The sequence below is a fragment of the Microbispora sp. H10885 genome (assembly GCF_014161415.1).
In the GTDB taxonomy this organism is placed as follows: domain Bacteria; phylum Actinomycetota; class Actinomycetes; order Streptosporangiales; family Streptosporangiaceae; genus Microbispora; species Microbispora triticiradicis.
This window is the reverse complement of the sequence record NZ_JABBWY010000011.1, coordinates 1-55,755: the sequence shown is the minus strand read 5'-3', so window position 1 is coordinate 55,755 and position 55,755 is coordinate 1. Positions and strand designations below refer to the sequence as shown.

The window sequence follows — 55,755 nt, the reverse complement described above, 5'->3', positions numbered from 1 at the left end:
CATCGTGCCGAGGAACCTCTCGTGGCCGGGCACGTCGACGAACGCGACCCGCTCTCCCGAGGGCAGCGACGTCCAGCCGTACCCGAGCTCGATCGTGAGCCCGCGCCGCCGCTCCTCGGCCAGACGGTCGGGCTCCATTCCGGTCAGCGCCCGCACCAGCGTCGACTTCCCGTGGTCGACGTGCCCCGCCGTGGCCACGACGTGCATTCACCCCTCCTTCGTCAGGCGGGCGGCGGCCGCGCCCAGGCCACCGGGCCGTCCTCGCATCAGCGCGCCGCCCTGAGCACGGCGTCGAGCACAGCGTCGATCACCTCGGCGTCCCGTTCCGGCGGCACGGCGCGCGGGTCGAGCAGCAGCCGCCCCCCTTCGACCCGCCCCACCACCGGAGGCTCGCCCTGCCGCAGCGGCACGGCGAGCCGTTCCGGCAGGCTCACCGCCACGCTCGGCAGCCGCACTCCGGGAGCGCCGCCCCCGCCCACGGTCGCCTCGGCCGGCACCACGTCGGCGTCCACGCCCGCCTGGCACACCGCCTTCGCCAGCGCCTCGGCCCGCTCGCGCAGCACGAGGGGATCGGCGTGGAGGGCCTGCCGTACGGGTGTCCCGGGCCCGCGCAACGTCGCCTCCAGCGCGGCCAGCGTCAGCTTGTCCACCCGCAGCGCGCGGGCGAGCGGATGCCGCCTGAGCCGTTCGACGAGGTCGCGGCGGCCGAGCAGCAGGCCCGCCTGCGGGCCGCCGAGCAGCTTGTCGCCGCTCGCCGTGACCAGGTCGGCGCCGGCCCGCAGCACGCTCGCCACGTCGGGCTCCTCGGGCAGCAGCGGATCGCGTTCCAGCAGGCCGGAGCCGATGTCGACGACCACCGGCACGCCCAGCCCGGTCAGCTCCTCCACCTCCACGGAGCCGGTGAAGCCCTCGACCCGGAAGTTCGACGGGTGGACCTTGAGCACGAACCCGGTCTGCGGGCCGACCGCCTCCCGGTAGTCGGCCAGGCCGGTGCGATTGGTCGTGCCCACCTCACGCAGCCGCGCGCCGGTGGAGACGAGCAGGTCGGGGATGCGGAAGCCGTCGCCGATCTCCACCAGCTCTCCGCGGCTGATCACGATCTCCCGCCCGGCGGCGAGCGCGGTCGCGGCCAGGACCAGGGCCGCGGCGTTGTTGTTGACCACGTGCACGTGCTCGGCGTCGGGCACGGCACCGGCGAGCGCCTCGGCCGCGCCGCGTCCCCGGCGGGCCCGCGCTCCGGTGACGAGGTCGAACTCGACGTCGGTCGCCCCCGCCGCCACCCTCACCGCCTCGACCGCCGCGGCCGACAGCGGAGCCCGGCCCAGGTTCGTGTGGAGCAGCACGCCCGTCATGTTGAGGACCGGGCGAAGGCTCGTCGCGTGCCTCGGCAGCGCCGCCAGCGCCGCCCCGGCGACGTCCTCCGGCTCGATCTCGCCCTGGCGCACCCGCTGCTGCGCCCGTACGACCGCGTCCTTGACCACCTGACGGCCGAGCCGACCGGCCGCCTCGGCCAGCCGGGGGTCCGCCAGCACGGTGTCAGTACGCGGCACCCGCCTCCGTGGATCCACACTTCAACCTACTGCTCCCACCGGCACGGGCTCGCTGGAACCCCGGGTCCCGCTCTTCTCCCCGTACGGGCGGTAACGGCGGAGTCGTCGTCCGCGAGATCCTGTTGACCGACTCGGGAGGGAGGCCCATGGGCATGCGGGACCACGCCGGCGCCGAATCCGGCCGGGAGCCGGCGGACCTGGCCGGGGCGCCGTCCGGACGCGGCGTGCTCGAAGGGGCGTTCCACCTGCTCGACGTGCTGGCGGCGGCCGAGGAGGGAGCCGGTCTCTCGGAACTCGCCCGCGACGCCGGCCTGCCGAAGGCGACCACCTACCGGCTGCTCCGGCAGCTCGCGGCCCTCGGCGCGGTGCAACGCCATGGGCAGCGTTACTTCGTGGGCCGGCGGCTCGCCCGCCTGGCCGACGCCTGGCAGCCCGACCCGCGGCTGCAGGCCGCCGCCCGCGAACCCGTACGCCTGCTGTCCGCGCTGACCACGACCGTCGCCTTCCTCACCGTGCTGGAAGAGGACCGGGTCAGGGTCGTCACGGCGACACGGGGAGACATCACGGAGGTGCCGCCGGTCCTGCCGGGCTCCGAACTGGCCGAGGCGACCGCCGCGGGCCGGGTGCTGCTCATGCACAGGCCGGACGACGACGACGCGCCCGCGGGGTTCACCCCGGCCGAGTGGCGGCGGTCCCGGACGTCCTTCCGGCGGTCCGGCGCCATCGCCGTCGATCACCAGGACGTCCTTCCCGGGATCTGCTGCGTGGCCGTACCGGTGCGGCGGCCGGACGGCGAGGTCGTCGCGTCGGTGAGCGCGCTCACGATACGGCCGGCGGTGCCGGCGGGGCTCTCCGAACTCGTGCTGCGCGCATCGAGGGAGATCACCCGCAACCTCGGCCGCATCGACGCGCGGTCCGCTGAGTGAACCGCGCTGTTCCCTCCGCCGGGCCGCCCGGCCGACACTGCATCGAGCCGGCACCACGTGCGGCCGGCCCGGTCGGGGGCCGGGGTGCGGGTGCCGGGACGAACCGGCGCACCGGCCCCCGTACGGACACGTCCGCGTGCCGGGAACAGTAAGGGGGAATCCGCGACATGGCCGCTGAGACGACCCGGCTGACCATCCGGATCACCGGGGCAGGCGCTCAGGGGGACGCCCAGGGGAACGCGGACCCCCGTGAACTGGAGGACCTGACGGCGCGGCTCCGGGCGGAGCTGCTGGAGATCGACGTGCTGGCGGCCGAGAACGAGGCGGGGGCGCCGCCGCCACCCGGAGCCAGGGCCGTCCTGTCGTTCTCCCTCGGCGGCCTGGTGGTCTCCCTCGCGGGAACCGAGCTGCTCGCCGCGGTCGTGAACGCGGTGACGGCCTGGCTGACCCGGAACCAGCACCGTTCCGCGAAGCTGACGATCGACGGCGACGCGATCGAGCTGACCGGTGTGCCGTCCGGCGAGCAACGCCGGCTGACCGATCTGTGGGTGCGGCGGCACGAGGGCGTACGGCAGGGGGACGCCGGAGCCCCCGCCGCCAGGCGGACCGCCCTCATCGTGGCCGGAGACGAGTACCGCGATCCCGGGCTGCGCCGGTTGCGCGCACCGGCGCGCGACGCCGAGGCGCTGGCCCGCGTGCTCGGCGATCCCGCGATCGGCGGCTTCCAGGTCAGGACGCTGCTCAACGAGCCCACGCACGTGGTCAGCGAGATGGTCGAGGAGTTCTTCGCCGACCGCGCCCCGGACGACGTGCTGCTGCTGCACTTCTCGTGCCACGGCGTGAAGGACGACAACGGAGAGCTGTACTTCGCCACGCCCAGCACAAAGCTGAACCGCCTGGGGGCGACCGCGGTCTCGGCCGAGTTCGTCAACCGCAGGATGAGCCGCAGCCGGTCGAGGCGCATGATCCTGCTGCTCGACTGCTGTTACGCGGGAGCGTGGGCACGGGGCGCGCTGCCCCGCGCCGGCACAGGCGTACACGTGGAGGAGCAGTTCGGCGGCCGCGGCCGCGTGGTGATCACCGCGTCGAACGCGATGGAGTACGCCTTCGACGGCACCGAACTCGCCGACACGCAGGAGCAGGCGCCGTCGGTGTTCACCCGTGCACTCGTGGAAGGACTGGAGTCGGGGGACGCCGACCACGACCAGGACGGCTACGTCGGCATCGACGAGTTGTACGACTACGTCTACGACAAGGTCCGGAGGACGACACCTGGTCAGACCCCGGGGAAGTGGGCGTTCGACCTGCAGGGCGATCTCTACGTCGCGCGGCGCGCCCGCCCGGTCACCGTGCCCTCCCCCCTGCCGGCGGAGCTTCAGGCGGTCATCGACAACTCCATCCCCAGGGTTCGCGCCGGGGCGGTCGAGGAGTTGCGGCGCCTGCTGCGGAGCAGGCACGAGGGTCTCGCCCTGGCGGCACGCCTGACCCTGGAGGAACTCGCCGACGACGACAGCCGCATGGTGTCCAAGGCCGCCGCCGAGGCCCTCGCCACCGCCAGGAAACCCCGACCGGCACCGGCATCCGCACCCCCCGCACCCGCAGCCGCCCCGGCACCGCAGCCCCCGCCTTCCGCCCCAGCCTCGGCACCGCAGTCCGCCGCGTCCACACCGACATCGCTATCGGCGTCCGCGCCTACCGCGCCGGCGTCGGCCTCCACAGGCCCCACCCCCGCATCCTCCTCGCCGGCCTCGGCAGCACGGCCGAGCCTTCGATCTTCGGACGCTCGCCCTCCCCGCGGCCTTCCTGCTGGCGAGCGCGCCGCTCTCCTGGCTGACCCCGGTCGCCGTGATCTGGCAATGGCTACTGGTGGCCGCCGCGCTCGGGACGGGCCTGCTTCCTTCGGACGGACATGCCCGGGAGATCGCCCGTGGGCTCGCCGCCGGTCTCGGCGCGGTCATGCTGGGTCTGCTGGCGTTCTTCGCGGCCGAGTTCGGCAGCGGCTGGAGCATGTGGATCGCGGCGGCGGGAACCCTGCTCATCCTCGTGGTCGTCATGCTGGAGGACGCGCCGGAAAGGGCGCGGTGGTCATGGTTAGGGGACCGCGCCGTCAGCCTGGTCGCCGTGGCGGTGGTCGTGGCCCACTTCGTCTCTCCCGAACGCATCACTCGCGGCGCCGGAGAGACGCCGCAGTGGTGGGGAGCGATGGTGGTGTCGGCCGTCTGCCTCTGTCTGTTCGTCGTCCGCGTGATCGAGCAGCGACGCGACACCCGCGCCCTCATCGCATTCGTCCTCGGCGCCGCCGCGACCGTGCTCGTGGTGCTGGATCTCGGCAGGGCCGAGGTGCTCCGCGTCTACCTGCCCACTCTGCTCGTCATGCTGCTACTCGGCATCCGCCCGGCGAGCGGGGGACCGGAGTTCCTCGCCGCCGCCAGGCTCTCCCTCGTCGCGGGCGTCCTCCAGGGAGTCGCCGACCGAGGTATGGCGAACCGCGACTTCTCGCCCTTCATCATCCCCTACACGATGGGTCATCTGATCCTCCAGCTCGTCGCGGCCCTCCTGGTCGCGATCGCCGCCTACACGGCGGGGAGAACCCGCTCACCGCACGACTGAAGGCGCCGCCGCGCCGGCGGTACGGCGAACACGTCCCCCGTATGCTGCGCGATCAGGATTCTTCGGCGAACAGATCCGCGACCGAGGTCGCGGTGACGGCCCGCCGCGCCCACTCGTCAAGGCGCTCCAGATTCGTGCACTCCATGATGAAGGCGCGGTCATCCTCGGATACGGGGATGTCTCGAACTTCCAGGATGGTCAGCACTGCCCTTGCCTCGCCCTCCGCACGGCCTTCCTCTAGGCCCTCCTCTCGGCCTCTGCCGTAGTGTTGCCGGGCGAAAGGGCTGTAGACCGGCCAGGTAGTGGACTCCATCATCTCCTCCATCACACGTCGGGCAACCTCGGAAGCCAAGCGGTATGCGTATTCATAGTATTGCGGAGCGTGATCGTCCGGGAGGTACTCAAGCGCGGAGATGAATGCCCTGACCACGGAGATATCGTCACCATGGCTCATGACTGACAATGCGGCCAGCTCCGGATGCTCTGCCGCCTGTGCGACTTTGGTGACTGGCGGAATCTCGGCCGGGCCGATCACCCCGCACTTCAGCTGGAAACCGGGCAGGCTGGTGTCGATGGGCTTCGCCGCCCAGTCGGCCGTCCGTCTGTCCGGGCAGATCACCAGCACCGTGACCGGGCAGTTCACCTGTAGCCACAACGCGGCTGCGTACCGGGGCAGCGCCACCCGTTTGGCAGCGTCCTGCCGCTGCTGGATCTCCACGACAATCGCATGCACCGGGTGATGCCGAGGACCTACCGTTACCACGGTGTCCGGGTGCAGATCGATGGACGGGCGGTCGTTGAGCTCGTTGCTCACCACCTGCACCGGCAGGTCTTCCGGCACAGGGATGCGCAGAGCCTGGCACATCTCCAGGGCGAATCGTGGCCTGTTGCGGAACAGCAGATTGAGCGTGTCATGCTGGGGGGACGGCATAGCACTCAACGTTACATCACTATCACCCTGGGTGATTGACGATTCGCCACGTAGGCGAGCGGAGGTGGACGGGAATCGAACCCGCCAGGCCGAGGACCTCGGCCTCGTCGGTTTTGAAGACCGCGGGGGCCACCAGGCACCCACACACCTCCAGGCAGAAACCTAGCCGGAACGGGTAGGGAGCCGGCGGTGCCCCCACGGCGGCGGCGCGGCGTACGTGAACGACGACCCGGACGGGGGCGGCATGACCGAGACGACGGAACGGGCCGGGTTGCGGCTGACCCAGCAGGCGCACGGGGGCGGCTGTGCCTGCAAGATCCCCCCGGGTGAGCTGGAGAGCATCGTGGCCGGGCTCGTGGCCCCGGATCCGTCGGCGTACGCCAACGAGTTGGTGATCGGCCTGGACGACGGCGACGACGCGGCCGTGGTCAGGATCGAGGGGGGCAGGGCGGTCGTCGCCACCGCCGACTTCTTCACCCCGGTCGTGGACGATCCGTACGACTGGGGGCGCATCGCGGCGACCAACGCGCTCTCCGACGTGTACGCCGTGGGCGGTGAACCGGTCGTGGCGGTGAACCTCCTGGGCTGGCCGAGAGAGACCCTCTCCATGGACCTCGCCCGGGAGGTGCTGCGCGGCGGCCTCGACGTGGCGCGGGCGGCGGGCTGTCACGTCGCGGGCGGGCACAGCGTGGACGACCCCGAGCCCAAGTACGGCATGGCGGTCACCGGCCTGGCCGACCCCGAGCGGCTGCTGCGCATCGACGCGGGCCGGTCGGGAACTCCGATCTCCCTCACCAAGCCGCTCGGCGTGGGCGTGCTCAACACCAGGCATAAGGCGACCGGCGAGGTGTTCCCGCAGGCGATCGAGGTGATGACGACGCTCAACCGGGACGCCTCACGGGCGGCACTGGCCGCCGGGGCCCGCTGCGCGACCGACGTGACCGGCTTCGGGCTGCTCGGCCACCTCTACAAGCTGGCCAGGGCGAGCGGCGTCACGGCGGTGGTCGACGTGGCGGCCGTGCCCTACCTGGAAGGCGCGCGGCAGGCCGTACGCGACGGTTATGTCAGCGGCGGCACCCGCCGCAACCTCGACTGGGTGCGCCCGCATCTCGACCCGGGCGGCCTCGGCGAGGAGGACCTGCTCCTGCTCGCCGACGCCCAGACCTCGGGCGGCCTCCTGGTCGCCGGCGAGGTCCCCGGCGCGCCGGTCATCGGCGAGCTCGTCCCGCGCGAGGCCGCCGTCCTGCGACTCACCTGACCCCGACCGGCTGCCGTGATCCTTGACCCGGACACGCCCGGGCTTCGGGGCCCGCCGCGCTCCCGGGTGGTAGACACCAGGCATGCGACCTGAACCGGGTGAGGTGCTGCATTTCTCCGAGGACCCCGAGATCACTCGGTTCGTCCCGCACGTGGCGGCCACGGCGCGGCAGCCGGAGGCGTACGTCTGGGCGGTGACGGCCGAGCGCTGCCCCGACTACTGGTTCCCCCGCCAGTGCCCGCGGGCCATGGCGTGGACGACGCCCGACTCCACGGACGCCGATCGCGACCGGATCATCGGGCCGGGCTGTGGCGAGCGGGTCCATGTCGTCGAATACGGCTGGCTGGAGGCCTTCCTGACCGTCCGCCTGTACGCCTACCGCTTCCCAGCCGAGAAGTTCGTGCCGTTCGGCGAGCCGGTGCCGAACGCGGTGGTGGCGACCGAGCCCGTCGAACCCCTCGGGCCGCCCGAACCCGTCGGCGACCTGCTGCGGCTGCACGAGGAGGCCGGCATCCAGCTCAGGCTGCTGAACGACCTCTGGCCGTTCTGGGACGCGGTGACCGCGAGTTCCCTGGGCTGGAGCGGCATCCGCCTCCGCAACGCCCGCCGCCGGCGCTCACAGCCATTCGTCGATCACGGCGACGAGAATCGCGGTTCCGTGGCGCACGGCGCGTGACCTCGCGGAGTCAGCGGGGTTTACCAAGTGACCACAGGGATGCCGCCATGAGGAGAGCGGTCAGCCCGCTCTTCGAGCTGTCCGACCGCGCGACCCGCGCCGAGCCGTCACCGGCGCAGGGTGACCGGCACTGGCTGGTGCTGTGACCGGCATCGGGCCGGGTGGTCGTCAGGCGCGTTCGCGACGGTGCGCGCGCACCGCAAGATCACCCAGCGGGTACGCCGCAGACCTCCCGGACAACGGGAAGACCGCACGCAGCCTCGCGCCCGGGCTGTGCGGGACCACCTGGAGGGTCCCCCCGTGAGCCCGCGCGATATCCCGGGCGATCGGCAGCCCCAACCCTGAGCCTCCCGTGTCCCGGGTGCGGGCGTGGTCCAGGCGGGTGAAACGGTCGAAGACGATGGCGCGGTGTTCCGGGGGGATACCGGGGCCGTCGTCCACGACGTCGAGGACGGCGTGGTCGCCCGGAGCGGTGAGGGTGACGTGGACTGACGTGGAGGCGTGGCGGACCGCGTTGTCGACGAGGTTCGCGACGAGGCGGCGGAGTTGGTCGGCGGAGCCGTTGAGGAGCAGGTCGGGGGTGAGGTCGAGGTACACGTGGACGTCCGGACGAGGGCGTTTGCGGACGGCCTCCTCGGCGACGACCTGAGCCAGGTCCAGTTCCTCGGCCCGCGACAGGGGTTCGCCGGCGTCGAGCCGGGCCAGCAGGAGGAGATCGGCGGAAAGGGACTGGAGGCGTGCGACGTCGTCCAGTGCCGCAGTCGCCAGCGGCTTCTCGGCGGGCCGGGCCAGCTCCAGCCGGGTTCGCAGGATCGCCAGTGGGCTGCGGAGTTCGTGTGCGGCGTCGGCGACGAACTGCCGCTGCGCGGCGACGGAGGTCTGCAGCCGGTCGAGGGTCGCGTTGACGGTACGGGCCAGTGCCGCGATCTCGTCTCGGGTGTCCGGCTCCGGCACGCGTTCGTGCAGGCCGTGCGCGGTGATGTCGGCGACCTTCGCCCTGATCGCGGAGACCGGGCGTAGCACTCGGCCGACCGCCAGCCAGGTGAACAGCGCGACCACCGCGAGGAGCGCCGGAACCCCTGGGATCAGCAGGTTCCTCAGCGTGGTCATCGCCGCCAGGGCGGGTGCCTTGGAAGCTTTTCCGAAGACGGTGACCGGGCCGTCCTCGGTCTCGAACGTCCGTCTGACCACGAGAACGGCCGCATCGGGCACCGGAAGGCCGTCGTCTTCGCCGTGGGCGGCCGAGCCCGGCAGCGGTCCCTTCCCGTCCGGCGGCACCGCTCCCTTTTCAAGCGATGGCACCATTCCCTTTTCGTCCCCCGCGTGACCCGGCCCCGACTCCGCCTTCAGAACTCGCATCTGTTCCCTGGCGTCGTTCGCCGCCAACTCCTTGGTGGAGGCCGTCAGGCTCGAGTCCAGCGCGGCGAAAAGCGCGATGGAGGCCAGGCAGAGCGCCGCCGCCACCGCGGCGGTGGCCGTCAGCGTCGTGCGTAGACGTAGTCCCATGTCAGCCCTCCAGCCGGTAGCCCACGCCCCGCACGGTCTTCAGCGTCGTCCGTCCGAACGGTTTGTCGATCTTGCGGCGCAGCGCGCTGATGTAGACCTCGACGACGTTCGAATCGCCGTCGTACGCGAAGTCCCAGGCCTGGGCGAGCAGTTCGGCCTTGGTCACCACCTCGCCCGCGTGCCGCGTCAGGCAGTGCAGGATCGCGAACTCCTTGGGTGTCAACGCGATCTGTACGTCCCCGCGACTGCACTTCAGCCCCGCGGGATCGACCCGGAGATCCCCGGCGGTCAGCACCGTCGGCCGCTCCCGCACCTTGCGCCGGGCCAGTGCCCTGAGTCGCGCCAGCAGTACGACGTACGAAAACGGCTTGGTCAGATAATCGTCCGCGCCGGTGTCCAGCGCCTCCGCCTCGTCGTACTCGCCGTCCTTCGCGGTCAGCATGAGGATCGGCGTCCAGTTCCCGGCCTCGCGCAGCTTCGCGCAGACCCCATAGCCGTGCAGCAACGGCAGCATCACATCCAGCACGATCACGTCGTACGAATGCTCGGTCGCCATCCACAGGCCCTCGCACCCGTCGTGGGCGAGATCGACCGCGAAGCCCTCTTTGGTCAGGCCGTCTTTGAGCAGCTCGGTCAGCCTGCGTTCGTCTTCCACCAGAAGTAGGCGCACGTCGACAGGGTGGAGGTGCGTACCTAAGGCGAACATGAAGATCATCGTTTTCCTCTTCAGGATCGCTTCAGGTGCAGGGGCCCAAACTGCTGAGCGTTCCGTCACCGATCACGGGCAGCCCTCACGGGCAGCCGATCTAGGGAGTGTCCAGAGCATGAAGAAGAGGAGCAGGATCCTCACGGCGGTCGTCATGACGGTGGGCCTCGGCGTCGGCGTCGGCGGCGCCACGGCCGCGTCGGCGACCTCCACCGGCGCCCCGAAGCCGGTGTTCGGCTGCGCCGTGAAGGGCGGGCCGGCGGCCATGGGGGAGGGCAAGACCACCGTCAGGGTCGACCCGGACGGCAAGGTCTTCGTGGACGGCGAGGAGGTCCCGAAGAGCAAGCTGCGCGCCCTCTGCAAGCAGCCTCCGCTGCCCGGCAAGGGCGTCGTCTGCATCATGAAGAAGGCCGACAAGGGCGGCAAGTTCAGGGGGGAGACGTTCAGAACGGACACGTTCAGGGACGGCAAGGTCTTCGTGGACGGCAAGGAGGCCCCGAAGGGCAAGCTGCGTATCCTCTGCAAGGAGCCCCCGCTGCCCGGCAAGGGCGCCGACTGCATCGTGCACGTCAAGGGCGACGAGAGCGGCGAGTTCGGCACGAGCGCCGAGAAGAGCTACGTCGACGGCAAGCGGGCGCACGCCAAGTGCCCCCCGCCCGGGAAGCCCGGGAAGCCCGGTGAGGGCATGGACGACGTGCACGCCGGGGACGACGACGCCCCGGTGACCGTCACGCCGAACTGACACACGACTCGCCGCAGGCGCTGACCACTCCATGCGAACGTCCCGCCGGCCACCTCGCCGGCGGGACGTCTCCGCCGGTCAGCCGCGTGCGAGCATCCGCCTGTACCGCACTGGGCTACATCGAAGGCCTACGCGTGAACCCGGCGATCGTTTCCGGTCACCGCACTAGCGGCCGGGGACGGTGGCGGGGCGGCCCGCGTCGAGGCGCTCACGCTGGGGGACGACGGTGTACCTGGGGTCCCTGGCCGAGACGCGGCCCGCCTCCAGCACGCCGAACCGGGTGCACAGGGCACCGGCGGTGATCGCGAGCCCGGACAGCGCGGTGAGGGTCCGGCTGCGCCCGGCGACCGTGGCGAGCAGGCCGCCGCCGAGGGTGAGCGCGCGTGAGGCCCGCATGAGCCTGCCCGCCCTGCCCGTCCGGTACGGCTCGCCGAGCAGGCCCAGACGACGCTCCATCAACTCGCCGGCCACGACCTCGGTCACGGCGCCGGCGACCGCCGCGGCGCGGGCGGGCCCCGCCTGCGCCCTGGGGGTGGTCAGCATCAGGGCCGCGCCCGCGGAGGCGAGCGCGCTCCCGGAGAACAGGAACGGAAGCTCCCGCATCCCCTCGTGCCACGACGGCACGGCGGTGTCGGCGAGGAGGACGGCCGTGTACGTCGCCATCGCCAGGCCGCTCAGGCCGCTCGCCACCGACGCGGCGTCGCCCACCGGGGTCAGCAGGCCGGTCACCGCCGATCCGGCCGCGACGCCGGTGAGCCCGCTGTGGGCGGCCAGCGTCCAGGAGCCGACGCTCATCGGCGAGGTGAGCTTGAAGACCCGCAGCATGTTCAGGAAGCGCGCGGGCCTGCCCAGTTCGGCGACGAGGAAGACCGTGCCGGCGCTCGACGCGGTGAAGGCGGTGGCCCGGGCGGCCAGCCCGAGCCGGTCGTGCCCGGCCAGGCGGGCGGCCGCCGCCATCGCGCCCGCCGCACCGGACAGTCCGCCCAGATACAGGTACGTCGGCATGTGGGGTTCGTGCCAGATGGGCTGCTTGACGACCGGCTGGCCGTAGTACGACCGGAACGGCGCCTCCGGCACCACCTCGCCCTGGCCTTTCGGCATCAGATCCTCCCCACCGAGACGATCACGGCTTTCTCCCGGCGAAGCACACCGCCACACCGGCGGCGAGGGCGAGTGCGGCGCCGCCGGCCCAGCGCCACATCGCGGGCAGGTCGCGGGTGGTCACCACCGGGTCCGGCGGCAGGCCGTACGTCTCCGGCTCGTCCAGCAGGAGGAAGAACGCGCCCGTGCCGCCGACGCCGTCGTCCGGGCTCTCGCCGTACAGCCGGGCGTCGGTCACGCCCTCGGCGTGCAGCCGTTCGACGCGTTCCTGGGCCCGCTCCCGCAGTTCGTCGAGCGGCCCGAACTGGATGGACTTGGTCGGGCACGCCTTGGCGCAGGCCGGTTCCATGCCGCCGCGCAGCCGGTCGTAGCAGAGCGTGCACTTCCAGGCCCGGCCGTCGTCCTCCCGGCGGTCGATCACCCCGTACGGGCAGGCGGGCACGCAGTAGCCGCAGCCGTTGCACACGTCGGACTGGACGACGACGGTGTCGAACTCGGTGCGGAACAACGCGCCGGTGGGGCAGACGTCGAGGCAGGCGGCGTGGGTGCAGTGCTTGCACACGTCCGACATCATCAGCCAGCGGCCGTCCTGCTCGACGAACGCGACATGCCGCCAGGTGCTCGCGCCGAGCGAACCGGTGTTGTCGTAGGAGGTGGCGCGGAACACGAACCCGTCGTCGGGCACGTCGTTCCACTCCTTGCAGGCCACCTCGCACGCCTTACAGCCGATGCAGACGGTCGTGTCCGTGAAAAAGCCCATCCGCTCAGCCATGGCGGTACCTCTCGACCAGGTCGAGCAGCGCCTGGCCGCGCGGGCGCCGTCCCGGCAGGACGTCGCAGGTGCCGGCCTTGCTCTCCTGGATGTAGACGTTCGGGTCGAGCACGACCGACGCCAGGTCGTTGACGACGTCCCCGGTGATCACGCCGCCTCCGCCGTAGCCCCAGTGGTAGGGCATGATCACCTGGTGGACGGTCCTGCGGTTGATTCGCAGCGGCCGTACCCGGCCGGTCACCAGCACGCGCAGCTCGATCGCGGTGCGGGCGGTGACGATCGTCGCCCAGCCGCCGTTCTCCAGGCCGAGCTCCTCGGCCATCTCCCGGGACACCTCGCAGAACGCCTCGGGCTGGAGCTCGGCCAGGTACGGCAGGGGCCGGCTCATCGCGCCGGTCGTGTGGTGCTCGGTCAACCGGCTGGTGGTGAAGACGTACGGGAACCGGGGCGACAACGCCGGGTTGTACGGGTTCTCCGGCCGGTCGATGGTCCGGCGGGCCGGGTTGGACTGCTGCCCGTACAACGTGTTGCGCACCGCCGACTCGTGCGGCTCGTAGTGGGTGGGCAGGGGCCCGTCCGACAGGCCCGACGGCACGTACAGCCAGCCCTTGCCGTCGGACTGCATGATGAACGGATCGGTGCCGGCCAGCGCGTGCTGCGCCTTGGCCCCCTCCGGCGGCACGTAGCCGGGCGCCTTGTCCTCCTCGAAGTCCGGCACGTCGGGGCCGACCCACCGGCCCTGCCCGGCGTCCCAGTAGACGTACTTCTTCCGCTCGCTCCACGGGCGGCCCTCGGGGTCGGCCGAGGCGCGGTTGTAGAGGATGCGCCGGTTGGCCGGCCACGCCCAGCCCCATTCGAGCGCGACGGGACCCTGCTCGGTGTGCGGCTTGCGCCGGGCCGCCTGGTTGACCCCGTCGGCGTACACCCCGCAGTAGATCCAGCAGCCGCAGCTCGTCGAGCCGTCCGGCTTCAGCTCGCGCAGCGACGCCAGCGGACGGCCGTCGGCGTCCGCGCCGTTGATCTCCCGCAGCACGGCCTCGGCGGACGGGTCGCGCTGCTCGCCGATCTCGGGATAGTCCCAGGTCAGCTCCAACACCGGCCGGTCGATGTCGTCGTCGCCGAGCAGCCGCCTGATCCGCTTGCCGAGGTGGTGGTAGAACCACAGGTCGCTGCGGCAGTCCTCCGGCGGGTCGAGCGCCTTCTCCCGCCACTGCAGCAGCCGCTGGGTGTTGGTGAACGTGCCTTCCTTCTCCACGTGGGTCGCGGCCGGCATGAAGAAGACCTCGGTGCCGATCTCCTCCGTCCGCAGCTCCCCGGTCTCGATCTCGGGCGCGTCCTTCCAGAACGTCGCGGTCTCGACCGTCACGAGGTCGCGGACCACCAGCCAGTCGAGGTTGGCCAGGCCGAGCCGCTGCGCCTTGCCGTTGGCGGACCCGACCGCGGGGTTCTCCCCCACGACGAAGTAGCCCTTGACCTTCCCGTCGATCTGGCCCATGACCGTCGAGTAGTGGCCGTGGTCGCCGGTGAGCCGCGGCAGGTAGTCGAAGCGGTAGTCGTTCTCCTCGGTCGCCGCGTCGCCCCACCACGCCTTGAGCAGGCTGACGACGTACGCCCGCCGGTTGCCCCACCAGCCGGTGTCGGAGCCCTCCCGTTCCAGGTAGTCGTCGAGGCCGTCGTGGCGGTGGGCGTGCGGCATCGCGATGTATCCCGGCAGCAGGTTGAACAGCGTCGGGATGTCCGTCGAGCCCTGGATGCTGGCGTGGCCGCGCAGCGCCATGATCCCGCCGCCCGGACGGCCCATGTTGCCGAGCAGCAACTGCAGGATCGAGGCGGCCCTGATGTACTGCACGCCCACCGAGTGCTGCGTCCAGCCCACGGAGTAGACCCAGGCGGTGGTCCGCTCGCGGCCCGAGTTGGCGGTGACCGCCTCGGCCAGCTCGCGGAACCGCTCCGGCGGGATGCCGCACAACTCCTCGACCATCTCCGGCGTGTAGCGGGAGTAGTGCCTCTTCAGGATCTGGTACACGCAGCGCGGGTCGGTCAGCGTCGGGTCGGACGGCGGCGTCGCGCTCGATCCCGCGCCGCGCGCGCCGTAGGAGTCGGACCCCGCCGCCTCGGCGTGGTGCAGGCCGCCCTCGGTGAGCTCCTCCTCCTCGGGCCTGTCGCCCTCGTACGCCCAGGTGGACGGGTCGTACCTGCCGGTCTCCTCGTCATAGCCGGAGAACAGGCCGTCGAGGTCCTCGGTGTCGCGGAACTCCCGGTTCACCAGGGTCGCCGCGTTCGTGTACGCGAGGACGTACTCGCGGAAGTCGAGCCCGTTCGACAGCACATAGTTGATCAGCGCCCCGAGCAGCACGATGTCGCTTCCGGCGCGGATCGGCAGATACCGGTCCACCGACGCGCTGGTCCGGCTGAACCGCGGGTCGATGTGGAAGACCTTCGTGCCGCGCTGACGCGCCTCCATCACCCACTGGAACCCCACCGGATGGCATTCGGCCATGTTGGAGCCCTGGATGACGATGCAGTCGGCGTTCGCGAGGTCCTGCTGGGACTGGGTCGCGCCGCCACGCCCGAAGCTGGTCCCCAGACCGGGGACGGTGGAGGAGTGTCAAATGCGCGCCTGGTTCTCCACCTGGATCGCGCCGAGGGCGGTGTACAGCTTCTTCATCAGGTAGTTCTCTTCGTTGTCGAGCGTCGCCCCGCCCAGGCTGGCGATGCCCAGAGTCCTCCTGACCTCTTCCCCCTCGTGCGTCTGCTGCCAGGTCTCGCGCCGGGTCCGCACGACCCGGTCGGCGATCATGTCCATCGCGGTCTCGAGGTCGAGCGGCTCCCACTCGGTGCCGTACGGCCTGCGGTAGAGGACCTTCGTCTGACGGCCGGGGTGGGTGACGAGCTGCTTGCTGGCCGATCCCTTCGGGCACAGCCGCCCGCGCGAGATCGGCGAGGCCGGGTCGCCCTCGATCTGGGTGACCTTCCCGTCCTTCACGTAGACGAGCTGGCCGCAGCCCACGGCGCAGTAGGGGCAGACGGAGCGCGCCACCGTATCGGCGTCCTCCACCCTGGGGCGAAGGGCCTCCGTACGCGGCGAGCGCGCCGCCCGCCCCCTGCCGTCCTCTCCCTTGAGCTGCCGGATCACCGGCCATCGGGAGAGCCATCCAGCACCCATGACGCCTCTACTGCCCCAGTTGCTCCAGGTTCAATCACGAAGAACTCCCAAAGGTTCCGGGGTGATCGGGTGTAGAGCGCGTACGGGGGGCATTAGGCCCTGATCCGGCGCACTCCGGGGGCGAGTCGTGCCTACGGGAAGACCGCACGGGAAGACCTCCACGCAGAGGACGGCGATGAGCGACCAACCGCCCGAGTGGGCGAGAAACATCGAGAAAGTGGCCGTCGAGGCGGCGCGGGAGTTCGGCGCCGCCGTCGAGCGGGCCGGCCGGGCTCTCGGCCGGGCGGTCGATCAGGCGGGGCGGACCGCCAGGGCGCAGGCGGCGATGGCGGCGGCCTACCAGGCCGACCTGGAAGCCCTGGAGAAGGTGCTGCGCGCCCTGCCTCCCGAGCAGGTCAGGGAGATCTCCGCGGCGGCGGCCGTGGTGGCGGCCACCGCCGACCAGGTCCTGGCCCAGACGCCGAAAGATCCCGACTGAGGATCGCCCGCCGGTGTCGCGGCGAAGCGGAGGGCGAGGGAGGGCGCCGGGGTCCCGGCGTGCGGAGGTCAGGAGCGGGCGTCCGGGGAGAGTCGTTCGGTGAGCCATCCCGTCACGATGGCCTTCACCTGCGCGTCGACCGGCTCCCGCGCCTCACGGCGGTAGGCGCGCAGCGACGGCGGACCGGGCTGCCTGCGCAGGATGTGATCGAGGTCGGGGATCACGTGGGTCTCCACCGGTCCCGGGACCGAATCGGCGACCCGGGCCAGGTCGGCGGGGTCCACCTGGAGGTCCTTCTCCCCGGTGACGGCCAGGACCGGAGCGTGGATCCCGCCGAGGTCGGCGACGGGGTCGTGATCGAGGAACTCCCGGGTCCAGCGCGCGTTGATCCGCACCCCGCCGATCCGGGCGACGTCCGTGGTCGTACGGCGGATCCGCTCGTGGTTCTTCAGCACCTTCGTGACCAGATCGGTGCGGGTCAGCCGCAGCAGCCACCGGACGGCCGCCGGCATCGAAGGCGCCAGGCGTTCCGCCTGCCACCGCAGTGTCTCCGCACCCGGCTTCGCGGACGGGGACAGCAACACCACCGCCGCCACGACCGGCCGGGCGGCGGTTCCGGCCCCGGGCCCGGGCCCGTCCCCGGATCCGCTGCCGGGCTCGCGGGACGGCTCGACGGTCGCGGCCAGGTTCGCCGCGATCAGGGCGCCCTCGCTGTGCCCGGCCACCGCGACCCGGGAAGGATCGATCTCAGGGCGCGAGCGCAGCGCGGCGAGCGCCGCGGCGGCGTCGGTCATGCCCTCCAGGAAACCGGTCGCGAGGAACTCGCCCGTGCTGGCGCCGACTCCCCGCTTGTCGTAGCGGTACGTCGCGATCCCGGCGGCGGCCAGCGCCTCGGCCAGTTCGCGGGTCACCTTCAGCGGAAGCCGCCGGTGGTCGGAGTCGCGGTCGACCGGCCCGGAGCCCGGCAGGAGCAGGGCGGCCGGGAACGGGCCGTCCCCCTCGGGCAGCGTCAGCGTGCCCGCGAACCGGTGGCCCGCCGAGTCGAAGGTGAGATCGATGTCGTGCATGTCCTTACCGCGTCTTTCCGTGTCTCCGGTACGGCTCTCGGAGGTCCTCACGCTTCGGACGGCGTGGGGGCCAGCGCGGCGACCACGGCCCGAGGGTCGTCCACGCCGAGCAGCAGCGAGTCGTACCTCTGCCCCTCCAGGTGGATGCGCACCGCCGCCTGACCGCCGCGCACGTCCACGAACTCCCTGGTGCCGGACCGGTGCCAGGTGCCGAGCTTACGCGCGCCCGGGATGGCGAGACCCGTGCGCAGCCCGCGGGGGGCCCGCAGCGGGCTGCCCTCGACGACCTCGACGGACCGGACCGCCGAGCGGGGCACGCGGAGGTCGCCGCGCAACGCGCCGGCCTTCTCCGCGGCGCTCAGGCGGACGGCTACGGCGTCGGCGGTGATGGTCACGGTGCTCATGGGGCGGCTCCTTTGTCGCTTCTGTCGGGTACGAGTCCATTGTTATCAACTATGAGAATGATGTCAATCGTGAGAACATAGGGCCATGGCCACAGCGGAACTGCTCCTCCACCCCGTCCGGCTGCGCATCGTCCAGGCCCTTCTGGGCGACCGGACCCTGACGACGGGAGAGCTGCGAGCGGAACTGCCCGACGTGCCCACGGCCACGCTGTATCGGCAGGTCGCAGCCCTTGTGGAGGGCGAGATCATCGAGATCGTGGCGGAGCGCAAGGTCAGGGGCACGTTCGAGCGGTCCTACCGGCTGCGTGCGGCGAACGCGATCGTGACCGCGGAGGACGCGGCCGGGCTCGGTGCGGACGACCACCGGCAGTCGTTCATGACGTTCGTCGCGTCGCTGCTCGCCGACTTCGACCGGTATCTCGACCACGGCGACTTCGATCTCGGCCGGGACGGGGTGGGCTACCGGCAGGCGGCGATGTATCTGAGCGACGAGGAGTTCCGGGAGTTCCTCGGGGAGCTGGCCGCGGTCCTGCGTCCCCGGCTGGCCAACCGGCCCGCCCCCGGGCGCGTCCGCAGGCTCCTCTCCACCGTCGTCATGCCCGCCCGGCCCTCCGCGTGACCTCGCGCTTTCCCATCCCGACGCCCATCCCGGTCGCTTTCCCGTCACCCGGCGAGGGCGGCGCGCTTGGTCGCGACGACCACCGAGAGCCAGGCCATAGCGGCGAGTACGCCGACGCAGAGGGTGAGGGAACCGGCCCGTCCACCGGACATGGCCCAGCCATTGCCCAGCACCACTGCCAGACCGCCGAGACGTGAGGCGAACGCGTGGCCGGACCGGCCGGCGCGGAAGTAGTGGCGGCCCAGGACGAAGCAGGCCGCGGCCAGCGCGGCGAAGGCCACAGAGCCACTTGCCAGGTGCAGCAGGCCGTGCCAGCTCATGGTGCCGGGACCGGCGGGGGTCCCGGCCGGAAAACCGTCTCCCGGGTCCAGGACGAAGACCCCGGACGCGGCCATCATGATGCCCTGCACCAGCATCAGCCGCGGCGCCCAGGTCCCTCCCGGCACGCCGCGCATGACACGCCGCAGCCCGACGGCGCCGGCGACCGTCAGCGCGGCCGTGACCAGGAAGTTGGAGATCTGCAGCCAGCCGAGATCCCCGGTGCTCAGCATGCTCAGCGGATGACGCAGCAGATCGAAGCCCGCACGGGTGAAGGCCTGGGCGAGGGACACGATCCCGAACACCGGCGCCGCGGCCACGCCACAGGCCAGCAGCGTCCTCGTCGACGCCGGCGCGGCTGCACCGGTCCGCGTGGCGCGGCCGTAGGAGGCCGACGCCGGGATGGTTCCGGTGGTACGCGAACCGGAGTCGGAAGTGGTGACGCGCGTGGAGGTCATCGGGGTGTTCCCTTCGTCGGGTGCTCCGCGGCCGGTCCGTCCCGCCGGCCTCGCTCACGCGTCGAACGGCTACGGCCCGGATCGACACCGCCGTGGTGCGGCAGGCCGATCCCCGCTCACCTGCGGTTACGCCACGCGAGCACATTCCCTGTCACATGCGCGTTCCCTGTCACATCGGGGACAAAAGGCCAGGTCAGAGGGATAAGAATGGTTCCGTCGAATTCGCCCCCGTCCGTACGACGTGTAGGTGAAGCAGGGCGGACCGGTGATCGGCCGGGACCCGGCCCACACAGTGAGAACAAGAAGGAGACACGACGATGCGGTTCCTGATGACCACCAAGGGCACCTCCTCCGCTCCCGACGAGGCGATGCTGGCCGAGATGGGCGCCTTCATCGAGGAGATGACCAGGTCCGGCGTGCTGCTGGCCACGGGCGGGCTCGAACCGGGCGGCGTGCGGATGACCTCCCGAGGGGGAGAGGTCACCGTGACCGACGGACCGTTCGCCGAGTCGAAGGAGGCCATCGTCAGCTTCGCGCTGGTCGAGGCCCGTTCCCGTGAGGAGGCGATCGAGCTGGCCCGCCGCTTCTGGAAGATCGTCGGTGACGGCGAGGGCGCCGTCCAGCAGGTGTTCGGCCCGGAGGACGCGCCCCGCTGACGCCGGGCCCGGGTTGCGCGGTGAGCTGCGTGGATGCTCTGATCGATCGGGTGACGTCCCACGACGCCCCCGTGCGCGATCAAGGCGGTGTGATCGACGCGGTCTGGAAGCTCGAGTCCGCGAGGATCGTCGCCGGTCTGCTGCGGTTGGTCGGCGACGTCGGCCTGGCGGAGGAACTGGCGCAGGAGGCGGTCCTCGCCGCGCTGGAGCAGTGGCCCGAGTCGGGCACCCCGGACAACCCTGGCGCCTGGCTCATGGCCATCGCCAAGCGGCGTGCCGTCGACCACCTGCGCAGGGAGGACCGGCACGGCCGCGGGCAGGAGCGGCTCGCCCACGATCTCGCCACCCGTCCCGACGGCGATGCCCGTGAGATGGACGACGTGCTGGGCGCGGTCGACGGGGAGGTGGGCGACGACGTCCTCCGGCTGATGTTCGTCTCCTGCCATCCGGTGCTGCCGGCCGAGTCGCGGGTGGCGCTCACGCTGCGGCTCGTCGGCGGCCTGCGCACCGACGAGATCGCCCGCGCCTTCCTCGTCACCGAGGCCGCCGTGGCCCAGCGGATCGTCCGGGCCAAACGCGCGCTCGCCGACGCGGGGGTGCCCTTCGAGGTGCCGTCTGGGCCGGATCGGACGGCCCGGCTGGCGTCGGTGCTGGAGGTCGTCTACCTCGTGTTCAACGAGGGATACTCGGCCACGGCCGGCGACGACCTGACGCGGCCGTCCCTCTGCCTGGAGGCTCTGCGTCTCGGCCGCCTCCTTGCCGGGCTCGTGCCCGGCGAGGCCGAGGCGCACGGCCTGGTCGCGTTGATGGAACTCCAGCAGTCGCGCTCCGCCGCACGAACCGGGCCGTCCGGAGAACCCGTCGTGCTCCACGAGCAGAACCGGGGGCGTTGGGACCGGTTGCTCATCCGGCGCGGCTTCGCCGCGTTGCTGCGGGCGCGGCAGGCCGGCGGACCGCTCGGCCCGTACGTGCTGCAGGCGGCCATCGCGGCCTGCCATGCGGGAGCGGCCACCCCGGAGGAGACGGACTGGCCGCGGATCGCCGCCCTCTACGACGCGCTGGTCCAGGTGCTGCCCACACCGGTCGTCCAGCTCAACCGCGCGGTCGCGCTGGCCATGGCGCACGGGCCGGGCGCCGGTCTCGCGCTGGCCGACACGCTGACCGGCGAACCGGCCCTGGCGAGATACCACCTGCTGCCCGCCGTACGCGGCGACCTGCTGGCCCGGCTCGGCCGGCGCGAAGAGGCCCGCGCGGAGTTCGAGCGCGCGGCGTCCCTCACCCGCAACGCCCCGGAACGCGAGGTTCTGCTCCGCCGCGCCGCGAACTGCGCCGGGGACGCTGAGGACGCCGCAGCCGGCGTGCTCGGCGAGGGTGTCGGGGGTGTCGTGCGCAACGGAGGCGCCGGGGACGCCGGAGCCGGCGCCGGCGTGCTCGGCGGGGGTGTCGGGGACGCCGGAGCCGTCGCGCTCGGTGCGGCCGTGCGGGCCTTCCTCGCCCGCCCCGGCCTGACGGCCGGCACCCTGCGGTCGTACGACCAGACGCTCTCACGGCTGTGCCTGCGTCTCGGCGCGGACCTTCCGCTGGCGGACGTGACCCCCCAGCGGGTGGCCGCGGTCTTCACGGCGGAGTGGGGCACTGCGGCGGGCGCGACCTGGAACCGGCACCGCGCCGCGCTGCGGTCGTTCGCGGCCTGGGCCGTCAGGCAGGGACGGACGTCCGCCAGCCTCGCCGCCGGCCCGGCCACCGATGGGACCGCTGACGGTGCCGCTGGTCGGGCCGCCGGTGGGGCCTCTGACGGTGCCGCTGACCTGGCCGCTGATCTGGCCGCCGCGCTCGACCGGCGGCCCGAGCCCCGGGGGCGCGTCCGTCCCATCGCCCGGTCGCACCTGGAGGACCTGTGGGCGCGGCCGGACGTCGCACCGCGCGAGCGCGCCCTCTGGATGCTGCTCTACGAGAGCGCGACCCCGGCGGAATGGGCGCTCTCGCTCGACGTGCAGGACCTCGACCTGCCCGGCATGAGCGCCGTGGTGCGCGGCAGGCGGCATCGGATCCGCTGGGAGGCGGGAACGGCCGCGCTGCTGCCCCTGCTGGTGCGGGACCGCCGCCGCGGCCCGCTCTTCCTCACCGACCGGCGGCCGGGCCCGGGCCGCGCACCGGCGGCGGCCGACCTGTGCCCGCACACCGGCCGGAGCCGCCTGTCGTACGAGCGGGCGGAGCACCTGTTCAAGCGGGCCACCGGAGATCTCGACCCCGAGGGCGAGGGGTACACGCTGCACCGCCTGCGGCACTCACGCCTGGCCCACCTCGCGGAGGACGGCTGGACGGCGCCGATGCTGATGTCCCTGTCCGGTCACGCCGGCGCGCGCGCCCTGCGCGAGTTCGTCCGGGCCGGGCAGCCGGCGGACGGCGGGAGGCCGTGAGCCCCCCGCCGCGTCCCGCTCGGCCGGTGATCAGGGGTAGCTGACCACGTTGACCGGCACCGTGGCCGTGCCCTGGGCCGCGCCGCCCGTGTTATTGATCACGTGGGCGATCGTCCCGACGCCGCCCAGCGACACGGTGAGCAGGTCGTGGAACTTCACGGTGGACCGGGTCGGGGCCTCGAAGCCGCGCTCGGCCACGACCGAGGGATCGGTGCTGAAGTTGCAGTAGCTGCCCATGCCCCAGGCCTCGTGGGTGGTCACCGAGTCGGCCACCTTGTAGGCGGCGTAGCCACGGGTCGACCCGTTCATCCAGGACGCCTGGTTAGGCGGGTCGTACGGCAGTTCGTTCTGGAAGAAGATGGTCCGGCCGCCCTGGCCGTTCCAGATCACCTCGTACTTCTTGTAGTGCTCGACGAACAGGCCGTACGCCGTGACGTTGTCTCCGTTGACGATCAACCCGGTGTCGGCCGGGTTGGTGTTCCAGCCCACGCCCGCGCCGTGGTCGGCCCGCCACGCCCAGATGTGGTCGATGATCGTGTTGTCGCTGTTCACGACGAGGCTGGTCGTGGCCGAGCCGGGGCCCGCGCCGCCGATGCGGAAGAACACGTCCTGAATCGAGATGGGGTTGCCCGCGTGACTCGCCGTGGCGCCGTCGGGCCCGACCCGCAGCAGCACCGGCGAGTTGACCGTGCCGGCGTCGAACAGCAGCCCGGCGAGCTTCACGCCGTCGACGTCCGCGACGTTCATCGCGACGACGCCGCCGTCCGGGATCAGGGTCGCGTAGCCGAGCCCGAGCACCACCGTGTCCGGCCGGGTCACGTTGAGCGTCTGGCTGAGGTGGTAGACGCCGGGCGTGAACAGCAGGTTGAGGCCCTGGGCCAGCGCCTGGTTGAGCGTGGCCGCGCCGTCGGACGGCTTGGCGACGTAGAACTGCGTGAGCGGGATCGACGTGCCGGGGGTCGCGCCGTTCGCCCAGCTCGCGCCGCTGGAGTTGGTGCGCAGGGACGGGACGAACACCCGGTAGGCGCCGCCCTGGTCGACGTACAGGTAGGGCTTCTCGCGCGTGACAGGGCTCTGCGCCAGGGTGGTGTACGGCGGGTTCGGGAAGCTCTGCGCGGGAGCGCCGACGACGCCGGAGAACACCATGTTCCAGACCCCGTTGGTCCAGCCGCCGATGCTGCTGTCACGGGTGAACCACTGCTGCTGGGAGTACGGCCCGACCGTTCCGTCGATCTTGCTGTCGGCGATGTAGCCGCCGCTGGCCCAGCCGTACCCGTTGGGCGCGAGGTTCAGCCCGCCGCGGACGTGGATCCGCCGGAACGGCGCGGCCTGGGCCACCGCCCAGCGGTCGGTGCCGTTCACCGGCACGACGGCGAGGTTCTCGGCCGAGCGCCAGAAGTTCTGGGTGGCGTTGCCGTTGAACCAGCCCGCGTCGACGGTGATGTCCCCGTTGATCGTGACGTTGTCGGGCGACTGGCCGAGACCGGAGATGGAGGTGTAGAAGCCGATCTGGGCGTTGAGGCCGCTGTAGGTGCCGGGCTTGAACAGCAAGGCGTACCGCTGGCTGCCGAACTGGTTCGACTCCTGCTGCCTGAAGATCGTGTCGAGCGTGCTCTGGATGCTCGCGGCGGACATCGACGGATCGAAGACCCGCACGTTCGGCCCGAGGTCACCGCCCCCGGGAAGGGTGCCGCCGTCGGTGACGACGTTGACCCCGAACTCCCAGAGCGAGTAGCCGTACTGGGTGGCGCGGGTGAGGCCGTACATTCGCACGTAGCGGCCGGTGGCAGCGAGGTCGAGCGTCTGCGTGCCGGCCGCGCCGGTGACGGTCGCGGTGGCGTCCGTCCAGGTCGAGCCGTCGGCCGAGACCTGGATCTTGAACGTCTGGGCGCGGGCGGTCTCCCAGTTCAGGGCCACCCGGCAGATCTGCCGGGAGTCGCCGAGGTCGACCTGGATCCACTGGGGGTCGCTGAACGCGCTCGACCAGCGGGTGCCCGTGGCGCCGTCGAAGGCGGCCGAGGCCGGCGTGCCCGCGTTCTCCGTCGAGGAGGCCGAGGACGGCCGGCCCTGGGCCGCGTTCGCCGTGCCGCACACGGCCGCCGCGGCGCCGTAGGAGGCGGGGAGGACACCGGTCACCGCGGCGAACGTGGACAGCGCGGCGAGACCGGCGGTGACGAGACCGGCGCGCCGGCGCCGGATGCGCGGCCGAAGGCGGGAGGAGGAGGGAGGCATGCGGTCTCCTTGGGGAGCCCCCCGGCGGGGGACCTGGGGGATGGAGAGGTCGGCGGCCTGAGCTTCCGTCCGCGCGCTGCTTATGTCAAGACTTATTTCACAGCTAGAAATATCCGCCGTTGCTCCATCAGCGGTCACTCTCCACAGGGAGTCAGCCCGCGGCGGTGATCCTGGCCACCTGGGGCGCGTTGAGGAACTCCTCCAGCACGAGCGTGGCGGCGCCCAGCGCGACCGCGTCGGGGCCGAGACGGCCCAGGACGATCGACGTCGCGGCGTACGGCTCGGCGAGCGAGTTGGCGGCCGTGGCGCGGCGGATGCCGGGCAGCAGGCGCTCGCCGAGGCGGGCGCCGACCCAGCCGCCGATCACGATCTTCTCGGGGTTGATCAGGTTGACCAGGTTGGCCAGGCCCACGCCGAGATAGGAGACGGTCTCCTGGATGACCGGGGACTCCGAGGCGAGCAGGCGGTGGAGGTCCTCCTCCCAGTCGCCCTGGGAGGCGACACCCGCCCGGTCGAGGATCGCCTCGATCCCGACGTACGCCTCAAGGCACCCGCGCCCGCCGCAGCGGCAGGGCCGGCCGTCGGCCACGATCTTGGTGTGCCCCCACTCCCCCGCGCTGCTGCTCACCCCTCTGAAGGTGGTGCCGTCGGCCACGATCGTCGCGCCCACGCCCACTCCGAGCAGCACGATCACCGCTTCGGAGGCCCCCCGGCCGGAGCCGAACCACAGCTCGGCCTGGCCCAGCGTCTTGGCGCCGTTGTCCACGTACAGCGGGAGCGAGGTGCCGCGGCGCAGCAGCGCGCCGAGGGGTACGCCGTCCCAGCCGAAGGTCTTGGCGTGGATGACCCCGTCGGGACCCGGCTCCACGATGCCGGGGACGCCCACGCCGATTCCGAGCACCTGCTCGGGGGAGACGCCCGCGTCGGAGAGCACGACCTCGACCCCCGACAGGATGTGCCGGGCGACCAGTTCGGGGTCGTGCCGGGCCGGCCGCAGCACGTAGTCGACCTTGGCCCGCTCGGTCATCTCCAGGTCGAACAGCCCGACCCTGACGTGCGTCTCGGCCATGTCGACGCCCACGGCGAAGCCGTACTCGGGGTTGACCCGCAGCAGGACCCGGGGACGGCCGCCGTCGGACTCCACCTGTCCCGCCTCGACCACGATGTTCTCGGCCAGGAGGCCGGCGGTCATCGTGCTGACCGTCGCGGCGCTCAGACCCGTGCGCGCGGTGAGGTCGTTGCGGCTGGTCGGTCCGGAGAAGTAGAGCGTGTGCAGCAGCACGGCCCGGTTGCCTCTGCGGATGTCCCGCACCGTCCTGCGCTCGGGCCTCGCCATGACCGACCTCCCCGTCGTCAGGGGTCATCTTAGTTCAGGAGCGAAAACAAGCGGCCGCGCCCTCTTACGCCCCTCACTGTCGCAGCCGCCGGTTGCCCCGCCGTTACGACGGCGTGTCGCCAATCGCCTTCCTTCACGGCCTGAACGAAGAAGACCGAAACGGCTCCCGGCGGCCCGCCGGGAGCCGCCGTGGAACCGTCCGGAGCCCGTTGCCGAGCCTGGGGGCCGGGTCAGTCGAACTGCGGCTTGGTGGTGCGGCTGCGCTTCAGCTCGTAGAAGTACGGGAACCGCGCCATGTCGTAGGCGCCGTCGAAGACGCGCACGGCCTCCTCGCCGCGCGGGATGCGGGTCATCACCGGGCCGAAGAACGCCACGCCGTCGATGTGGATCGTGGGCGTGCCCACCTCGTCGCCGACCGGGTCCATGCCCTCGTGGTGGCTGCGCCGCAGGGCCTCGTCGTACTCGTCGGAGCCGGCGGCCTCGGCCAGCTCGGCGGGCAGCCCGAGCTCGGCGAGCGCCTCCTTGACGACGAGCTCGTAGTCGTCGTTGCCCTGGTTGTGGATGCGGGTGCCCAACGCGGTGTAGAGGTCGCGCAGCACGCCCTCGCCGTGCCGCTCGGCGGCGGCGATGCACACCCGCACCGGGCCCCACCCGCGGCCGAGCAGCTCGCGGTAGGTCTCGGGCAGCTCGTCCCTGCCCTCGTTCAGCACGGAGAGGCTCATCACCCGGAACCGCAGGTCGATGTCCCGGTGCTTCTCGACCTCGAGGATCCACCGTGACGTGATCCACGCGAAGGGGCAGATGGGGTCGAAGTAGAAATCCACCTTGGGACGGCTGTCGGTGCCTGCCTGGCCGGTTGCACTCATGGACGGACTCCCCTGAAGAGGTTGACGGAGGATCGGGGGGCTTCGCGAGCGTATCCACAGGTGGGACGGACACGGACACGCGCCCCGACCCCTGAAACCTCCGGGCGTCCGCCCTCATTCCCGGCAGGCATTGCCGAGATCCGGCGGATCCGGCGGGGGACGTCCGGGGGGCCGCCGGGAAATGTCGGCCGGGGTCTCTAAGGTGTCCTCATGGCTCACGACAGCGTGGCGACCAACCGCAAGGCGGCGGCGCTGCGGGCGCTCCACGTGCCCGGCGACCCCGTCGTACTGCCCAACGCCTGGGACGCCGCGTCGGCGCGGGCCGTCGTGGCGGCCGGGTTCCCCGCCGTCGCCACCGGCAGCGCGGCGGTCGCCGCGGCCCTGGGCTACGAGGACGGGCAGGACACCCCGGTCGACGAGATGCTCGCCGCCGTGGCCCGCATCACCCGGGTCGTGTCCGTCCCCGTCACCGCCGACGTCGAGCGCGGTTACGGCCTCGATCCGGCGCCGCTGGTCCGGCGGCTGGCCGCGGCGGGCGCCGTGGGCTGCAACCTGGAGGACTCCGACCCCGCGACCGGGTCCCTGATCGGCGCGGCCGAGCAGGCCCGGTTCCTGGCCGCCGTACGCGCGGCGGCGGCCGAGGCCGGTGTCGACCTGGTGATCAACGCTCGGGTCGACACCTTCCTCCACGGTTCCGGGTCGCCGGAGGAGAGGCTGGCCGAGGCGATCGACCGCGGCCGCCGTTACCTGGAGGCCGGCGCCGACTGCGTCTACCCGATCCTCGCGGGCGACCCCGAGGTGATCCGCGCGCTGGTGCGGGAGATCGGGGGGCCCGTCAACGTGCTCTTCCGGCCGGGCATGCCCGCCATCCGTGATCTCGCGGCCCTCGGCGTGGCCCGGATCAGCTTCGGGTCGGGCGTCCACAGCGCGGCCCAGGAGTTCGCGGCCCGCATGCTCGGCGCGATCGCGCGGGGCGACGACCCCTTCCCGTCCGGCTGATCTCACCCGGCGGTCCCGCTCACCCGGTGTACGACCAGCCCGACCAGCGGTCGATCTCGACGAGGATCGCGGGCCCGGCCGGAGGACGTTCGCGATACTGGGCGTACTTCGCGGCGAGCCACGCCGCCGCCTGGTCGCGTTCGTGTCCGTCCTCGACGACGCGAGCCCGCCCGTCGGCCCGCACCCACCACAGCCGCTCCCAGTCCTCCTCGTAGTGGTCGGCGAGCAGGCAGACGCGGGGCTCGTCACGGATGTCGCGCAGGCGCCGCAGGTCCGTGGTGCTCTTCGGCTTGTGGTCCACGGCCGTCACCACCAGGTCCCGGGAACCGGTCGCCCCGGGGTCGTGCCCGCCGTCGTACGCCGTGGCGAACGTCACCGGGACGAGGCGCGGCGCCCCCTCCGCCCCGGCGGTCGCGAGGCGGGCCACCCTTGCCGCCGCGAACAACTCGCGGGCCCGGCTCTCGGGCATCCTCACCCGTCCAGGCTACGGCGTCGCTCCGCCGGCGCGGTTGATCGTCTCCAGGAGGCGGCTTATGGTGTGCGCCATGGAGGCATCTGAGTTACTCGAGCGGGCCCGCTCGCGCGCAACCGACCCCGAAGATCCCCTGGAAGTGCTGTCCGCCGCGATCGTGCTGTGCGGCGAACCGGGCGGCGAGGCCGACGCCCTGCTCGACCTCGCCGTACGCCGTGCCCGGGAGGCCGGCGCGTCCTGGACCGCCATCGGCGAGCGGCTGGGATACGTCCGCCGGTCCGCGCGCAGGCGCTTCACCCCCGCCTTCGCCCACCGGCACCTGGTCAACCGCCGCAAGAAGCGCGAGGCCGCCTGCTCCTTCTGCCGGAGGCCGCCGGGGCCACGGGTCCACATGGTGCACGGCGAGGGCGGGCGCATCTGCGACAAGTGCGTGGCGCTGGCGGGCGACATCGTCGCCGGGCTGGCCCGCCGCCGCTGACGACGCCGCCCGGCGACCCCGCCTTACGCGCCGGTGCACGTACGTGTGACCACGCGAGCGCGGCCCGGCGGCCCCACCGCCGGGCTGTTCCGTCAGGTGACGGTGAGCCGCCGGGCGTAGCGCTCGTCCCGCCACCGTTCCTCGCCGAGCACCTCGGCCAGCGCGGTCGCGGCGTCGTACACGTCCACGTGGCGCAGGTACAGCGGCGCGAAGCCGAAGCGGACGAAGTCGGGCTCGCGGTAGTCGCCGATCACACCCCGGTCAGCGAGCGCCCGCACCACCGGATAGCCGTGAGGATGGCGGTAGCTGACCTGGCTGCCCCGCCGCTCCGGGTCGCGGGGAGTGGCCAGGGCGAGCCCGAGCCCCGGGGCGACCAGATCGTCGAGCAGGTCGATGAACAGCGAGGTGAGGGCCAGGCTCTTGGCCCTCACCTCCGGCAGGTCCACCCGCTCCCAGATGTCGAGCGACGCGTTCAGCGCGGCGTACGAGAGGATCGGCGGGCTGCCGGTGGCGAATCTGCGCACGCCGGGGGCGGGACGGTAGTGCGATTCGAAGTCGAACGGCGCGGCGTGGCCGTGCCAGCCCGACAGCGGGTTGCGGACATCGTCCTGGTGGCGCGGCGCGACGTACAGGTAGGCGGGCGCGCCCGGACCGCCGTTGAGGTACTTGTAGGTGCAGCCGACCGCGAAGTCCGCCTCGCCCACCCGCACCGGCATCGCCCCGGCGCTGTGGCACAGGTCCCAGACCATCAGCGCGCCGGCCGCCTGGACCTGTTCCGTCACCGCCGCCATGTCCCGGGCCGCGCCGGTCCGGTAGTCGACCTGCGAGAGCAGCACGAGCGCGACGCCGTCGTCGAGGGCGTCCGCGAGCGACCGGCCCCGCTCCCCGATGTCACGGATCTCGTACGAGCCGAGCGCCCGGGCGGCGCCCTCCACGACGTACCGGTCGGTGGGGAAGTTGTCGAGATCGGAGACGATCACGCGGCGCTCCGGGCGCAGCGGCAGGGCGGCCGTGACCACCTTGAAGATGTTCACCGAGGTGGAGTCGCCCGCCAGCACCTCGCCGGGACCCGCGCCGATCAGGGGCGCGATCCGGTCGCCGGTGCTCTGCGGCATGTCCCACCAGCCGGCCGTGTTCCAGCTGGCCCCGAGATGCCTGCCCCACTCGGTCTCGACGGTGCGGGCCACCCGTTCCGGCGTGTGCCGGGGCAGCGCGCCGAGCGAGTTGCCCAGCAGGTAGACGACCCCGGGAGGAAGCGAGAACTCCTCCCGGAAACCTCTCAGCGGGTCCTTGGCGTCGAGATCCTGGCATTCGGCACGACTGACACCCATCGGCATCTCCTCCTTCTCCGCATTATGTCCCGAAATATCCGATCTTGTAGAGCATGTGATGACACAGCGTGGACAGCGGAGCCATACCGGAGAGGACCGTTCCACCGAATGCGGACGGCTATAAACCCCATAGATCACCACAGCGGCACTATCAGCGCAAAGTAAGCACAAGACGCACCCAAGACTCTGTGCGATCGTGGACAAGACGGGGCAAGTTCTCTGGAGACGCCAATCCCCCGTTGGTGACAGAGGGTGATCAAACGTGACGGAATCCCCGGTGCATCATGAGTCCCCGATCTATCGACGCATCGCCGGCAGGCTGCGCGATCAGATCCTGTCCGGCGCGCTCGGTGATGGGGACCGGCTACCGGGCGAAAACGCGCTCATGAACGAGTACGGCATCGCACGGGCCACGGCGCGGCAGGCGCTGGCCGTACTGATCAACGAAGGGCTCGCCGTGCCGAAACGAGGATCGGGCGTATACGTGCGCCTGTTCCGTCCGATCCGCCGCCATGGGTCCCGGCGGCTCTCGCGCGAGCAGTGGGCCCAGGGCCTGGCCATCTGGGACTCCGACACCCGTGGCCGTTCGTACACGGTGGACGAGTTGCGGATCGTGCGCGAGACCGCGAGCGAGCAGATCGCCCGCGTGCTCGGCGTCGAAGAGGTGTGGGTGCGCCGCCGCCGTTACTCGGTGGACGGCCGGCCGGTGCAGCTCGCGGCGTCCTGTTTTCCCGCCGATCTCGTGGAGGGCACGGCGGTCGTCCTGCCCGACACCGGGCCCGGAGGGGTGTACGCCCGCCTGGGTGACCTCGGCCACGCCCCGGTCCACTTCAGTGAGGAGGTGCGGGCGCGGATGCCGCTGCCCGGGGAGACCGAACTGCTGAACCTCCCGGCCGGCACGCCGGTCATCTCCGTCACCCGCGCCGCCTTCGCGGAAGGAGGGGTGGCGGTGGAGGTAAACGAGATGACGCTCGACGCGGCGTCTTATGTACTCCAGTACGACTTCGACGCATAGGTCAAGCGGACAAGTCCGCAGATAGGTTGACCTGTCCATCCCGATCATTGATTTCTCTAGAGAAGTCCCGCACCTTGAAGAAAGAGACGTCAAGAACACCGGGCCTACGGCGAGGGAAGGTGGACGGGTGTCCTTTGACCGACGCCTTGCCGAGATCGCTCGGGAGTTCCCGGAGTGGACGATCTGGCGGAGTGACGCCGGCCGGTGGTGGGCCACCCGGCACCGGCCGCTCACTTCGGCCCAGCGGGCGGCCGGATGCGCGATGACCGTCGACGCCGACGAACCCGACGGGCTGCGCGAGCAGTTGCGGGAGCAGGAGGAGTGCGACGCCGCCGCCGATCCATGAGCGCGGAAGCCCCCGACCCGATCGGGGGCGGGGGCTTCCGCTACCAAAGATCAGCGCGCGTTCCGCGGCTCACTTGCCGGCGACCGGCTCCTCGTCGGGGGTGGCGCGGCGGACCCGGCCGAGGTCGACGTCGGTGTCCTCCGGCGACGCCGCGAGGTCGTGCCCCAGCTCCGCGTGACCGGGTTCGGCGTGCCCGTGGTCGGCGTGGTCCTGCTGCTCGGCGCGGCCGGCGTCCACGACCAGGACGGCCTCCTCCTCGTCGCCCTCGGCCGCGTGGATCCCGGCCCCGGACGCGGCGGGCGGCTCCGCACCGGCCGGCGCGGCGATCTCCCGGGGCTGCGACGTGAGGTCGCCCGCGCCGAGAGCCTGGGCCTGCGGCCCGGGCGGCAGCACGGTGGCCTCGTCCACCAGCGGGCCGGCCATCGACTCGCGGTGCATCAGGTCGCCGAGCACCGAGCCGATCTCGTTGAGCCGGCGGACGACCTCCGTGTGGGTGTCGGTCAGGTAGGCCACCCGGCGGCCGGTGTGCTCGTCCAGCGCGTTCACCCGCTGCTGCGCCGCCGCCAGCATGGCCTCGGCCTGCCCACGCGCCTCGACCAGCAGCCGCTCCGACTCCGTCCGGGCGGCCGTGAGCTGGGCCTCCGACTCGGCGCGGGCGGAGCGCAGGGTCTCCTCGGCCTCGGCGCGGGCCGTGGTCAGCGTCTCGTCGGCGTCCGCGCCCGCCTGCGCCAGCAGCCGCTCCGACGTGGCGGTGGCGTCGGCGACCCGGCGCTCGGCCTCGTCCTGGGCGGCGGACCTGATCGCGTCGGCCTGCTCACGCGCGGACGTCACCAGCCGCTCGGCCTCCGCCGCCGCGCCGTCCCGCAGCCTCCTGGCCTCCGCCTCGGAGGCCTCCTTGTTGGCCGCCGCCTCCTCCTGCGCCAGCTTGAGGATCTGGCTCAGCCGCTCGCCCAGCTCGTCGGGGTTCTGCGGCGACTCGGTCATCTTGCGCCGCGCCTCGGCCAGTTCGAGGCGGCTCTGCTCGGCCTGGTCGATCGTACGCGCGAGCCGTTCCTCCAGGTCCCGGATCTGGTTGCGGGTTCGGACCATGTAGTCGTGGACCTGCCTGCGGCTGTATCCACGCATCACGACTTCGAACGAGTCGTCGCTCATCAGGTCGGGGAAGTTGTCGGTCTGGTTCGTCATAAGAAGCCCTGGGGTCGGAGACAACGACGGTAACGCACGCCAGGACACGACTTTCCTGCTATCCGCCGCACATCGCAACCTGAACGCGGCAGCCGGACGGGGAAAAGCGCGGAGCGCCCCGTCGAGCCCGCCGGAGAGCCCATGCGATCATCGTGGCATGCCGTACATAGCCGAGCTGGACGACGACGCGACGCCGATCATCCATCCCGAGGCGTGGGTGGCCCCGGGGGCGGTGGTCGTCGGGAGGGTGCGGCTCGGACGCGGCGCGAACGTCTGGTACGGCTCGGTGCTGCGCGGCGACGACGAGCGGATCGACGTCGGCGACGAGGTCAACGTCCAGGACCTGTGCTGCCTGCACGCCGATCCCGGCGAGCCGGTGATCCTGGACGACCGGGTGAGCCTCGGCCATCGGGCGATGGTGCACGGCGCGCACGTGGAGGCGGGCGCGCTGGTGGGCATCGGCGCGGTCGTGCTCGGCGGAGCGGTCGTCGGGGCCGGGTCCCTCATCGCGGCGGGGACCGTGGTGCCGCCCGGACGGCGGATCCCGGCCGGCGTGCTGGTCGCGGGCGTGCCGGGGCGGGTGGTCCGCGAGCTCACCGACGACGACCGCGCCTCCTTCGCGCGGACGCCGGACAACTACCTCGCCAAGGCCCGCCGTCACGCCGCGGCCTCGGTTCGGTCCCGATGAGCGTGCCGGCCAGCGCCAGGTGGTCCGAGAGCTCGGGGTCGGTCCTGACGACCTCCGCGCCGCCCGGGCGGTAGTCGGCCTCGCTGGCGAAGATGTAGTCGATCTTCCGGCCGCCGCGGGTCGTGGGGTCGCCGCCCCGGCGTACGGACCCGCAGGCCGGGGCGTCCGCCTCGGTGTAGCCGCCGGCGCCCAGGCCCATGCCGTACACGCCGGTGAGCTGGGGGTCGCCGGGCTCGCGGTTGAAGTCGCCGGTGAGGATCACCGGAGCACCGCCGGCGTACCCCGCCACCAGCCCGGTGACCTGCCGCGGCGTCTCGGTGCCCGAGATGTGGGTCACGCAGCAGACCGAACGGCGCGGGCCGACGTCACCCCTGGCGCACAGCAGGCCGCGTGGGTGGACCGTCTCGCCGGGGACGGCCGGAGCGTGGTCGGCGCGCAGCAGCCGCCGCAGCGGCGGGCCCTGCGTGCCGTTCTTCAGCGCCAGCGCCACGCCGAAGGTCCTGCCGTCGGGCGGGGCCGTGTGCGGGGTGAGGTCGCGCCAGAGCGTCCGGCACCGGTCCTCGCGGCCCGGCCCGCCGCCCCTGGCGTAGCCGTACCAGACGAGGTGGTATCCGGGCAGCTCACGACGCAGGAGACCGACCTGGGCGTAGCACATCTCGGTGAAGGAGGCGACGTCCACGTCTCTCGAACGGATCAGTGCGGAGACCTGTCCGGCCCAGGTCCGGCGGTGCCGCGGCGTCAGGTCGCGTACGCAGGTGCCGGCCCGGTTGCCGGCCGCGCAGACGTTGTAGGTGAGGACGTTCACCCGGTAGGTGTCGGCGGGCGCCGGAAGACCGGCCACCACAACCCCGGCAATCGCCACTCCTGCCACAAACGCCCCCATACGGGAGGAAGCTACTTAGCGCCGATCAACCCGTCCACGCACCTGTGGTGAAATTTCCGACATTAATTGCCATGACTGGCGCGGCGACCGCCAGGTAGGCCATCATCACCCACGGCTTCCTGCTCCCGGCGACGCCCACCGTGACGTAGAGCGGCCACCACAGCAGCGAGGCGCGCCCGATCGACATGTAGAACGACGACATGGCGAGCAGCGCCACCGCCTGTGGCGCCAGATAGGCGACGTCGGCCCAGTTCCGCCGGACCAGCATCCAGAGGATCAGGACGACCAGCACGAGCCCGGCGATGATGTCCTCGCGGTACGCCGTGGTGAGGATGGGTTCGTCGATCGACCTGTTCCAGGTGTTGATGAACGCGGTCCAGGGCGCCTCGGGGTAACGCCCCCAGTACTGCGCCTCCGCCGCCTTCCAGGCCATCAGGTCGCCGGTGCGGTGCCACAGATAGAGCATGTACGCCAGCACCGGCAGGCCCGGGACGACCATCCAGGGAGCAGTCCGCCACCCGGTCGAGCGCAGGCCGTTCGCGGAGAAGAGGAACATCACCGCGAGGCCCGCGGCCAGGAAGAGACCGGAGATGCGCACCGACGCGGCGAAGGCGGCGCACAGGGCCGCCGACTCCCACCTGCCGTTGCGGGCCAGCAGCCAGGCCGGGACGGCCAGCGCGAGGAAGGGCGCCTCGGAGTATCCGGCCAGCAGGAACGTGGCGAACGGGCTGAGGAAGAAGGCCAGCACCACCCAGGTGCCGCTGCCCTCGCGGTACGACTCGCCCAGCCGGTGCAGGGCCACCGCGACGACGGCGCTCGCGACGAACGACACCAGCACGATCGCCAGGTCCCAGTTCGGGATGACCAGGTGCAGCGACCGCAGGAACATCGGCAGGCCGGGGAAGAACGCCACCAGCTTCGGCGCGTCCGGCATGCCAGGCGTGCCGTCGTAGCCGTACTGCGCGATGGCGATGAAGTTCTCGGCGTCCCAGGGCGTGAGCCGGTCGAGCATCGGCGCCTCGGTGCGTCCCGGGGCCGCGAGGACCATGTAGATGTAGGTCCCGATGTGCCAGAAGAACCAGATCAGCAGAGCCGTGGCGTCACCGGGGCGGCCCGGCCACCGCCATCCGCGGCTCTCCCGCTCCGAGCGCGGTCCCTCCGTCTGCTCACCGGTCGCGGTGCCATCCGGAACGTCCACGGGCGTCCCCTTCGCCGATTCCTCGACAACGCCCTGTTCCCGGTCGGCCCCGGCCTGCTGGATCTCAGTCACGAGCACCTATGCAATACGTCATGGACAGTCCCTGCCAAGGTAAGCATGCCGGGTTTTGTCGGCAGACGGTCAAAAAAGTCGTCGGACCCGGTCCGACCGGCCGCGGCCGGTGAAACTTTCACCGGCGGGCCCTCCGGCCACCTGCCACCGGCACGCGCCCTTACCGGCGATTTACCATGACTGGGTGTACTGGGACGGGTTCACGGCGATGGAGCAGGACGTGCGCGCCGTCGTCGGCGATCCCCGCTGGACGCTTCTTCCCCCGCTCACGCGGGCGCACACGCTCGCCCAGCGCGCGCTGCTGACCCCGGACGGATCCCGGTGGCTCTTCGGCGCGCATGCCCGCTGGTACCGGCTCGACCGGGTGGACGGCCGCTGGCACCTCTCGGCTCCCCCGCTGCACCCCGCGATCCGGTCCGACGCCCGGCCGCACCCGCCGGGCGTGGCGATCCCGCCCGCCCTGGTCCCGGCCGGGCCCGACTTCGCCTACGACCGCGGATCCACCCAGGCGTTCGTCGGCCCGGACGTGCCGCACGAGATCACCGAACGGCTCCGGGCGCTGCTGCTCGCCCACCGGGGGCTGCGCCGGGAGGACTTCCCGCTGAGCGGCGCCTACCGGGAGATCTTCGCCCGCGACGTCGCGAGCACGGTGGCCGCCGTGTGGGGCACGATCATGTGGTGCGCGTACGCCCCGGCGTTCGACGGCAACGAGGTCATGCTCTCGATGTTCGGCGAGTTCCTGGCCCGCCCGCTGCCGGGGGACGACTGGGTGCGCTGGCTGCCCCTGGGCTCGCTCGACGCGCTCGTGGCCCTCTACGCGGAGCGGATGCGCTCCGGCGCGCAGCAGGCGGGCCTGCGACTGGCCGGGCTGATGGCCGAGACCGCCACCGTGCTGCGCGCCGACGCCCGGTTCCGCCCGCGCGCCGAGGCGCTGATCGCGATGGCCGAGCCACTGCTCGCCAGCCCCTGGCTGGACCACCACGCCCTCCCCGGCGGCGCCGTACGGCAGGCCTGGCTGGCACGCTGCCCGCCGCACCTCGTCTCCGCGACGCTCCCCGAGTGGGCGCCCGGCGAGCACTTCCGGCACACGTTGTACGACCTGGTCGAGGCGCTCGCCTACACCGCCTCGCGCGGGATGGACCCGCGGGCCGTGGCGGCCGCGCTGCTCGCCGCGGACGTCGCGGGCGTCTGCGGCGTCTCGGAGCCCGCCTGGGCCCCCGGGGCCTCCGGCACCGCGCGGGTGGTCACCGCCCTGTATCCGTGGATGGACGACGAACAGCGGCAGGCTCTCTATCTCGCGCTCGCCGATCCCGCCCACCCGCTGCGGGGGTGCTGGCCGGCGGGCGGAGTGCTGCCGGCCGCGCTGCTGCCGCCCGACCGGACGACGGCCGCCGCCCTGCTCGGGTCCGCGTACGCGGCGGGGCTGGCGTGGTGCGCGCTGACCGGCACGCCCGCGCCGCCCGAGGGCTTCGCGGTGCCCGCCGCCGTGGTCCAGTGCCTGATCCACCAGCGGGACGACCCGCGCCCGCAGGAGCCGCGGGCGGAGCACAGGGCTGACCTGGAGGAGTCCGGGGCCTGGCTGTTCGAAACGTCAAATTCGGATATTTCATCCTTACCTCCGCTTTAGCAATCCCTTCCCTCCATCACCGTCCTTTTCATCGAATCGTGATCTCGGAATCGGGGAAATGGTCACCGAGGGACACGAGGTACGGGTCGGGAATGGTCACGATGGGCCATGTCGCGGTGGAGTACCCGGACGTAACCTCGTGATGGGTGTGGGCTGCGGAAGGAAGGACGACGCGGTGGGGCACGACGATCTGGACTCCCGGGTCCACGACCGTGTCGCGTTGGACGAGATCGCGCTCTACGCCGAGGTACTGGAGGCCGTGAACATCACGGAGAACCGGCTGACCTTGGAAGAGCTCGACAACGCGCTCGGCTTGCGGACTTCGGCGAGCCACTGAAGAACTGAGAGCATGGTCCGTCCCGGGCGTCCTGATGCGCCCGGGGCGGCTTGCTCCGTCGACCCGTGCCGGCCCGTCGAGGAGCGGTTGATCCCGCCGGGTCCGTTCAGGACCGCACGAGGCGGGCGATGGCGGCCGAGGCCTCCCTGATCTTCTCGTCGGCCTCCGGACCGCCGCTCTTGACGGCGTCGGCCACACAGTGGCCGATGTGATCCTCCAGCAGGCCGAGGGCCACCGCCTGAAGGGCGCGGGTGGCCGCCGAGACCTGGGTGAGGATGTCGATGCAGTAGGCCTCTTCGTCCACCATCCGCTGCAGCCCCCGGATCTGTCCCTCGATCCGGCGCAGGCGGGTGAGGTAGGCCTGTTTGTCCCCGCTGTACCCGTGCATCCTTCAACGATACCCGGCGCGGGTATGAACCGGTGTGCTCCGCCGCGAGCGCCCGGAGCTGCACGATCGCCTGTCCGGGGCATCGTTTGTCATGTGCAATCATTGACGGACGGGTTCCGGCGGCTCCCGGATCCGCCAGGACGGGACGAGGCGAGGCGAACAGAGGCGATCGCGAGTGGAACTGGGACGGTACGGAGAGCCCGAGACCTTCTCGATGCTCACCGTCCTCCAGGACCACGTCGTCGTCATCCACATGTACGGCGAGCTCGATCTGATCGCGGCTCCCGCCCTGCGCGCCTGCCTCGCCGAGGCGGTCGGGCTGCGCAACCCGCCCCGCATCGTGGTCGACGCGGAGGCCCTCACCTTCTGCGACTCCACCGGGCTGAGCGTCCTCATGGGTGCGCTGCCCGCCGTCCGGTCGGTCGGCGGGGACCTGGCGCTCAGCAACGCGCACGGACGCTTCGCGCGGATGCTCAGGATCACCGGACTCGACTCGGAACTCCCGGTCCACGACTCCGTCGCCTCCGCCGCCGCCTTCCTCGCCGGCCCCGAAGCCTAGGTCGGACCCCGTGCCCGTCAGTCGCGGGAGCGGAGGCCGTACATGAGGTCCTCCCAGCGGGCGGCGACGCCGGACGCGGCGTGGCCCGAGGCGCTCTCCAGCGCGCCCGCCGCGAGGGCCATCCGGCGGCGCTCGTCGTCGACGAGGGTGAGCAGCGCGCCGGCGAGCGACTCGACGTCGTCCTCCCCCTCGGCGACCAGCACGCTGTCGAGCCCGGGGCGGAGGAACTCGGCCGGGCCGCGCGGCCCGGCGTAGCCGACGACCGGCACCCCGCAGCTCAGCGCCTCGATCACGGCCATGCCCTGGGCCTCCTGCCGGGACGGCGCCACCACGACCGACGCCTTGGCGAACTCTCCGGGCAGGTCGGGGGTCGCGCCCATGAAGTACACGTGGTTGTGCAGGGCGAGATCGCGGACGAGGGCGCGCAGCCGCCGCTCCTCCGGACCTCCGCCGTACAGCCGCAGCCGCCAGTCGGGCCGTTTGTCCGCGACGATCGCGAAGGCGCGCACCAGCTGGTCGTACGACTTGCCGGGCACGAGCCTGCCGCCCGCGCTGACGATCCGGTTGTCCATGCGCGACCGCGGCCAGGGCCCCTGCGGCAGGGCGTCCGGGATGACGTGAACCGACAGGTCGTCCTCGAGCAGGCGCGCCCACTCGTCCCGGCGGCCGGGGGTGGTGGTGACCACCGCGTCCAGACGGGGATAGAAGCGGCGGATCGGACCGGGAACCGAGGGCCTGTTCCACTCCCGGGCGATGCGGACGACTCCGCGCGGCGCGTGCCTGGCGGCCTGCACGCCCAGCGACGGCCGGGTGGTGACAAGGACGTCGGCGCGCAGCCCGCGCAGCGTCCGCCACAGCGCCACCTCGGTGCGCACCTGGCCCCGCGGCAGCAGGTGGTGAACGCCGGGCCGGGCGTCCACGAGCCAGCGCAGCGCCACCCGGCGGTCCACCGGGAAGAACGGCGTCTCCCTGGTGCGCCGGATGCTCACCACCTCCACCTCGTGCCGTGCGGCCAGCCCTCCCGCGAGGTTCAGGACGGCCCGCACGTCGCCGCGCATGCCGTACGCCGACGGGAGCACGAAGGCGACTCTCACACCCCCACCTCCAGGAGCAGGTCGTCGCCGGAGGTGAAGCTGGGCCTGACCGGCACGCCGTCCACGAGGGCGCGCGGATAGTGGACGCGGCGGCGCTTGCCCTCGACGTCGTCCAGGCGGGCGCTCAGCGGCAGCACGCGCTCCAGGCCGTCCACCTCCAGGTACGGCTGCCATGTGCCCTGCGAGCCGGGCGTGGCGGCCAGCACGTCGCACAGCGAGAGCGCGGCGTGGAAGCGGACGCCCTGGACGGTGGCGGAGGACCGCAGGGCCGCGGCCGGGTCGCCGTGCCGCAGCGTGAGCGTGGCCCGCCGTTGCTGGTCGTCGTCGTCGAAACCCGTGTAGGCCAGCAGGCCCGTCACCTCGAACCGCCCCTCACGGAACCACACCGCCCGGATGTCCGCGGCCGGCTCCGCCTGGTCTATCTTCAGCGCCAGATATCCGTTACGCGTGCGATAGGCGCGGTACGCGAGGGTGCGCCGCCCGAGCGCGTACGCGTCGAGGCGGTCGAGCGAGAAACCGGGATCGACGCTCTGGATCCGGGTGCGGGGCCCGTCCTGTTCGAGGTAGGCGTCCCAGCGGCCCGGTTCGAGATCCAGTGGCGCGAGCGAGATCGCGACGCTGGCGTCCCTCGTCTTCCTGCCGGAGGCACCCAGCGTGACGTGCCGTTCCTCGCCGGTGCCCCGCTGCCGCAGGACGAGCCGGGTGCCGTCCACGAGCGGCTGTTCGATGGCCAGCCGCAGGGAGAGGACGTCGGCCAGGGTGACCTCCGCGTCGCTGACGACAACACCCACCGTGCCGCCCCCTCCCCGTCGATTGAGCCAACGTTGAGGTTACCGTGATTCTCCTGTTATGTGGAGAAAGCGTTTGCCGGCTCTTCACTGAAACATGTATGAATCACTCGTTCTGACGGAGAAAATCCACAAAATGTGCGGTCCGTCAGCAAAGAATTCGTTAACCCTGCTTGACGGATTTGATGAGGAGCTGGGCGACGTCGACGACCTCGATCGACTCCTTGGCCTGACCGGCGTTCTTCTTCTCGTTGATCGCGTCGCCGAGCATGACGAGGCAGAACGGGCATGCGGTGGAGACGGTGTCGGGATCGGTGGTCAGCGCCTCGTCCACCCGTTCGGTGTTGATTCGCTTGCCGATGCGCTCTTCCATCCACATACGCGCGCCCCCGGCGCCGCAGCAGAAACCACGTTCCCCGCAGCGGTGCATCTCCTGGGTCGTGACCCCCGGCACCTTGGCCATGATGTCGCGCGGCTGGGCGTACACCTTGTTGTGCCGGCCGAGGAAACACGGGTCGTGGTAGGTGATCTTCTCCTCGATCGGGGTGATCGGCGTGAGCCGGCCCTCCTCGACCAGGCGCGCCAGCAACTGCGTGTGGTGCACCACCTCGTAGTGCCCGCCGAGCTGGGGGTATTCGTTGGCCAGCGTGTTGAAGCAGTGCGGGCAGGTCGCGACGATCTTCTTGACGCCGGCCTCGTTCAGCGTCTCGACGTTCTGCTGCGCCAGCATGCTGAACAGGAACTCCATGCCCAGGCGCCGGGCGGGGTCTCCCGAGCACGCCTCCATCGGCCCGAGTACGCCGAACTTCACACCCGCGATGTGCAGCAGCTCCGCGACGGCCTTGGTCGTCTTCTTCGCCCGGTCCTCCAGGGCCCCGGCGCAGCCGACCCAGAACAGGTACTCCACGTCCTCGGGCATCTTCTCGTCGACGAGGGTGACCTCGAAGTCGAGCTCCTCGATCCAGTCGGCGCGCTTCATCTCGGACATGCCCCACGGGTTGCCCTTGTTCTCCAGGTTCTTGAGCATCACCCCCGCCTCGGACGGGAACGACGACTCGATCATCACCTGGTAGCGGCGCATGTCGAGGATGTGGTCGATGTGCTCGATGTCCACCGGGCACTGCTCGACGCAGGCGCCGCAGTTCGTGCAGGACCACAGCACGTCGGGATGGATGACCCCGTCCTCGCCGACCAGCGGCTTGTCGAGCAGGGCCAGCACGTCCTGCGACAGGTTCTCCTTCTCCTGCTCCCCCGCCAGCAGGTAGGGGGCGACCGCGAAGGCGTGGTCACGCTGGTCGAGGATGAGCATCTTGGGCGACAGCGGCTTGCCGGTGTTCCACGCCGGGCACTGGGACTGGCAGCGCCCGCACTCGGTGCAGGTGTAGAAGTCCAGGAACCCCTTCCAGGACGTGTCGGCGATCTTGCCGCGGCCGAACACGTCCGTCTCGGGGTCGGCCTCCTCGAAGTCCAGCACCTTGCCGTCGCTGCGCATCGGCTGGGCCGGGCCGAGGCCGTCCGGGCGGCGGGAGAACAGCACGTTCAACGGCGCGGTGAAGATGTGCAGGTGCTTGGAGTTCACCACGATGACGAGGAACACCAGCATGACGCCGATGTGCAGCAGCAGGCCCGTGGCCTCCAGCCCCTCGCTGTCGGGCAGGATCTTCGCCACCGCCTGTGAGGCGAAGGCCCCCGACCGGTAGGGGAAGTTGCCGGTGTTGACGGCCGCCCCCCGGAACAGGAACATCGTCCAGATCACATTGAAAATCATGAACAGGATGAGCCAGGCGCCGCCCAGATGCGACCCGGAGAACCGGGAGCCGCGGCCCAGCTTCTTCGGCGAGTTCCTCACGCGGATGACCGCGAAGGCGATCAGCCCGATCAGCGCGGCGACCGCGATGAAGTCCTGCAGGAAGCCCAGCACGGGCCAGGTCCCGATCAACGGGATGTGGAAGTCCGGCGTGCCGGTGACCGCGCCCTGGACGAGCGCGCCGTACGCCTCCAGGTAGACCGAGGCGAGGATGAAGAACGCCCACATCACGAAGAAGTGCGCGGTGCCCGACGGCGTCCACTTGAGCAGCTTGCGCTGGCCGAACACCTCCACAAGCTGCGCCCTGACCTCCGCGCCGGCGTGCTGCCGGGCGTACTCGATCCGCTCCGGGGCCGGCTGACCACTGGTCGCGAGCCGGTAGAGGAACAGCACACGCCGGCCCGCCAGCGCGACCGCGGCGGCGGTCGCGACGAGGCCGGCTATCGCTATCGCTACCCAGAGCACGAGCCCTCCCGCTTTCAACGTCGGCTGCCACCATAAGCACGCGGCGCCTTCACCGGGACGGCCGGGGGCCGGCCCTGTGGAAAACCCGCTTCCCGCATGGTACCGACGAGTAACATATGCCTGTCACGCCATCGGTGTGGCGCGCGTCACAGCGTTCCCGCGGCACCAGACTAGAACGAAGCTCTACCCGAACGCATGCGGGGCCCCACCTGACCTGCCGGCACCGGTGACGCCTGTCCTGGTGCTCATCCGTCCAGGTAACGCTGCACCACCGGGGCCAGCAGCGCGACGAGTTCCTCGATGTCCGCCGACGCCATCGGCTCCATCCCGAGGATGTACCTGATCATCACCACGCCGAACATCTGGGCGAAGGCGGCCTCGGCCCGCAGCGGCGGGACGCCGAGCGCCTCGGCCACCCGGCCCAGGATCGCGGTGCCGAAGAACTCCCGGATCATGCCGACGGCCTGCTCGTTCACCATCGCCGTCCGCATCACCCCGAGCACCCGCTCCCGCGCCGCGGGGTCCGCCGTCATCGTGAGGATGAAGCGGACGATCCGCTCCCCGATCTCCTTGCGCGGCCCCGCGAGAAGCATGGGGACGACCGTCGAGGGGTCCGCGGGGAGCTCCATGGCCGCGACGAACATGCCCTCCTTGTTGTCGAAATAGTGGTGGAGGAGGGCGGGGTCGACGCCGGCCTCGCGGGCGATGCCCCGGATCGTGGCCTTGTCGAACCCCTTCTCCGCGAAGACCCTGCGCGCCGCGGCCAGGATCTCCCCACGTGTGTCCGCCGAGCCGGGACGCCGGCCCGGCCGCCGCGGCCGCCGGCCGCCTCCCGACACCTCCGGGACCTCGGTGGTCACGGTCAGCCCCTGCGTCCCACCGCGAGGTACACGCGCATGGGCACGGTGAGCCTGCCGCCGGGGAACACGCGGCCGAGTTCGGCGCGCTCCCGGGCGATCAGGTCCGCCACGACGTCGCCGTCCATGCTGGCCATGTAGGAGTGCGTACGCAGGTCGGTGAGGAAGTCCTCCAGCAGCACCGACCTGGTCCAGGTGACCCAGGTCTCGGCCACGTCGAGGCCGGCGCCCGCACCGTCGAGACCGTCGCCGAGACCGCCGTCGAGACCGCCGCGCGACATGGCCGCGGCGAGGGGCGGCATGCTCCACCCGGGCAGCACCGGCCCGATGTACCCGGGGCAGGACTCGGCGAGCCGCACCTGGTTGGCCGCCAGCCAGTCGGCCTTGCCGGGGTCCACGCTGTTCCACCATCCCGCGACCGCGCCGCCCGCCCTGGTCACCCGTACGGCCTCGGCGACCGACAGCGCGGGGTCGAGCCAGTGCCACGACTGGGCGTAGGTCACGAGGTCGGCGACACCCGCGCGAAAGGGCAGGTCGTCGCCGTTCGCCAGGATGGCCGGACAGGTCGTGCGGGCCCGGAGACGGGCCAGCATCCGCTCCCCCCGGTCGACGGCGACGACCCGGGCGCCGCGGTCGAGCAGCCCCCGGGTCGAGATGCCGGTGCCCGCCCCCACGTCGATCACCGTCGCGCCGTCGAGCCGGATGCCCGACAGTTCCTCCAGAGCGAGGTAGAGGGCCTCCGGATAGTGCGGCCTGGCCGCGTCGTACTCCTCCGAGACGCGGTCGAACACCCGGTGGCTGCCGGTCAGCCGTTCGTTCATGAGGCCGTCGTTCATGAGGCGGTCGAGGAGGCGGCGAAGTGGTGCCTGGCGAACGCGAGCGCCTCGGTGAGGTCCTCGATCCGCTCGGTGCGGCTGGCCGCCCTGCGCGTGTTGATCTCCAGGACGATCAGCCCGCGATATCCGCTCCCGGCCAGGCGCTCCAGCATCGGGGCGCACGGCTGCGTCCCCCGGCCCGGGACCAGGTGCTCGTCCTTGTTGGTGGTGCCCAGGCCGTCGGCCAGATGCAGGTGGGCCAGCCGGTCGCCGAGCTTGGTGGCCATCTCCATCGCGTCCGTGCCGGACACCGCCGTGTGGGACAGGTCGAGCGTCACGTCGGGGAAGTCGTAGTCGACCGGGTTCCAGTCCGGCGCGTACGGCACGACCTCGTTGCCCCTCGCCCGCAGCGGGAACATGTTCTCCACCGCGAAGACGACGTCGGTCTCGTCGCGCATCCTCGCCAGGCCCTTCTCGAACTCCTTGGCGTAGTCGCGCTGCCAGCGGAAGGGCGGGTGGACGACGACCGTCCGCGCGCCCAGCCGTTCGGCCGCCTCGCGGGCCCTGCGCAGCTTCGCCCAGGGGTCGCGCCCCCACACCCGCTGGGTCACCAGCAGACAGGGCGCGTGTATGGCCAGGACCGGGATCTGGTAGTGGTCGCGCAGCCGCTGGAGGACCTCGACGTCCTGACTGACCGGGTCCTGTCCCACCATGATCTCTACGCCGTCGTACCCGAGCCTGGCGGCCAGTTCGAAGGCGTCCGGGGTACGTTCCGGGTACACCGACGCGGTCGACAACGCCACCTCGCCGCTGGGCACGCGGATGTCACTCATGAGGCCAGCCTCCCCTGGCGGCCCCCGGGCACGATCCAGTCCCGTGGCCGTGGCCGTCCGTTCGCTCCCTGCGCCCGTTCACGGATCCAGCCTAAGCCGCACCCGCGCCGCGCGCCGCTTCGCCACAATCAACTACCCAAGGTCGCGAACTAATGTGGGGCGCATGGCACGGATCGTGAGCGGGGCCGTACCCAGCCCGAACATCTGGAACACCCCCCAGGTCTACGAGCTGGAGAACCGCGCCGTCGGGCCGGCGGGCGCCGTCGAGGCCGCGATGCGGGCCGTACGGCCGTGGGACGGCGCGACGGTGCTCGACATCGGCTGCGGCACGGGCTTCCACCTGCCGTCGCTCGCCGCGTCCGCGGCGAGGGTGCTGGGCGTGGAGCCGCACGGCGGCCTCGCCGCCGGGGCGGCCGCCCGCTGCGCGTCGCTGCCCAACGTCGCGGTGCGCACCGGCACCGCGCAGGCGCTGCCGGTGCCCGACTCGTCGGCGGACGTCGCGATGGCGCGCTGGGCGTACTTCTTCGGCCCGGGGTGCGAGCCCGGGCTGCGCGAGCTGGGACGGGTGCTGCGCCGGGGCGGCGTGGCGTTCGTCGTGGACGTGGACGCCTCCCGCGACGCCTTCGGCCGCTGGTTCCGCCGGTCGCTCCCGTCGTACTCCCCCGAGGCCGTGGAGCGCTTCTGGTCGCGGCAGGGCTGGCGGCGCGAGCCGCTGGACCTGCGCATGACCTTCGAGTCGCGGGCCGACCTGGAGGCGGTCCTGCGCATCGAGTTCACCCCCGAGGTGGCCGAGGCCGCGCTGCGGGAGAGCGAGGGACTGGAGATCGCCTACCCGAACGTCCTCAGGTGGCGGGAATTCTGAGCTCCGCCCTTGACCTTGTCACCGGCGTCAACCTTTACCGTCGTGCCCGGAGGCGGGCGGGCCGAGGAGGAGACCGATGCGGATCGGCGAGCTGGCCCGGCGCGCGGGTGTGAGCACCCGGGCGCTGCGCTACTACGAGCAGCAGGGCCTCATCAGGTCGCGCCGCTCGGCGAACGGCTATCGGGAGTACGACGAGTCGGACGTCCGGCTCGTCACCGAGATCCGCGCCCTGATGGCGGTCGGCTTCACCCTGGAGGACGCCCGGCCGTTCGTGGACTGCCTCAGGTCGGGGCATCCGTCGGGAGGCTCCTGCCCGGAGTCGGTCGCGGTGTACCGGCGCAAGCTGGCCGAGATCGACGACCGGATCCGGGACCTGCTGGCCCGCCGCGCCGAGGTGGCCGCCCAGCTCACCGACGCCTGCCCCGGCTGCCTGGTGACACGACGAGGAGAATCATGATCACGTTGACCGCGGAGAACTTCGACGAGCAGGTGCTGCGCAGCGGCACACCGGTGCTGGTGGACTTCTGGACCGACTGGTGCCCGCCCTGCAAGATGATCGCCCCGATCCTGGAGGAGATCGACGCCGAGCTCGGCGACCGGCTCACGGTGGCCAAGCTCAACGCCGACGACCACCCCGAGATCGCGCGGCGTTACAACGTCCTCGGCTTTCCCACCCTGAACCTCTACCGGGACGGCGAGGTCGTGCAGCAGATCGTAGGTGCCAAGCCCAAGCGCCTGCTGCTCGCCGACCTCGCGGACCATCTGTAGTCCCGAAGGCGGCTTAAATAAGCGTTGACTTTTATAAGCCGCTCTCGGCATAGTGGGCCCGTGCACGCATTCGACGCGCTGGGGGATCCGGTGCGGCGCCGGATCCTGGAGCTGCTCAGCGATGGGGAGCAGACGTCGGGCGCCGTCACCGCCGCCGTCCGCGCCGAGTTCGGGATCTCGCAGCCCGCGGTCTCCCAGCATCTGCGGGTGCTCCGCGAGTCGGGGCTGACGTCCGTACGGGCGGAGGGCACGCGGCGGCTGTACGCCGTCGAGACGGCGCCGCTGCGGGAGATCGACGCGTGGCTCGACCGGTTCCGCGGCTTCTGGCAGCAGCGGCTCGACGCGCTCGACACGGAACTGGCGCGGGGGAAACGGGAGCGGCGGCTCCGGCAGGAGCCCGGCGGCGCCGATGGCCGGCACATGTCCCAGCACGAGGCCCACGACGTAGAGGAAGAGCGGCAATGAGCGACTTCATCGACGAGATCAACGAGGTTCACCGCGCGGTCGGCACGCGCGACCTGGCGGAGGGCGAGGCCCGTACGGTGCTGCTGCGGCGCACCTACGACGCCGCGCTGGAGGACGTGTGGGACGCCTGCACCGACCCCGAGCGGATCGGCCGCTGGTTCCTTCCGGTGACCGGCGAGCTGAAGCTCGGCGGGCACTACCAGCTCCAGGGCAACGCGGGCGGGGAGATCCTGCGGTGCGAGCCGCCGCGGCTGCTGCGGGTGAGCTGGCTGTTCGGCGAGAACCCCGGCTTCAGCGAGGTCGAGGTGCGGCTCACCCCGGAGGGCGGCGAGCGCACCGTGTTCGAGCTGGAGCACGTCGCCGTGGTGCCGGCGGAGTTCTGGGACCGGTTCGGCCCGGGGGCCACCGGAGTGGGCTGGGACCTGGCGCTGCTCGGGCTCGGGCTGCACCTGCGGGGCAACATGATCGACGACCCCTCGGCGTGGGAGCAGTCGGACGAGGCGCGCGCGCTCATGACGCACAGCAGCACGGCGTGGGGCGAGGCGTACCTGGCCTCCGGCGCGCCGGAGGACGTGGTGAACTCCGCGGTCGCCGGCACCACCGCCTTCTACGTACCGGAGAAGCCGGAGGGCTGAGTCGTGTCCTCCGGGCCGGCTTCGGGGGCGTCTCCGGATCGGCTTCGGGCGGCTTCGGGGGCGGACTGTCGGCGGCGACCGGTAGCCTCCCGCACGTGAGCAGGGCAGCGAAACCGGCGTACCGGTGCGGCGAGTGCGGCTGGACCACGGTCAAGTGGGTCGGCAGATGCGGGGAGTGCCAGGCGTGGGGCACGGTCGAGGAGGCCGGGGCCCGGCAGGGCGTCCACGTGGTCAAGCCGGGTGCGGTCACCGCGCCGGCGGTGCCCATCGGCCAGGTCAAGGCCGAGGTGGTGAGCGCGCGGACGACGGGCGTGCCCGAACTCGACCGCGTGCTCGGCGGCGGCATGGTCCCCGGTGCGGTCGTGCTTCTCGCCGGGGAGCCCGGCATCGGCAAGTCGACGCTGCTCCTGGAGGCCGCCGCCCGCACCGCGCAGGGCGAGACCGTCCTCTACGTGACCGGCGAGGAGTCCGCGGCCCAGGTGCGCATGCGCGCCGACCGCATCGGCGCGATCGAGGACCGGCTCTATCTCGCGGCCGAGACCGACCTGTCCGCGCTGGTGGCCCACGTGGACAAGGTGCGGCCCGGCCTGCTGATCGTCGACTCGGTGCAGACGATCGGCTCGGCCGACGTCTCGGGCGTGCCCGGCGGCGTGACCCAGGTCAGGGAGGTCGCGGGCAACCTGGTCCGCCTCGCCAAGGAGCGGGCCATGACGACCGTGCTCGTCGGCCATGTCACCAAGGACGGCACGATCGCCGGCCCCCGCGTGCTGGAACACCTGGTGGACGTCGTCCTCCACTTCGAGGGCGACCGCAACTCGCGGCTGCGGCTGGTGCGCGCGGTGAAGAACCGCTTCGGCCCGATCGACGAGGTCGGCTGCTTCGACCTGAACGAGCGCGGGATCACCGGGATCTCCGACCCGAGCGGGTTGTTCGTCTCGCGCCATCCCGAGCCGGTGCCGGGCACCTGCGTCACCGTCACCATCGAGGGCACCCGGCCGCTTCCGGCGGAGCTTCAGGCCCTGGTCGGCCCCACCGAGGCCCCGCAGCCCCGCCGCACCTCCTCGGGCCTCGACTCCTACCGCGTGGCGATGGTGCTCGCCGTCATCGAGCGGCGGCTGCGCGCGAAGATCGGCAAGTGTGACGTCTTCACGGCGACCGTGGGCGGGATCCGGCTGACCGACCCGGCCGTCGACCTCGCGCTGATGCTGTCGGTCGTGAGCGCGGCCGGCGACCAGGCGCTGCCCTCGGGGCTCGTCGTGCTCGGCGAGGTCGGCCTCGCCGGTGAGCTGCGGCCCGTACGGGACGTGCGGCGGCGGCTGGCCGAGGCGGCGCGGCTGGGTTTCACCCGGGCCCTGGTGCCGTCCGGCTCGCTGGAGGAGGAATCCCCCCGGCTGGACAACGCGGCGAGCCGCGGCCGCCTCGTGGCGCTGCGCTCGCCGGTCGGCCGCACCACCTCCTTCGCGCCGGGCTTCGAGGTGACGGAGGTCGAGAACGTCTGGGACGCCCTCAACCACATGAGCTGAGCCGGGACAGGGTGCGGTGGGACAGGGCGCGGTGGGGTGCGCTGTGCCACAGGTGGGCATGACGTCACGCGGGTAAACTGAGGCCTTCATCGAGCCCCCGAGAGGGCTTCGACCGGCCGGCCGCGGAGTGTATCGCGGACCTCGCGCGGCGAGGACCGGTAGACAGACGATCCCACGGAGACGATCGGGCGAGCCCACCGAGGTGCATGTGCTGGACAACGACAAGGCGGCCGACGAGCGCAGACGGGCCGTGCTCGCCACGCTCGCCCCGGGGACGGCGCTGCGCGACGGCCTGGAGCGCATCCTGCGCGGTCACACCGGCGGCCTGATCGTGCTCGGCTACGACCGCACCGTCGAGGACATCTGCACGGGCGGGTTCACCCTCGACGTCGAGTTCTCCGCGACCCGCCTCCGCGAGCTGGCCAAGATGGACGGCGCGATCGTGCTCGACGTGGCCCAGCTCAGGATCGTGCGGGCGGCCGTGCATCTCGTGCCGGACCCCGCGATCCCCACCAACGAGTCCGGCACCCGGCACCGTACGGCCCAGCGGGTGGCCAGGCAGACGTCGCTCCCGGTCATCGCGATCAGCAAGTCCATGCGGATCATCGCGCTCTACCTCGACGGCATCCGCTACGTGCTGGAGGAGTCGGCCGCGATCCTGTCCAAGGCCAACCAGGCCCTCGCCACGCTCGAACGCTACAAGATGCGGCTCGACGAGGTCTCCGGCGCGTTGTCGGCCCTGGAGATCGAGGATCTGGTCACGGTCCGCGACGTGGCGGTCGTGGTGCAGCGCCTGGAGATGGTCCGCCGCATCGCCCGGGAGATCGAGGGGTACGTCGTCGAGCTCGGCACCGACGGGCGGCTGCTGTCCCTCCAGCTCGACGAGCTGTTCGCCGGGGTGGAGACCGACCATCGGCAGATCATCCGCGACTACGTCCCCGGCTCGCTCGGCGCGCGCCCGTACGGCGACGGCGACGCGATACGCGAGCTCGACGAGCTGTCCTCCGGCGACCTGCTCGACCTGGCGAAGGTCGCCCAGATCCTGGGCCACCACGGCACCGAGGCCCTCGACACACCGGTCAGTCCCCGCGGCTTCCGCCTGCTGACCCGGGTCCCCCGGCTGCCCGGCGCGATCGTCGACCGGCTCGTCGACCACTTCGGCGGCCTGCAGAAGCTGCTGGCGGCCACCACCGACGACCTCCAGGCCGTCGGCGGCGTGGGCGAGACCCGGGCCCGCAGCGTCCGCGAGGGCCTGTCCCGCCTCGCCGAGTCGTCCATCCTGGAGCGCTATCTCTGACCCGCGTCCCGGTGGAGTCAACGCAGGTGGAAGACGACCTTCGGGCTCTTGAGCCGGCCCGCGTGCGCGGTCGCGACGTACGTCCCGGGATCGGCGGACGACCGCTTGCCGGCGCAGGTGGTGCCCGAGCGGTGGCGGTCCCACCGGACCGTGCGGACGAAGGGGATCCCCCGCTCCAGCGCCTGCCGGTCCACGCCGTCGCCCGCCACGCAGTCGGCGGTCGACCACACCCGCTCGCCGCCCGACAGCACCCGCATCTCCAGGGTGCGCGGCCCCACGTCCACCGTGCACTCGACCCTGCCCGTGCTCACCACCGTCAGCAGGAAGGTCGGCGCGGTGTCCTTGCCGTACACGTCCTGCCCGCTCTGCAGGGCGAGCACGAGGTCCTTCTCGTCGCAGGGGTCGCCGGGACGGCGCGGCCTGCCGGGCGTCGGCGAGGCCGAGCCCGATGCGGACGGGGACGGTTGCCCCGGGATCGCGGCCGAGCCGGCCGTCTTCGCGGGCAGGCCCGCGGGGAGCGAGACCACCAGCCGGTCTGAGGGCGTCGTCCTGACGACGGCGGCGGTGTCGTCCGATCGTCCCGAGGCGCTGCTGCACGCCCATGCCACGACCGCCACCACGACGAGCATCCCCGTGAGCACCGACACCCGGCGGCGCCAGTAGACGTCCGCCCCCTCGACGCCCACGTCACCACGGAAAGTGTCCGGATCCATACGGACAGTATGGGGAGACGTGGCGCGGCAGGGGAAACAACGCGCCGTGTCATGCGCTTTCCCAGGTCATCGGCCTGCCGGTCCTTTCCGGACTTGGACGGCGATGCGCGGCATCGGCCTGGCGGAGAACGCTGCCCGGCCACGCGCGGCGGGGCCGGTCGGTAGGGTCGGGGCTGTGTCAGCCTCCCTGCGTGAACCCATCCTCGACTGGTACGCCGAGCACAACCGCGACCTGCCCTGGCGGCGCCCCGAGGCGACGCCGTGGGGCATCCTCGTGAGCGAGATCATGCTCCAGCAGACGCCCGTCGTGCGGGTGCTGCCCGTGTGGACCGAGTGGATGGAGCGCTGGCCCACTCCGGAGGCGCTCGCGAAGGAGTCCCCCGGCGAGGCCGTGCGGCACTGGGGACGGCTCGGCTACCCGCGCAGGGCGCTCAACCTCCACGCCTGCGCGCGCGCCATCACGACGGACCACGGAGGACGGGTGCCGTCCACGTACGACGAGCTCCTGGCCCTGCCCGGGATCGGCGACTACACGGCCGCCGCCGTGGCCAGTTTCGCGTACGGCGGCAGCCACGCCGTGCTGGACACCAACGTGCGGCGGGTGCTGGCCCGGGCCGTCCGGGGCGAGGAGTACCCGCCGAAGGCCCCCACGGCGGCCGAGCGGCGCCTGGCGGAGTCCCTGGTGCCCCCGGTCGGCGCACCGCGCTGGGCCGTCGCCGTGATGGAACTGGGCGCGCTGGTCTGCACGGCGCGGGCGCCGCGGTGCGAGCGCTGCCCGGTCACCTCCCGGTGCGCCTGGCGGCTGGCCGGCCGCCCCGCCCACGACGGCCCGGCGCGTCAGGGCCAGACGTACGCGGGCACCGACCGGCAGTGCCGGGGACGCCTGCTGGCCGTGCTCAGGGAGGCGCACGGCCCGGTGCCGAAGCAGGCGCTGGACGCCGTCTGGGCCGACCACGTGCAGCGGGAGCGCGCCCTGGACGGCCTTCTCGACGACGGCCTGGCGGAGACGCTGCCCGACGGCACCTACCAGTTGCCCTCCTGACCGGCCGGTCGCCCTCCTGACCGGTTCCTCAGGCGGCGAGCTTCAGGCCGAGGGCGGTGAGGTTGCGGCGGGTCCAGTCGAGCTCGTCGGCGAGCTTCGCGACGAGGGCGGCGGGGCCCTTCGCCTTGGGGGTGGTCCCGTGGTGGGCCTCCACCTCCACGTGCGCGGTGCCGTTCACCGCGCCCGACAGGATCGCGGTGAGCGTGTCGGCGATCACCGGCTGTGTGCTCGGAATCTCCTGGCCGTGGTCGTGCACGTGGCTCAGCTTGACCACGGGCGCACCCGCGAGGGCGAGCCCGCGCAGCGCCGCGTCCGGCTCCTCCGCGCCGCACGACAGGTGGCAGGCGTCCAGGCAGACGCCGAGGTGCTCGGAGTCGATGTCGCACACGCGCGCCAGCGCCTGCTCCGTGGTCTCCAGCACGCAACCGGGCCAGGGCTCGAATCCCACCCGGATCGTCTTGCCGGTGACGCTGTAGAGGCCGCGAAGCTCCCGCGACAGCCGTTCGAGGCGGCGGGAGGCGATGGAGTGCAGGTCGGCGGGCCAGTCGCGGCGCCAGCCGATGGGAATCGTCGAGATCCCACCCGACTGCACGTCGTCGGGCAGCAGGAACGCGAGGATCTTCGCCAGCGACATCGTGTAGCGGTAGCGCTCCGGCTTGGCCCAGTCGGGCCCCGGCACGTCCTGGTTGCGCCCGCCGGTGCCGTTCAGGCTGACGCACTCCAGGCCGCGCTCCTCCAGCGAGCGGCGCAGCCGCACGAGTTCGATGCGGTCGGCGACCAGGTGGTCGGCCACGGCGGGGGCGAGCCACAGGCCGATGCCCAGCCGCTCGACGCCCAGTCTCCTGCGCACGGGCACGGCGTATCGCGTGAGGTGGGCGATCAGGTTCTCCAGGTCCTCCGCGGGATGTACGCCCGCGTTGTAGGCCAGGTGAACCAGCGTCCCGTCGTCGTGCAACAGGCGCATCAGTGCCTCCAAGGCTTGTGCACTTCCGGACCGCCATTTCACCCACGAGGGGTGTCCCGACCGCATGGGACGCCGGTCCTCCTATCACCGGGATCCACCCGGCCGGACCGAGCCTCCCCCGTACGCCCGGCCCGCCGCGTCCCTCCCGCAGCGGATCTCAGGTACGTCGCGGGAATGACACGAGCGGCCCGTCATGCGCCTCCGGCATGCCGGTGGCACAGTCTGACTCTACAAAGTGTAGTACTACGTTCGGTGGTGTGATACCGGTTCTCGTCCACTATGTTGCGCGCGTGTTACCTGGATCGCCGGAGCCCCGGCGGCCGTGGTGCTCCGGAACGCCGAAGGGGCGCCCCTCGCGGAGCGCCCCTTCGGGTGGAACAGGTTGTTCGGGCTGTGCCCGGCTGTCGCAGGACGGTCAGCGCTGGACCGTCTCCGCGATCGAGGCCGCCGAGTCCGGCACGGACGGGCTCTTGGCCTCGCCCGTGAAGGTGAACTTGGCGTTGTCGCCCTCGCCGTCGATGTCGATCTTGACGACCTGGCCCGGCCGCAGCTCGCCGTAGAGGATCTTCTCCGACAGGGTGTCCTCCAGCTCGCGCTGGATCGTCCGGCGCAGCGGACGGGCGCCCATCACCGGGTCGTACCCCCGGTCGGCCAGCAGCTGCTTGGCGGCCGCCGTCAGCTCCAGGCCCATGTCGCGGTCCTTGAGACGCTCGGCCACCTGGGCGAGCATCAGGTCCACGATCTGGATGATCTCCTTGGGCGTCAGCTGGTGGAAGACCACGATGTCGTCGACACGGTTGAGGAACTCCGGCCGGAAGTGCTGCTTGAGCTCCTCCTGCACCTTCGCCTTCATCCGGTCGTAGTTCGACTCGGTGTCGTCCGACCGGGCGAACCCGACCCCGATGCCCTTGGAGATGTCCCGGGTGCCGAGGTTGGTCGTCATGATGATGACGGTGTTCTTGAAGTCCACCACCCGGCCCTGGGCGTCGGTCAGGCGACCGTCCTCCAGGATCTGCAGCAGCGAGTTGAAGATGTCCGGGTGGGCCTTCTCGATCTCGTCGAACAGGACGACCGAGAACGGCTTGCGCCGCACCTTCTCGGTCAGCTGGCCGCCCTCCTCGTACCCGACGTAGCCGGGCGGGGAGCCGAACAGCCGCGAGACGGTGTGCTTCTCCATGAACTCGGACATGTCCAGCATGATCAGCGCGTCTTCGTCCCCGAACAGGAACTCCGCCAGCGCCTTGGACAGCTCGGTCTTACCGACTCCGGAGGGGCCGGCGAAGATGAACGAGCCACCCGGACGGCGCGGGTCCTTCAGACCGGCGCGGGTGCGGCGGATCGACCGCGACAGGCCCTTGATGGCGTCGTCCTGGCCGATGATCCGCTTGTGCAGCTCGTCCTCCATGCGGAGCAGCCGCTGCGACTCCTCCTCGGTGAGCTTGAAGACCGGGATGCCGGTGGCGGTGGCCAGGACCTCGGCGATGAGCTCCTCGGTGACCTCGGCCACGACGTCCATGTCGCCGGCCTTCCACTCCTTCTCCCGGCGCTCGCGCTTGAGCTGGAGCTGCTTCTCCTGGTCGCGCAGCGCGGCGGCCTTCTCGAAGTCCTGCGCGTCGATCGCGGACTCCTTCTCACGCCGGACGTTCGCGATCTTCTCGTCGTACTCGCGCAGGTCCGGCGGCGCGGTCATCCGGCGGATCCGCATCCGCGAGCCCGCCTCGTCGATCAGGTCGATCGCCTTGTCCGGCAGGAACCGGTCGCTGATGTAGCGGTCGGCCAGCGTCGCGGCGGCCACCAGCGCGCTGTCGGTGATCGACACACGGTGGTGCGCCTCGTAACGGTCCCGCAGGCCCTTGAGGATCTCGATCGTGTGCGACAGGCTCGGCTCGGCCACCTGGATCGGCTGGAACCGCCGCTCCAGCGCGGCGTCCTTCTCCAGGTGCTTGCGGTACTCGTCCAGCGTCGTGGCGCCGATGGTCTGCAGCTCACCGCGGGCCAGCATCGGCTTGAGGATGCTGGCGGCGTCGATGGCGCCCTCGGCGGCGCCCGCGCCGACGAGCGTGTGCAGCTCGTCGATGAACAGGATGATGTCGCCGCGGGTGCGGATCTCCTTGAGGACCTTCTTCAGGCGTTCCTCGAAGTCGCCGCGGTAGCGCGACCCGGCCACCAGCGCGCCGAGGTCGAGGGTGTAGAGCTGCTTGTCCTTCAGCGTCTCGGGCACCTCACCCTTGACGATCTTCTGGGACAGGCCCTCCACCACCGCGGTCTTGCCCACACCGGGCTCGCCGACCAGCACCGGGTTGTTCTTCGTACGGCGCGACAGCACCTGCATGACGCGCTCGATCTCCTTGTCCCGGCCGATCACCGGGTCGAGCTTGCCCTCCCGCGCGGCCTGGGTCAGGTTCCGCCCGAACTGGTCCAGCACCAGCGACGTCGACGGCGCCGACTCCT

54 protein-coding genes, 1 tRNA gene and 2 pseudogenes (1 of these 57 only partly in view) are annotated in these 55,755 nt (G+C 71.8%); 27 read left to right on the top strand and 30 right to left on the bottom strand.

Going from position 1 to position 55,755, the window contains the following annotated elements; translation table 11 throughout:
• Both HHX37_RS27365 and selA read right to left on the bottom strand, forming a co-directional pair.
• Positions 1-207, bottom strand: partial view of a selenocysteine-specific translation elongation factor gene (locus HHX37_RS27365; RefSeq protein ID WP_182887308.1) — the beginning only. It extends 1,575 nt beyond the left edge of the window; only the first 207 of its 1,782 coding nucleotides appear in the window; its start codon is at positions 205-207; the stop codon falls past the left edge of the window.
• 59 nt (positions 208-266) lie between these two features.
• Complete coding sequence (gene selA / locus HHX37_RS27360; protein WP_310740561.1) at positions 267-1,550, bottom strand: L-seryl-tRNA(Sec) selenium transferase; 1,284 nt, start codon at positions 1,548-1,550, stop codon at positions 267-269.
• 146 nt (positions 1,551-1,696) lie between these two features.
• Here selA and HHX37_RS27355 point away from each other — a divergent pair, with 146 nt between their 5' ends.
• The 3 genes and pseudogenes from HHX37_RS27355 to HHX37_RS27345 all read left to right on the top strand — a co-directional run bounded on the left by HHX37_RS27355 (position 1,697) and on the right by HHX37_RS27345 (position 5,086).
• On the top strand, positions 1,697-2,476 hold the full coding sequence (locus HHX37_RS27355; protein WP_182875101.1) for an IclR family transcriptional regulator: 780 nt from the start codon (positions 1,697-1,699) through the stop codon (positions 2,474-2,476).
• Between the two features lie 167 nt (positions 2,477-2,643).
• A pseudogene (locus HHX37_RS38310) lies at positions 2,644-3,714 on the top strand (caspase domain-containing protein); the annotation flags it as partial.
• A gap of 607 nt (positions 3,715-4,321) precedes the next feature.
• Positions 4,322-5,086 carry a hypothetical protein gene (locus tag HHX37_RS27345; RefSeq protein ID WP_182887306.1) on the top strand — a complete coding sequence of 255 codons (765 nt, stop codon included), beginning with the start codon at positions 4,322-4,324 and terminating at the stop codon, positions 5,084-5,086.
• A gap of 52 nt (positions 5,087-5,138) precedes the next feature.
• On the opposite strand, the gene HHX37_RS27340 is transcribed toward HHX37_RS27345, so the two are convergent.
• The gene (locus tag HHX37_RS27340; protein WP_259402458.1) at positions 5,139-6,017 is read right to left on the bottom strand and encodes a hypothetical protein; all 879 of its coding nucleotides are present in this window, start codon (positions 6,015-6,017) and stop codon (positions 5,139-5,141) included.
• Positions 6,018-6,076: 59 nt separating this feature from the next.
• Positions 6,077-6,169, bottom strand: a tRNA-Sec gene (locus tag HHX37_RS27335).
• A gap of 92 nt (positions 6,170-6,261) precedes the next feature.
• Here HHX37_RS27335 and selD point away from each other — a divergent pair.
• Together selD and HHX37_RS27325 are read left to right on the top strand one after the other, a co-directional pair.
• Positions 6,262-7,275 (top strand): selenide, water dikinase SelD, encoded by a 1,014-nt coding sequence (gene selD, locus HHX37_RS27330; RefSeq protein ID WP_182887305.1) that lies wholly within the window; start codon positions 6,262-6,264, stop codon positions 7,273-7,275.
• A gap of 82 nt (positions 7,276-7,357) precedes the next feature.
• Positions 7,358-7,951 carry a DUF6886 family protein gene (locus HHX37_RS27325; RefSeq protein WP_117409887.1) on the top strand — a complete coding sequence of 198 codons (594 nt, stop codon included), beginning with the start codon at positions 7,358-7,360 and terminating at the stop codon, positions 7,949-7,951.
• Between the two features lie 168 nt (positions 7,952-8,119).
• Here HHX37_RS27325 and HHX37_RS27320 read toward each other — a convergent pair whose 3' ends face one another.
• Positions 8,120-9,457 carry a sensor histidine kinase gene (locus HHX37_RS27320; RefSeq protein WP_182887304.1) on the bottom strand — a complete coding sequence of 446 codons (1,338 nt, stop codon included), beginning with the start codon at positions 9,455-9,457 and terminating at the stop codon, positions 8,120-8,122.
• 1 nt (position 9,458) lies between these two features.
• The gene (locus HHX37_RS27315; RefSeq protein WP_182887303.1) at positions 9,459-10,127 is read right to left on the bottom strand and encodes a response regulator transcription factor; all 669 of its coding nucleotides are present in this window, start codon (positions 10,125-10,127) and stop codon (positions 9,459-9,461) included.
• Positions 10,128-10,281: 154 nt separating this feature from the next.
• On the opposite strand from HHX37_RS27315, the gene HHX37_RS27310 reads away from it, so the two are divergent.
• Positions 10,282-10,905 (top strand): hypothetical protein, encoded by a 624-nt coding sequence (locus HHX37_RS27310; protein ID WP_182887302.1) that lies wholly within the window; start codon positions 10,282-10,284, stop codon positions 10,903-10,905.
• Positions 10,906-11,070: 165 nt separating this feature from the next.
• On the opposite strand, the gene nrfD is transcribed toward HHX37_RS27310, so the two are convergent.
• From nrfD to fdh, 3 genes are read right to left on the bottom strand one after another with little or no spacing between them, the layout of a single operon-like run.
• Positions 11,071-12,006, bottom strand: a complete 936-nt coding sequence (nrfD, locus tag HHX37_RS27305; RefSeq protein WP_182887301.1) for an NrfD/PsrC family molybdoenzyme membrane anchor subunit — start codon at positions 12,004-12,006, stop codon at positions 11,071-11,073.
• Between the two features lie 22 nt (positions 12,007-12,028).
• On the bottom strand, positions 12,029-12,778 hold the full coding sequence (locus HHX37_RS27300; RefSeq protein ID WP_182875109.1) for a 4Fe-4S dicluster domain-containing protein: 750 nt from the start codon (positions 12,776-12,778) through the stop codon (positions 12,029-12,031).
• Complete coding sequence (gene fdh / locus HHX37_RS27295; protein WP_220503204.1) at positions 12,771-15,944, bottom strand: formate dehydrogenase; 3,174 nt, start codon at positions 15,942-15,944, stop codon at positions 12,771-12,773. The genes HHX37_RS27300 and fdh overlap by 8 nt, the downstream gene beginning before the upstream one ends.
• A gap of 175 nt (positions 15,945-16,119) precedes the next feature.
• On the opposite strand from fdh, the gene HHX37_RS27285 reads away from it, so the two are divergent.
• Positions 16,120-16,422 carry a hypothetical protein gene (locus HHX37_RS27285; protein WP_111701192.1) on the top strand — a complete coding sequence of 101 codons (303 nt, stop codon included), beginning with the start codon at positions 16,120-16,122 and terminating at the stop codon, positions 16,420-16,422.
• Positions 16,423-16,490: 68 nt separating this feature from the next.
• Here HHX37_RS27285 and HHX37_RS27280 read toward each other — a convergent pair whose 3' ends face one another.
• Both HHX37_RS27280 and HHX37_RS27275 read right to left on the bottom strand, forming a co-directional pair.
• Complete coding sequence (locus tag HHX37_RS27280; protein ID WP_182887299.1) at positions 16,491-17,489, bottom strand: alpha/beta hydrolase family protein; 999 nt, start codon at positions 17,487-17,489, stop codon at positions 16,491-16,493.
• 47 nt (positions 17,490-17,536) lie between these two features.
• Positions 17,537-17,893 (bottom strand): hypothetical protein, encoded by a 357-nt coding sequence (locus HHX37_RS27275; RefSeq protein WP_182882370.1) that lies wholly within the window; start codon positions 17,891-17,893, stop codon positions 17,537-17,539.
• An 85-nt stretch (positions 17,894-17,978) separates the two neighbouring features.
• On the opposite strand from HHX37_RS27275, the gene HHX37_RS27270 reads away from it, so the two are divergent.
• A complete protein-coding gene (locus tag HHX37_RS27270; RefSeq protein WP_182887298.1) occupies positions 17,979-18,512 on the top strand; it encodes a helix-turn-helix domain-containing protein in 534 nt (177 codons plus the stop codon).
• Positions 18,513-18,556: 44 nt separating this feature from the next.
• Here the strand turns inward: HHX37_RS27270 and HHX37_RS27265 are convergent, their stop codons facing one another.
• Positions 18,557-19,288, bottom strand: coding sequence for a DUF998 domain-containing protein (locus HHX37_RS27265; protein WP_182887297.1), 732 nt, complete (start codon positions 19,286-19,288; stop codon positions 18,557-18,559).
• Between the two features lie 317 nt (positions 19,289-19,605).
• Here HHX37_RS27265 and HHX37_RS27260 point away from each other — a divergent pair, with 317 nt between their 5' ends.
• The 3 genes and pseudogenes from HHX37_RS27260 (at position 19,606) to HHX37_RS38300 (ending at position 22,364) form a co-directional block, all read left to right on the top strand.
• Positions 19,606-19,944 carry a YciI family protein gene (locus HHX37_RS27260; RefSeq protein WP_182887296.1) on the top strand — a complete coding sequence of 113 codons (339 nt, stop codon included), beginning with the start codon at positions 19,606-19,608 and terminating at the stop codon, positions 19,942-19,944.
• Positions 19,945-20,015: 71 nt separating this feature from the next.
• Positions 20,016-21,272, top strand: a pseudogene (locus tag HHX37_RS38305) (RNA polymerase sigma factor); the annotation flags it as partial.
• Positions 21,273-21,302: 30 nt separating this feature from the next.
• Positions 21,303-22,364, top strand: coding sequence for a tyrosine-type recombinase/integrase (locus HHX37_RS38300; protein WP_396777060.1), 1,062 nt, complete (start codon positions 21,303-21,305; stop codon positions 22,362-22,364).
• Positions 22,365-22,394: 30 nt separating this feature from the next.
• Here the strand turns inward: HHX37_RS38300 and HHX37_RS27245 are convergent, their stop codons facing one another.
• From HHX37_RS27245 to HHX37_RS27235, 3 genes are all read right to left on the bottom strand, one after another.
• Positions 22,395-24,596 carry a discoidin domain-containing protein gene (locus tag HHX37_RS27245; protein WP_182887295.1) on the bottom strand — a complete coding sequence of 734 codons (2,202 nt, stop codon included), beginning with the start codon at positions 24,594-24,596 and terminating at the stop codon, positions 22,395-22,397.
• A 151-nt stretch (positions 24,597-24,747) separates the two neighbouring features.
• A complete protein-coding gene (locus HHX37_RS27240; RefSeq protein ID WP_182887294.1) occupies positions 24,748-25,932 on the bottom strand; it encodes an ROK family protein in 1,185 nt (394 codons plus the stop codon).
• A 230-nt stretch (positions 25,933-26,162) separates the two neighbouring features.
• Positions 26,163-26,798: a disulfide bond formation protein DsbA gene (locus HHX37_RS27235; RefSeq protein ID WP_111701184.1), complete on the bottom strand. Its 636-nt coding sequence runs from the start codon at positions 26,796-26,798 to the stop codon at positions 26,163-26,165.
• Between the two features lie 210 nt (positions 26,799-27,008).
• Here HHX37_RS27235 and HHX37_RS27230 point away from each other — a divergent pair, with 210 nt between their 5' ends.
• A complete protein-coding gene (locus tag HHX37_RS27230; protein WP_182882373.1) occupies positions 27,009-27,797 on the top strand; it encodes an isocitrate lyase/PEP mutase family protein in 789 nt (262 codons plus the stop codon).
• Between the two features lie 19 nt (positions 27,798-27,816).
• Here the strand turns inward: HHX37_RS27230 and HHX37_RS27225 are convergent, their stop codons facing one another.
• Positions 27,817-28,266: a TIGR03668 family PPOX class F420-dependent oxidoreductase gene (locus HHX37_RS27225; RefSeq protein ID WP_182887449.1), complete on the bottom strand. Its 450-nt coding sequence runs from the start codon at positions 28,264-28,266 to the stop codon at positions 27,817-27,819.
• Positions 28,267-28,342: 76 nt separating this feature from the next.
• Here HHX37_RS27225 and HHX37_RS27220 point away from each other — a divergent pair, with 76 nt between their 5' ends.
• On the top strand, positions 28,343-28,747 hold the full coding sequence (locus HHX37_RS27220; protein ID WP_165900714.1) for a ClpX C4-type zinc finger protein: 405 nt from the start codon (positions 28,343-28,345) through the stop codon (positions 28,745-28,747).
• Positions 28,748-28,839: 92 nt separating this feature from the next.
• Here the strand turns inward: HHX37_RS27220 and kynU are convergent, their stop codons facing one another.
• Entirely contained in the window at positions 28,840-30,084 is a 1,245-nt protein-coding gene (kynU, locus tag HHX37_RS27215; protein ID WP_182887293.1) for a kynureninase, read from the bottom strand.
• A gap of 256 nt (positions 30,085-30,340) precedes the next feature.
• On the opposite strand from kynU, the gene HHX37_RS27210 reads away from it, so the two are divergent.
• Together HHX37_RS27210 and HHX37_RS27205 are read left to right on the top strand one after the other, a co-directional pair.
• Positions 30,341-31,093, top strand: a complete 753-nt coding sequence (locus HHX37_RS27210; RefSeq protein ID WP_182887292.1) for a GntR family transcriptional regulator — start codon at positions 30,341-30,343, stop codon at positions 31,091-31,093.
• Between the two features lie 127 nt (positions 31,094-31,220).
• Positions 31,221-31,439: a hypothetical protein gene (locus HHX37_RS27205; RefSeq protein WP_111701178.1), complete on the top strand. Its 219-nt coding sequence runs from the start codon at positions 31,221-31,223 to the stop codon at positions 31,437-31,439.
• 69 nt (positions 31,440-31,508) lie between these two features.
• On the opposite strand, the gene HHX37_RS27200 is transcribed toward HHX37_RS27205, so the two are convergent.
• Positions 31,509-32,624 carry a hypothetical protein gene (locus HHX37_RS27200; RefSeq protein ID WP_182887291.1) on the bottom strand — a complete coding sequence of 372 codons (1,116 nt, stop codon included), beginning with the start codon at positions 32,622-32,624 and terminating at the stop codon, positions 31,509-31,511.
• A 157-nt stretch (positions 32,625-32,781) separates the two neighbouring features.
• On the opposite strand from HHX37_RS27200, the gene HHX37_RS27195 reads away from it, so the two are divergent.
• Complete coding sequence (locus HHX37_RS27195) at positions 32,782-33,312, top strand: gamma carbonic anhydrase family protein (protein ID WP_182887290.1); 531 nt, start codon at positions 32,782-32,784, stop codon at positions 33,310-33,312.
• Here the strand turns inward: HHX37_RS27195 and HHX37_RS27190 are convergent.
• Positions 33,218-34,195, bottom strand: a complete 978-nt coding sequence (locus tag HHX37_RS27190) for an endonuclease/exonuclease/phosphatase family protein (protein ID WP_182887289.1) — start codon at positions 34,193-34,195, stop codon at positions 33,218-33,220. The two genes, HHX37_RS27195 and HHX37_RS27190, sit on opposite strands and share 95 nt — an antisense overlap.
• Positions 34,196-34,220: 25 nt before the next feature.
• Entirely contained in the window at positions 34,221-35,393 is a 1,173-nt protein-coding gene (locus tag HHX37_RS27185; protein WP_182882377.1) for a mannosyltransferase family protein, read from the bottom strand.
• Between the two features lie 256 nt (positions 35,394-35,649).
• Between HHX37_RS27185 and HHX37_RS27180 the strand changes: the two genes are divergently transcribed.
• Together HHX37_RS27180 and HHX37_RS27175 are read left to right on the top strand one after the other, a co-directional pair.
• On the top strand, positions 35,650-37,092 hold the full coding sequence (locus HHX37_RS27180) for a hypothetical protein (RefSeq protein ID WP_182887288.1): 1,443 nt from the start codon (positions 35,650-35,652) through the stop codon (positions 37,090-37,092).
• A gap of 175 nt (positions 37,093-37,267) precedes the next feature.
• A complete protein-coding gene (locus tag HHX37_RS27175) occupies positions 37,268-37,429 on the top strand; it encodes a hypothetical protein (RefSeq protein ID WP_165900712.1) in 162 nt (53 codons plus the stop codon).
• 106 nt (positions 37,430-37,535) lie between these two features.
• Here HHX37_RS27175 and HHX37_RS27170 read toward each other — a convergent pair whose 3' ends face one another.
• Positions 37,536-37,817, bottom strand: a complete 282-nt coding sequence (locus HHX37_RS27170; RefSeq protein ID WP_111701172.1) for a metal-sensitive transcriptional regulator — start codon at positions 37,815-37,817, stop codon at positions 37,536-37,538.
• 175 nt (positions 37,818-37,992) lie between these two features.
• On the opposite strand from HHX37_RS27170, the gene HHX37_RS27165 reads away from it, so the two are divergent.
• A complete protein-coding gene (locus HHX37_RS27165; protein WP_182882379.1) occupies positions 37,993-38,376 on the top strand; it encodes an anti-sigma factor antagonist in 384 nt (127 codons plus the stop codon).
• Between the two features lie 17 nt (positions 38,377-38,393).
• On the opposite strand, the gene HHX37_RS27160 is transcribed toward HHX37_RS27165, so the two are convergent.
• From HHX37_RS27160 to HHX37_RS27135, 6 genes are all read right to left on the bottom strand, one after another.
• On the bottom strand, positions 38,394-39,470 hold the full coding sequence (locus HHX37_RS27160; RefSeq protein WP_182887287.1) for a glycosyltransferase: 1,077 nt from the start codon (positions 39,468-39,470) through the stop codon (positions 38,394-38,396).
• Positions 39,467-40,261 carry a hypothetical protein gene (locus HHX37_RS27155; RefSeq protein WP_182887286.1) on the bottom strand — a complete coding sequence of 265 codons (795 nt, stop codon included), beginning with the start codon at positions 40,259-40,261 and terminating at the stop codon, positions 39,467-39,469. Before HHX37_RS27155 ends, HHX37_RS27160 begins: the two co-directional genes overlap by 4 nt.
• 160 nt (positions 40,262-40,421) lie before the next feature.
• Positions 40,422-42,530 carry a (Fe-S)-binding protein gene (locus tag HHX37_RS27150; protein WP_182887285.1) on the bottom strand — a complete coding sequence of 703 codons (2,109 nt, stop codon included), beginning with the start codon at positions 42,528-42,530 and terminating at the stop codon, positions 40,422-40,424.
• A gap of 245 nt (positions 42,531-42,775) precedes the next feature.
• Entirely contained in the window at positions 42,776-43,390 is a 615-nt protein-coding gene (locus tag HHX37_RS27145; RefSeq protein WP_310740560.1) for a TetR family transcriptional regulator, read from the bottom strand.
• 2 nt (positions 43,391-43,392) lie between these two features.
• Entirely contained in the window at positions 43,393-44,208 is an 816-nt protein-coding gene (locus tag HHX37_RS27140; RefSeq protein ID WP_182887284.1) for a class I SAM-dependent methyltransferase, read from the bottom strand.
• Between the two features lie 11 nt (positions 44,209-44,219).
• Entirely contained in the window at positions 44,220-45,035 is an 816-nt protein-coding gene (locus tag HHX37_RS27135) for a sugar phosphate isomerase/epimerase family protein (RefSeq protein WP_111701166.1), read from the bottom strand.
• A gap of 163 nt (positions 45,036-45,198) precedes the next feature.
• Between HHX37_RS27135 and HHX37_RS27130 the strand changes: the two genes are divergently transcribed.
• The 7 genes from HHX37_RS27130 (at position 45,199) to disA (ending at position 50,585) form a co-directional block, all read left to right on the top strand.
• Positions 45,199-45,897 carry a class I SAM-dependent methyltransferase gene (locus HHX37_RS27130; RefSeq protein ID WP_182887283.1) on the top strand — a complete coding sequence of 233 codons (699 nt, stop codon included), beginning with the start codon at positions 45,199-45,201 and terminating at the stop codon, positions 45,895-45,897.
• 76 nt (positions 45,898-45,973) lie between these two features.
• Positions 45,974-46,354 (top strand): MerR family transcriptional regulator, encoded by a 381-nt coding sequence (locus HHX37_RS27125; protein WP_111701164.1) that lies wholly within the window; start codon positions 45,974-45,976, stop codon positions 46,352-46,354.
• On the top strand, positions 46,351-46,665 hold the full coding sequence (trxA, locus tag HHX37_RS27120; RefSeq protein ID WP_182882383.1) for a thioredoxin: 315 nt from the start codon (positions 46,351-46,353) through the stop codon (positions 46,663-46,665). The genes HHX37_RS27125 and trxA overlap by 4 nt, the downstream gene beginning before the upstream one ends.
• A 60-nt stretch (positions 46,666-46,725) precedes the next feature.
• Positions 46,726-47,130, top strand: coding sequence for an ArsR/SmtB family transcription factor (locus HHX37_RS27115; protein ID WP_182882384.1), 405 nt, complete (start codon positions 46,726-46,728; stop codon positions 47,128-47,130).
• The gene (locus HHX37_RS27110; protein ID WP_182887282.1) at positions 47,127-47,765 is read left to right on the top strand and encodes an SRPBCC family protein; all 639 of its coding nucleotides are present in this window, start codon (positions 47,127-47,129) and stop codon (positions 47,763-47,765) included. The genes HHX37_RS27115 and HHX37_RS27110 overlap by 4 nt, the downstream gene beginning before the upstream one ends.
• A gap of 95 nt (positions 47,766-47,860) precedes the next feature.
• A complete protein-coding gene (gene radA / locus HHX37_RS27105; RefSeq protein WP_111701160.1) occupies positions 47,861-49,288 on the top strand; it encodes a DNA repair protein RadA in 1,428 nt (475 codons plus the stop codon).
• Positions 49,289-49,496: 208 nt separating this feature from the next.
• Positions 49,497-50,585 carry a DNA integrity scanning diadenylate cyclase DisA gene (gene disA / locus HHX37_RS27100; protein ID WP_182875130.1) on the top strand — a complete coding sequence of 363 codons (1,089 nt, stop codon included), beginning with the start codon at positions 49,497-49,499 and terminating at the stop codon, positions 50,583-50,585.
• 17 nt (positions 50,586-50,602) lie between these two features.
• Here disA and HHX37_RS27095 read toward each other — a convergent pair whose 3' ends face one another.
• A complete protein-coding gene (locus HHX37_RS27095) occupies positions 50,603-51,298 on the bottom strand; it encodes a hypothetical protein (protein ID WP_182875131.1) in 696 nt (231 codons plus the stop codon).
• A 175-nt stretch (positions 51,299-51,473) separates the two neighbouring features.
• Here HHX37_RS27095 and HHX37_RS27090 point away from each other — a divergent pair, with 175 nt between their 5' ends.
• Entirely contained in the window at positions 51,474-52,340 is an 867-nt protein-coding gene (locus HHX37_RS27090) for an A/G-specific adenine glycosylase (protein ID WP_310740559.1), read from the top strand.
• A gap of 28 nt (positions 52,341-52,368) precedes the next feature.
• Here the strand turns inward: HHX37_RS27090 and HHX37_RS27085 are convergent, their stop codons facing one another.
• Positions 52,369-53,304: a TIM barrel protein gene (locus tag HHX37_RS27085; RefSeq protein WP_111701156.1), complete on the bottom strand. Its 936-nt coding sequence runs from the start codon at positions 53,302-53,304 to the stop codon at positions 52,369-52,371.
• A 415-nt stretch (positions 53,305-53,719) separates the two neighbouring features.
• A partial coding sequence (locus HHX37_RS27080) for an ATP-dependent Clp protease ATP-binding subunit (RefSeq protein WP_182887279.1) occupies positions 53,720-55,755 on the bottom strand: 2,036 nt, incomplete at its 5' end.

Excerpts from the sequence above, each read along its gene's own strand:
- HHX37_RS27355 (WP_182875101.1), top strand. The coding sequence starts at position 1,697 with ATGGGCATGCGGGACCACGCCGGCGCCGAATCCGGCCGGGAGCCGGCG.
- HHX37_RS27340 (WP_259402458.1), bottom strand. The coding sequence starts at position 6,017 with ATGCCGTCCCCCCAGCATGACACGCTCAATCTGCTGTTCCGCAACAGG.
- selD (WP_182887305.1), top strand. The coding sequence starts at position 6,262 with ATGACCGAGACGACGGAACGGGCCGGGTTGCGGCTGACCCAGCAGGCG.
- HHX37_RS27325 (WP_117409887.1), top strand. The coding sequence starts at position 7,358 with ATGCGACCTGAACCGGGTGAGGTGCTGCATTTCTCCGAGGACCCCGAG.
- HHX37_RS27320 (WP_182887304.1), bottom strand. The coding sequence starts at position 9,457 with ATGGGACTACGTCTACGCACGACGCTGACGGCCACCGCCGCGGTGGCG.
- HHX37_RS27310 (WP_182887302.1), top strand. The coding sequence starts at position 10,282 with ATGAAGAAGAGGAGCAGGATCCTCACGGCGGTCGTCATGACGGTGGGC.
- nrfD (WP_182887301.1), bottom strand. The coding sequence starts at position 12,006 with ATGCCGAAAGGCCAGGGCGAGGTGGTGCCGGAGGCGCCGTTCCGGTCG.
- HHX37_RS27300 (WP_182875109.1), bottom strand. The coding sequence starts at position 12,778 with ATGGCTGAGCGGATGGGCTTTTTCACGGACACGACCGTCTGCATCGGC.
- HHX37_RS27285 (WP_111701192.1), top strand. The coding sequence starts at position 16,120 with ATGAGCGACCAACCGCCCGAGTGGGCGAGAAACATCGAGAAAGTGGCC.
- HHX37_RS27280 (WP_182887299.1), bottom strand. The coding sequence starts at position 17,489 with ATGCACGACATCGATCTCACCTTCGACTCGGCGGGCCACCGGTTCGCG.
- HHX37_RS27275 (WP_182882370.1), bottom strand. The coding sequence starts at position 17,893 with ATGAGCACCGTGACCATCACCGCCGACGCCGTAGCCGTCCGCCTGAGC.
- HHX37_RS27270 (WP_182887298.1), top strand. The coding sequence starts at position 17,979 with ATGGCCACAGCGGAACTGCTCCTCCACCCCGTCCGGCTGCGCATCGTC.
- HHX37_RS27265 (WP_182887297.1), bottom strand. The coding sequence starts at position 19,288 with ATGACCTCCACGCGCGTCACCACTTCCGACTCCGGTTCGCGTACCACC.
- HHX37_RS27260 (WP_182887296.1), top strand. The coding sequence starts at position 19,606 with ATGCGGTTCCTGATGACCACCAAGGGCACCTCCTCCGCTCCCGACGAG.
- HHX37_RS27245 (WP_182887295.1), bottom strand. The coding sequence starts at position 24,596 with ATGCCTCCCTCCTCCTCCCGCCTTCGGCCGCGCATCCGGCGCCGGCGC.
- HHX37_RS27240 (WP_182887294.1), bottom strand. The coding sequence starts at position 25,932 with ATGGCGAGGCCCGAGCGCAGGACGGTGCGGGACATCCGCAGAGGCAAC.
- HHX37_RS27235 (WP_111701184.1), bottom strand. The coding sequence starts at position 26,798 with ATGAGTGCAACCGGCCAGGCAGGCACCGACAGCCGTCCCAAGGTGGAT.
- HHX37_RS27230 (WP_182882373.1), top strand. The coding sequence starts at position 27,009 with ATGGCTCACGACAGCGTGGCGACCAACCGCAAGGCGGCGGCGCTGCGG.
- HHX37_RS27225 (WP_182887449.1), bottom strand. The coding sequence starts at position 28,266 with ATGCCCGAGAGCCGGGCCCGCGAGTTGTTCGCGGCGGCAAGGGTGGCC.
- HHX37_RS27220 (WP_165900714.1), top strand. The coding sequence starts at position 28,343 with ATGGAGGCATCTGAGTTACTCGAGCGGGCCCGCTCGCGCGCAACCGAC.
- kynU (WP_182887293.1), bottom strand. The coding sequence starts at position 30,084 with ATGCCGATGGGTGTCAGTCGTGCCGAATGCCAGGATCTCGACGCCAAG.
- HHX37_RS27200 (WP_182887291.1), bottom strand. The coding sequence starts at position 32,624 with ATGACGAACCAGACCGACAACTTCCCCGACCTGATGAGCGACGACTCG.
- HHX37_RS27195 (WP_182887290.1), top strand. The coding sequence starts at position 32,782 with ATGCCGTACATAGCCGAGCTGGACGACGACGCGACGCCGATCATCCAT.
- HHX37_RS27190 (WP_182887289.1), bottom strand. The coding sequence starts at position 34,195 with ATGGGGGCGTTTGTGGCAGGAGTGGCGATTGCCGGGGTTGTGGTGGCC.
- HHX37_RS27170 (WP_111701172.1), bottom strand. The coding sequence starts at position 37,817 with ATGCACGGGTACAGCGGGGACAAACAGGCCTACCTCACCCGCCTGCGC.
- HHX37_RS27140 (WP_182887284.1), bottom strand. The coding sequence starts at position 44,208 with ATGAACGAACGGCTGACCGGCAGCCACCGGGTGTTCGACCGCGTCTCG.
- HHX37_RS27135 (WP_111701166.1), bottom strand. The coding sequence starts at position 45,035 with ATGAGTGACATCCGCGTGCCCAGCGGCGAGGTGGCGTTGTCGACCGCG.
- HHX37_RS27130 (WP_182887283.1), top strand. The coding sequence starts at position 45,199 with ATGGCACGGATCGTGAGCGGGGCCGTACCCAGCCCGAACATCTGGAAC.
- HHX37_RS27125 (WP_111701164.1), top strand. The coding sequence starts at position 45,974 with ATGCGGATCGGCGAGCTGGCCCGGCGCGCGGGTGTGAGCACCCGGGCG.
- trxA (WP_182882383.1), top strand. The coding sequence starts at position 46,351 with ATGATCACGTTGACCGCGGAGAACTTCGACGAGCAGGTGCTGCGCAGC.
- HHX37_RS27110 (WP_182887282.1), top strand. The coding sequence starts at position 47,127 with ATGAGCGACTTCATCGACGAGATCAACGAGGTTCACCGCGCGGTCGGC.
- HHX37_RS27095 (WP_182875131.1), bottom strand. The coding sequence starts at position 51,298 with ATGGATCCGGACACTTTCCGTGGTGACGTGGGCGTCGAGGGGGCGGAC.
- HHX37_RS27085 (WP_111701156.1), bottom strand. The coding sequence starts at position 53,304 with ATGCGCCTGTTGCACGACGACGGGACGCTGGTTCACCTGGCCTACAAC.